This is a genomic window from Kocuria sp. 2SI (genome assembly GCF_005502825.1).
GTDB classification, from domain to species: domain Bacteria; phylum Actinomycetota; class Actinomycetes; order Actinomycetales; family Micrococcaceae; genus Kocuria; species Kocuria palustris.
The window spans coordinates 114,915-171,100 of the sequence record NZ_SCNB01000002.1 but is presented as its reverse complement, the minus strand read 5'-3'; the positions used below and the strand labels follow the sequence as shown (position 1 = coordinate 171,100).

Genomic DNA, 56,186 nt, shown 5'->3' with positions numbered 1-56,186 from the left:
GGGCAGGTCGAACTCGTCACCGTGATCCTGGCCCGTTCGGAGACGGTCTCCCATCAGCTGCGGCGTGCCGGAGAGCCGCTCGAATTCCTCGACGGTGAGCAGCACATGCGCTGCCCGACCGTGATCGATGACCATGACCGGGCCCTGCTCGGCGGCTCGCATGGCTGCGCCGACGTCGCAGTCGAATTCGCGGCTGGTGACAGTGGCGCTCACGTCGGGCCTCCCGGTAGGAATCGCCTTCACAGCAGGCCTGCCGCTCACTCGTCGGGAAGACCACGGCCGCGCAGCTGCTGGATCGGACGACGAGCTCTGGCCCCGGATGCTGACGCCGCATGACACCCACCCATCAGAGCTGATGGCATGCGCACGTGCGGCCTCAGCGGGGCGGGCAGGCGGCAGGTCAGTACCGCGCGCGGCGAGGGCGGCGCTGGCACACGGAGCACCGGTACGACGACCGGTTCATGAACTGCTCACGCACGATCACGCCATCGCGGCCCTCGGCCTCGCAGCGCGGGCACGCCTCACCGGCGCGGCCGTAGGCATTGAGGGAGCGGGAGAAGTAGCCGGATTCCCCGTTGATGTTCACGTACAGGGAGTCGAAGCTCGTCCCGCCGGCCTCCAGGGCCCGGGCCATGACGTCCTGCACCGCCTCGACCACCCGCTGGGTCTCCGGGCGCGTCAGGGTCTCGGTGGGGCGGGCGTAGTGCAGCCGGGCGGACCACAGGGCCTCGTCGGCGTAGATGTTGCCGATCCCGGAGATGAGGCCCTGATCCAGCAGAGCGCGCTTGATGCCTGTCTTGCGGCGGCGCAGGGCGGCGTGGAAGGCGCCGGGGTCGAAGTGCGGGTCCAGCGGATCTCGCGCGATGTGCGCGGCGTGGACCGGGATCAGCGGCTGGCCCAGAGCACCTCGACCGCCGGGATGGCCGTCGGCGGTGGGGACCAGAGGATCCAGGAACATGCCCCCGAAGATGCGCTGGTCCACGAAGCGCAGCTGACCGGGCAGCTCCTCGGGAGTCTCGGAGAGCCCCAGGCGGACCTTGAGATGGCGCTCGTCGGGCTGGTCATCTCCCTGGATCAGCGCCTGTCCGGACATCCCCAGGTGCATCATCAGCGCGAGCTCATCGCCGGAGGCCAGAGCTACGGGCAGCCAGAGGAACTTGCCCCGGCGCACCGCGTCCAGGATGGACGCGCCCTGCAGCCGCTCGACGAAGTCGCCCGGACCATCCGCATGACGGCGCAGTGAACGAGGGTCCAGGACCTCGACGGTCTCGACCCGGCGCCCGACCGTCCATCGCTCGAGGCCGCGGCGCACGACCTCGGCCTCGGGCAGCTCGGGCATCTCAGCGCCCGTCGGCCAGCGGCCGGCCGTGGCCGTCGGTGCGGGTGGTGCCGGTGATCGCCGAGTAGGCGGACTCCGCCGCCCGGCGCTCGGCCTCCTTCTTGGAGGTGCCGGGGCCGGTGCCGTGCACGGTTCCGCCCAGCAGGCAGGAGGCCGTGAAGGAGCGGTTGTGGTCGGGGCCCGTGCCCTCGACCTCGTAGGTCACCGCGCCCATGCCCCGCATGGCGGCCAGCTCTTGGATCTCGGTCTTCCAGTCGCGGCCCTCGCGGATCACGAAGTCGTCCTCGAGCAGCGGCACGATCATCTGCAGCACGAACGCTCGTGCCGCATCCAGGCCCTGGGAGAGGTACAGCGCACCGATCACGGCCTCCATGGTGTCGGCCAGGATCGAGGACTTGTCGTGCCCGTCGGTGCGGATCTCGCCGCGGCCCAGGCGGATGAACTCCCCCAGCCCGCGCTCGCGCGCCAGCTGCGCCAGGGTGCGCGTGGAGACCACGGAGGCACGGATCTTGGCGAGGTCGCCCTCGCTGCGCTCGGGGTAGCGCGTGAAGATCTCGTCGGTGACCGTCAGCCCCAGCACGGAGTCGCCCAGGAACTCGAGGCGCTCGTTGTGCTTCTGACCGGCATGCTCGTAGGCGTACGAGCGATGCGTCAGCGCAATGAGCAGCGTCTCGGCGTCGATATCGACGCCGAGACGCTGCAGAAGATCCTGATGATCAGACGCCAACTCAGGCGTCCGCCACCTTGCGGCCCTTGTACTCGTAGTACAGGGCGGTGCCGGCGGAGTCGGTGACCAGCTTGGCCTGGTGCGGCAGGGAGTACACGGTCTTGCCGTTCTCCACGGTGCGGACCAGCTTGGGGGCCTTCGCCTTCCACTGCGAACGACGGGCGTGCGTGTTGGCTCGCGAGAGCTTCCTCTTCGGAACAGCCACTGCTATCTCTCTTCTCTCGGGGACTCGTCCCCCTGCTCGAGCAGGCCTGCGAGGGCGCTCCAGCGGGGGTCGAGCACTTCATGTACATGATCGGGGTCGTCCTCCAGCCGCGCGCCGCACTGGGCGCACAGACCGGGGCAGTCCTCCCGACACACTGGCTGGAACGGCAGCTTGGTGATCGCTGCGTCCCGGAGCATCGGCTCCAGATCGATGTGATCGTCCTGGACGGTGTACATCTCGTCGGCGTCGTCGTCCTCTTCCGGAGTCTCGGAAGGGGCGTCGAACAGGAAGAGCTCCTGCACCTCTACGGTCATGTCCTCTTCGACCGGATCGAGGCACCGACTGCACTCGCCGTGAAGGCGGGCTGTCACCGTGCCGGAGACCAGGATACCGTCCACGACGGATTCCAGCCTCAGGTCGGCTGCCATGTCGGAGCCCTCAGGGGCCCCGATGATCGCATTGCCGAAATCCTTCGGCGCAGGCAAGGTCTCCTGGAAGAGACGCATCGTCCCGGGACGGTGTTCCAGGTCCCTGACGTCCAGCGCCAGCGGTGAAACGTTGTCTCGACTGATGATGATCTCCTGTGGGTTCAATGCCAGCACGTCATTCTAGACGGCAGGACGAGGATGCTCAACCGATGGCGTCGCGGGTCCCGTCCAGGGCGGCCAGCACCTCTGGCGTCACGAACGCGGAGACGTCCCCTCCGAAGCCGTGGACCTCCTTCACGAGCGACGACGACACGTGCGCGAGCTCCGGCGCAGCGGCCAGGAACACCGTCTCCATGCCCGTGAGGCTGCGGTTCATCCCGGCCATGGGCAGCTCGTAGTCGAAGTCCTGCCCCGAGCGCAGGCCCTTCACGACCGCCACGGCGCCGCGGCCGGTGACGTACTGCGCCAGCAGTCCCCCGCCCAGCGGCTCGATCCTCACCCGCTCCGACGACGAGCCCAGCGACTGCTCCACGAGCTCCACGCGCCGATCGATCGGGAAGCGGTGCTTCTTGCTCGGGTTGTCCGCCACGGCCACGATCACCTCGTCGAACAGCCGAGCCGCGCGCTCGATGATGCCCACGTGGCCCAGGTGGATCGGGTCGAAGGACCCGACGCAGACGGCTCGGCGCCCAGCGCTCGGAGTCTGCTCGGGCGCGGCCGAAGCGGGTGCAGGGTTCTCAGTCATGCCGGACACGCTATCGCGGCGGCCGCCTCCCTAGACTCGAGCCCATGAGCCTTCTGCAGACCGACTCCCCCGACCTCCCCTGGCACGACCTGGCACGCGGTGCGGGTCTCATGCAGGACTCCGGGGCGCTGCGCTCCACGATCTTCGACGAGACCTCCGTCCTGGCCCGCGCCCACGGCGCCGTGAACCTGGGTCAGGGCTTCCCGGACGCCGACGGCCCCGCCGCCATGATCGAGGCCGCGGCGGAGGCCCTGCGCTCGGGGCTCAACCAGTACTCGCCCGAGCGCGGGCTGCCCGAGCTGCGCGAGGCGATCGCGGCCCAGCAGCTCGCCACGCAGTCCCGCGAACTCGACCCCCACACCCAGGTGGTCGTCACGGCCGGCGCCGCTGAGGCCCTGGCCGCCTCGCTGCTGTCGATCCTGCGCCCGGGCGACGAGGTGGTGGTGCTCGAGCCGCACTACGACCTGTACGCCGCGATCGTGGCCTTCGCCGGGGGCGTCCTGCGCCCCGTGGCCCTGCGCCCGCCGGAGTTCGGTGTGGACCTGGAGGACCTGCGCGCCGCCTTCAGCGACCGCACAGCCGCAGTGCTCGTGAACGATCCCCACAATCCCACCGGCACCGTGCTCAGCCCCGAGACCGCACGCGAGATCGCTCGGCTGGCCGTGGAGCACGATGCCGTGATCCTCACCGACGAGGTCTACGAGCACCTTCGCTACGACGGAGCGCACCTCTCCCTGGCGGCCGGGGCGTCGTCGTCCATGCTCGAGCCCGAGCTGGCCGAGCAGGTCCGCGAGCGCACGCTCGTGGTGTCCTCGGCCTCCAAGTCCCTGCAGGTCACGGGCTGGCGCATCGGCTGGGTGAGCGGGCCGGCCGATCTGATCAGCGGGGTCAGCGCCGTGAAGACCTACCTGAGCCACTCCGCGGCCGCTCCCCTGCAGAAGGCCGTGGCGGCAGGCCTGCGCGACCTGCAGACCTGGGGGCAGACGCTGGCCGCCGAGCAGGCGCAGCGCAGCGCACTGGTCGGGCAGGCGCTGCGGGATCTGGGGCTGCAGGTCGCCCAGCCGTCCGGCTCCTACTACGTGGTGGCCGACTTCTCGCCGCTGTTCGACCGCTATGGCGCCACGACGTCGGCGGAGATGTCGCGCGCGCTGATCGAGCAGGCCGGGCTCGCCCTGCTGCCCCTGTCGGCCTTCGCAGCCCCGGAGAACCAGGAGCTCTACGCGGGCTGGATGCGAGTGGCCGCATGCAAGCGGGAGTCCACGCTCCAGGAGGGCATGGACCGGCTGGCCGCAGCCCTGCGCTGAGGCTCAGCCCTTGCGCCCCAGCGCGCGGTAGGTCCAGTCCGCATCGATCCACTGCTGCGGATCGAGCACGTTGCGCCCGTCGAGGATCTGGCGACGCCGCACCAGCGGAGCCAGGTCCTGCGGCGTCATCCGCCGGAACTCGTCCCACTCGGTGAGCAGCACGACCACCTCGGCGCGGGCCACCGCCTGGATCAGCGAGCTCGCGTAGTCCACACGCGGGTAGCGCTTGGCGGCGTTCTCATTGGCCTTGGGGTCATAGACGTGGACGTCGGCGCCGATGGAGTGCAGGCGCGCAGCGATGTCGAGTGCCGGCGAGTCGCGGACGTCGTCGGACTCCGGCTTGAAGGCAGCGCCCAGCACGGCGATCTCCCGGCCCATGACGGAGCCGTCGAGCATGTCGGTGATGACTCCCACGGTGTGCTCGCGGCGTCGGATGTTGATGTCGTCGACCTCGGCCAGGAAGCGCACGGACTGATCCAGGCCGAGCTCCGAGGCCCGGGCACGCAGGGCGCGGATGTCCTTGGGGAGGCAGCCGCCGCCGAATCCGACGCCGGCGTTGAGGAACTTGCGCCCGATCCGCTCGTCCATCCCGATCGCATCGGCCAGCGTGCGGATGTCTCCGCCCACGGCCTCCGTGAGCTCGGACAGCGAGTTGATGAAGCTGATCTTGGTGGCCAGGAACGAGTTCGCCGCGACCTTCACGAGCTCCGAGGTCTCGTAGTCGGTGACGATCAGCGGAATGCCCTCGGCCAGCTGCGGGGCGTAGACCTCGCGCATGAGCGACTCCAGGCGCTGGGCCTGCTCGTGCTCCCTCGCATCAGCGGAGCCGTGCCCGGGCAGGCCGATGACCATGCGGTCGGGGTGCAGCGTGTCCTCGACGGAGTGGCCCTCGCGCAGGAACTCGGGGTTCCACACCAGGTCCACCTCGATCCCCTCCGGCGCATTCTCCCGCGCCAGCTCGCGCAGCCGCCGAGCGGTGCCCACCGGGACGGTGGACTTGCCGGCGATCACGGCATCGCGGGTCAGGTGCCGGGAGATCTGCTCCACGGCGGAATCCACGAAGCTCATGTCCGCGGCGAATGCTCCGGGGCGCTGCGGGGTGCCCACCCCGATGAAGTGCACGTCCCCGAAGGCCCCGGCCTCCTCGTAGTCGGAGGTGAAGCGCAGGCGCCCGGACTCCACATGCTTGCGCAGCAGCTGCGGCAGCTCCGGCTCGTGGAAGGGCAGAACCCCGGCCGACAGCGATTCGAGCTTGGCGGGGTCGATGTCCACCCCCAGCACCTCGTAGCCCATCTCCGCCAGCGACGCCGCGTGCGTGGCGCCCAGGTATCCGGTCCCCAGCACAGTGATGCGCATCCGGTGCGTGCTCCTCGGTCTCGTGTGCGTGCCCAACGCACGCCGTTCCGCAGTGCGGGCCGCACAGACGGCAACCCATACCAGCAGACTAGCTATCCTCTTCCTCCCCGGAGCGGGGGGGCCGCGGTGTGCCAGGTGAACTTCAGATGATGCCGGCGTCGACGTCCCCGCCCGCACCCCGGATCCGCTCGGGCGACGAGCGAGTCAGGAGGGGTCGTCGGCCTCGGCGAACCAGAGCATGGTCTCGCCGTGCCTGCTGCTCTCGAGCCGACGCAGGCCCTGGGGCCAGGCGGGCTCCGGGCTGCGCGCGGATCGCTCGATCACCACGACGCCGCCGGGGCCGAGCTTGCCGCTCAGCAGGGACAGCACCTCGCTCAGCTCGGCCTCCCCCAGCGGGTAGGGCGGATCTGCGAGCACGAGATCCCAGGGACCCTCGTGGGCCGAGGCGTATCCGTGCACGGAGCCGCGCTCGCAGCGCACCCGCTGCGAGCCGAGGGCACGATTGACCGTCTCGGCATTGACCCTGCACACCGAGACGGCCCGCGGATGCTTCTCCACGAGCACGACCTCGCGCGCGCCGCGGCTGGCGCACTCGCAGCCCAGGGCCCCGGAGCCGGCGAAGAGGTCCAGGACGCGGGCGTCGTCGAGCATGCCCCAGGCGTCCAGGCGGGAGAACAGCGACTCCTTGACACGATCGGTCGTGGGCCGGGTACCGGTGCCGGGCACGGAGGCCAGTCGGGTGCCGCCGGCCGCTCCGGCGATGATGCGGGTCACGAGCGGATCAGCCCCTCTCCAGGTACTTCTCGGTGTCCTCGTCGAGCGCGGCGCGGATGGCCGCGAGCAGCTGCGGGTGCTGCTCGAGCCCGGGATCGGCCGTCAGCACGGCCTGGGCCTCGCGGCGGGCGCGCTCGATGACGCCGGCGTCATCGACGGCGCGCAGCAGCCGCAGGGTGGAGCGCCCGCCGGACTGGGCATCGCCCAGGATGTCGCCCTCGCGGCGCTGAGCCAGATCGGCCTGGGCGAGCTCGAAGCCGTCGGTCGTGGCCGCCACGGCCGCGATCCGCTCCCGCGAGGGATGCTCGGGATCGCGGCGGGTGACCAGCAGGCAGGTGGAGCGGTGCGCCCCGCGACCGATCCGCCCGCGCAGCTGGTGCAGCTGGGAGATGCCGAAGCGATCGGCGTCCACGATCACCATGAGCGTGGCATTGGGGACGTCGACGCCGACCTCGACCACGGTGGTGCAGATCAGCAGATCGATCTCCCCGGCGGCGAAGGCCTCCATGGTCTCGGTCTTCTGCGCGGCGTCCAGGCGCCCGTGCAGCACCGCGACCCTCGCCTGCTCCAGCTCGGGCGCCCGCCGCACGAGCAGCTCGAGCCAGGTGGTCGAGACCATGGCCTCGGCGGCCTTCTCATCGGCGGCCGAGCCTGCCAGGGAGAACGGCGGGACCTCGTCGTCCGCCCCGATCTTGGGCGCGACCATGTAGACCTGCCGTCCTGCGGCGATCTCCTCTGCGGCCCGGGCCATGATCCGCCGCTCCCAGGCCGGGTGCTCGAGCAGCCCGACCACGTGCGTGTCGATCGGCTGGCGTCCCGCGGGCAGCCCTTCGAGCACCGAGACGTCGAGGTCGCCGAAGACCGTCATGGCCACGGTGCGCGGGATGGGCGTGGCCGTCATGACGAGAAGGTGCGGGACCTCGTCGGCGCCGGTCTCGCGCAGGCGGTCGCGCTGCTGCACGCCGAAGCGATGCTGCTCATCGACCACCACCAGGCCCAGGCGCAGGAACTGCACCGTCTCCGAGAGCAGCGCGTGGGTGCCGATCACGATCCCGGCCTCGCCGGTGACGATCTCGAGCAGCGCCTGCTTGCGCGCGGCGGCGGGCATGGAGCCGGTCAGCAGCACCACACGGGTTCCCTGCGGATCGCCCTCCAGCGTCCCGGCCGCACCCAGCGGCCCCAGTGCGCGCACGATCGAGGCATGGTGCTGGGCGGCCAGGACCTCGGTGGGCGCGAGCAGTGCGGCCTGCGCCCCGGAGTCCACGGCCTGCAGCATGGCCCGCAGCGCCACGACGGTCTTGCCGGAGCCCACATCGCCCTGCAGCAGCCGGTTCATGGGGTGGACCTGCCCCAGATCCGCGGCGATCTGCTGCCCGACCTCCTGCTGCGAGGCGGTCAGCTCGAAGCCCAGCCGTCGTGCGAAGCCCTCCTGCAGCATGCCCTCCGCGCCGGTGAGCTCCGGAGCGCGGCGCTGGGCGACCGCCTGGCGCCGACGCAGCAGCGCAGCCTGGAGCACGAGCGCCTCGGTGTGGCGGAAGCGGGCCTTGGCGCGGTGCCAGTCCTGCTCATCCGCCGGACGGTGCATGGCCTGATAGGCGCTGGCCAGATCCGAGTACCGGTGCTCCCGGGCGACCTCGAGCGGCAGCGGATCCGGGACGGTGGACCAGTCCACGGCGGCCAGGCACAGCTGCACGGCCTGAGCGATCCGATCGCTCGTGAGCTTGGCGACGGCCGGGTACACCGGCACGGGGCGACCAGCGCTGTCCAAGGCGTCGGCGGCATCGACGTCGTCGTCGGGATCCAGCGGCGCATAGTGCGGATTGGCCATCGTCAGCTCGCCGCGATACTGCGAGACCTTGCCCGAGAACAGCGCGTGGGTCCCGCTGGTGAGGTCGCGCGAGGCGGTCCAGGCGTTGAAGAAGCTCAGCGTCATGGTGGCCCCGGTGGACTCCGCGAGCAGATCCGGCCCGGAGTCCGAGGAGCGATCGGTGATCACGACCTCGGTGATCGAGCCGCTGCGCGAGCGCATCCGCCGGGTGGACACGCGCAGCACCTCGGCCACGAGCGTGGCGTGCTCATCCAGGCGCAGCCCGCTGAAGGACGTCAGCTCCCCGCGGGGCACCAGCCGGCGCGGGAAGTGCTCGAGCAGCTGCCCGATCGAGACGATGCCCAGGTGCTTCTCGAAGGCCTTCGCCGAGCCGGCCCCGAGGACCTCGGCCAGCGAGCGGTCCAGATCCCCGCGGTCCACGGACGACGCTGGGGCCTCCGGTCCGGATGCCGAGCCCCGGCTCCCCTTCCGGGGGCTCATCAGTCCAGATCCGAGGGGTTGACGCGGCTCTGACGCCCCGAGCCCTCCGGGTCCAGCCCGGTGACGGCCACATTGCGCGGCGTGCCGTGGGCGCACAGGACATCCAGGGCGGCCTGACGATCATCCACGTGGACGTGGACCCGCCAGCGCCACAGCTCTCCCTCGATCTGGGAGATCGGCGAGGTGATCACGGAGCGGCCGATCTCGGTGAGCTCGAAGCGCACGGAGGCGGCCTCCAGGGCGGTCAGCTCGACGGTGGCCACGACTTCCACGCCGGTCTCGGCCTCGCCGCCCGCCGCGGCGGCCTCCCCGGCTGCGCAGGCCGCCGCGGCCTCTCGCATGCTCTCGAGCAGCTGCTGGACCTGCATGCCGGTCTCCTGACCGGTCGGCTCGGCGCTGTCCTCCGGGGCACCGGCCCACAGCACGGGCCGCCCGGAGCCCTCGCCGGCGGCGGTGCGGCGCAGGGCGTCCAGGATGATGAGCATCCCCAGGGCGCCGGCGTCCACGCGCCCCGAGCCCTGCAAGGCCCCGAGCTGCTCGGTGGAGCCGAGCACGGCCTCCCGGGCCGCGGCGACCACGCGCTCCATGTGGTGCAGCAGCGTGCGCTTGGAGCCGGGCTCCTCGGCCTCCGGGACCTGCACCGCGGCGATGTCCCGGATCACCGAGAGCATGGTGCCCGGCACGGGATCGGTCAGGGCGGACCAGGAGCGCAGCTCGCCCGAGGACAGGGCCTGGGCGAAGGCGTCTGCGGTGAGGCCGCGGCCCTCGAGCGAGGCGCCCACGGCGCACAGCCACACGGCGAACAGGGAACCGGAGTTGCCGCGGGCGTCATCCAGCGCGGCCTGGCCGGCGAGCGAGATGAGCTCGCCGACATCCGGGGTCTCGAGCACCTGGGCGGCCTCAGCGGCGGTGCCGACGGTGGTCACGAGGTTGGCGCCGGTGTCCGAGTCGGCCACCGGGAAGACGTTGATCGCGTCCAGGATGTCGGCGCTGGCGCGCAGCTCACGGACGGCGAGGTCGAACCACCGCCGAACGGCCTCCGTGCTCGCTGTGCTGCGCTCGTTCAAAGTGGTCCCATCCTCCGCTGCGGCTCCCGCCGATCAGCTGGTTCGCGTCATCGCCCGCCACGCTCACGCCCCAGCCGCCGACGGGCTCCTGGGGCTGCGCGCGTCCGGGAGGACCGGCTGCTGGTCCGCCGGAGGGAGCTCCCGGAAGGCGCACAGAGCCTATCGCACGGACTCCCTCGGGCACCTGGGCATCCTCCGGGAGACAGGCCAGCAGACCGTGGTCCTCCCCGCCTGCGAGCACCCAGTCCAGGGGGTCTGCACCCAGCAGCTCGGCCGCCGGCCGCAGGGGCTCGGCAAGCTCCTGCAGGGACTGGGGATCCAGCTCCAGGTGCACACCGGAGGCCGAGGCGATCCGTCCGCCGTCGCGCACGAGGCCGTCGGAGACGTCGATCATGGCGGTGGCCCCTGCCTGCGCCAGCCGCGCGCCTGACGGGACGGGGCTCACGGGCCGCAGCTGCCAGCCTGCGATCTCATCCAGGACGGCATCCTCCCCGGGGCGGTAGTCGCTCGAGAGCAGCAGCGCCAAGCCGGCCGCCGCGCGCCCGACTGTCCCGGCCAGCACAAGACGCTGCCCCGGCGCGGCTCCCGAGCGGCGCACGGGCTCACGGCCCTGCAGATCCCCGGTCACCGTCACGGTCACGGAGATCTGCTCGCCGCCGCCCAGATCACCTCCAGCCACCGACAGCTGCGGTGCCCCGCAGGCCTGGATCCCGCCGCGCAGCCCGCGGGCGAAGTCCAGGACCCACTGGCACGGAGTCTGCGCCGGGAGGGTCAGGGACACGACCATGGATGACGGCACCGCGCCCATGGCCGCGGCATCTGCCAGGTTCTGCGCGGCGGCCTTGGCACCGGTGTCCGCACCGCCGGTCCGTGCGCCGCTGAGCCACACCGGGAGGAAGTCCTGGCCCTCGACCTGGGTGTCCGTGGTGATCACGAAGCGCCCGTCCGGGGCGGCGATCACCGCGCAGTCATCACCAGGGCCCAGCTGCAGGTACGGCGAGTCCTCGCCCTGCAGCAGCGGCAGGAAGGCGGCGAGCAGCTCCGATTCGGAGGTCTCCCCCACGCTGCGGCCGGCGAGAGCCTCCGCAGCCGTGGACGGCTCGGCGGAAGCCTCCGACGAGCCGTCCACGGCCGCTGCGCGAGCAGTCCCAGGCCCCTGGCCTCGCAGCGTCGAGCCGCCCGTGCTGTCCTGCCTGGTCATCTGCGCCGCCTCTCGGTTCATCGGGGCTCACGCTAGCCGCCTGGGCGGACAGCACAGCCGCTCGCTGCGTCCTGAGGTCGTGCGTGCCGGCGGTCCCGTGCGGCGGTTCTGCGCGATTCGAGGCCCGCTGGAGCCGGGCGATAGGATCCGGGCCATGCGCTCCGGTCCGAATCCCCTGCTCCCCCTCCGCGCTGCGGCTCTGACGGCCGCCGGCCTGGTCCTGCTCACGGGCTGCGGCTCGAGCACCGCGCAGGTCGAGGCTGCCGAGGACGCCGCGAATCCGGAGTGCGCGCCCGCCATGCTCGCCATGCCGGAGCAGATCAGCGGGCAGGACCAGCGCCAGACCTCGAGCCAGGGCACCACGGCCTACGGGGATCCCTCGGCGGCCGTGGTGCGCTGCGGGGTGACTCCCCCGGAGCCCACGACCGATCTGTGCACGCGCGTGAACGGTGTGGACTGGCTGATCCGCGATCTCGAGTCCGACAACCGGTGGCAGGCCACGACCTACGGGCGCGACCCCGCCTTCGAGATCACCTTCGACACCACGGTCGTGCCGTCCTCGACCGCTCTGGTCGATCTGGGCAGCGCGGTCTCGACCGTGCCGCAGGACTCCGAGTGCCTCTCCGTGGACGAGGTCCCGCAGACCTGAGCCGGGCTCAGCGCAGCCCGATCGGCCGCTCGAGGGCCAGGCGCAGCAGCTCGTCGAGCAGTGCGTCGTAGGGCAGGCCGGAGGCCTCCCACAGCCGCGGGTACATGGAGATCGAGGTGAATCCCGGCATGGTGTTGACCTCGTTGATGAGGGCGCGGCCGTCGTCGGTCAGGAAGAAGTCGGCGCGCGAGAGCCCCTCGCCGTCGACGGCCTCGAAGGCCCGGGCGGCGTCCGCGCGGATGCGCTCGGCGGTCGCCTCCGGGACCTCGGCCGGGCAGCTGAGCTGCGCGGAGTCCTGCGCGACGTACTTGGCCTCGAAGTCGTAGAACGAATGCTCGTCCACCACGACGATCTCCCCGAGCAGCGAGACGCGCGGAGCGTCCTGCCCGTGGCCCTGCAGCACGGCGCACTCGATCTCGCGCCCAGAGATCCCGGCCTCCACGACCACCTTGCGGTCGAAGGACCGGGCCTCCTCCACCGCGGCGGTGACAGCCGAACGATCGCTCGGGTCATCCACCCGGGTGATGCCGAACGACGATCCGGCTCGGGCGGGCTTCACGAAGACGGGCGCCGCCAGCTGAGCGATCTCGTCCAGGACCGCCTCCGGCTCGCTGCGCCAGCGCCGGTCCTTGGCCACGATGTACGGCCCGACCTCCAGCCCGGCTGACTCGAAGGCGACCTTCATGAAGTGCTTGTCCATGCCCACGGCCGAGGACGTCACCCCGCAGCCGACGTAGCGCATGTCGGCGAGCTCGAGCATCCCCTGAAGGGTGCCGTCCTCGCCGTAGGGGCCGTGCAGCAGCGGCAGCACGACGTCGATGTGCTCGCGGCGCTCCTGGGCCGGGCCCTCGCCGGAGATGTCGCGGATCAGCAGCTCGGTGTCGCCGGAGCCCATGGGCAGCGAGACCATCTGCTCGCCGACCGGCAGCTCGGTGATGGGGTTCTCGTCGAGCAGCGCCTCGAGCTCGTCCTGCGAGAAGAGGAACCACTCGCCCGTGCGCGCGATCCCCACGGTCACCACGTCCCAGTGCTCGCGGTCGATCGCCCCGAGCACACCCCGGGCGGTGACCAGCGAGATGCTGTGCTCGGAGGAGCGCCCGCCGAACAGGATCGCCACACGGGGGCGGGACGACGGGGCTGCGGTCTGCGGTTCAGCGGCTGCGGGATCGATGGTGCTCATGCGGTGGTTGCCTCCGCTTTCAGTTCGCGGCCCAGCAGCAGCGGGGCGAGGTGTTCGACGGTGATGCGACCGTCCAGGATAGCCACGACGGCCTCGGTGATCGGCATGTCGACCCCGTGCGCCCGCGCGAGCTGCAGCACAGCAGGCGCGGACTTCAGGCCCTCGGCGGTCTGCGTCATCTCGCGGTCGATCTGCTCGAGCGTGCGGCCCTGTCCCAGCAGGCGCCCGGCCGTCCGGTTGCGCGACAGCGGCGATGAGCAGGTGGCCACCAGATCGCCGATCCCGGCCAGCCCAGCCATGGTCTCGCTGCGAGCCCCGAGCGCCAGGGCCAGCCGGGTGGACTCCGCCAGCCCGCGGGTGATCACGGAGGCCTTGGAGTTGTCGCCGTAGTGGCGGCCGTCGCAGATGCCCACGGACAAGGCGATCACGTTCTTGGTCAGCCCGGCGATCTCCGTGCCGACGGCATCGGTGTTCGTGTACGGGCGGAAGTAGGGCGCGGCCACGGCGCGGGCCACATCGGCGGCCAGCTGCGGATCGGCTGCCGCCACCACCGAGGCGGTGGGCTGCTCGTCGGCGATCTCCATGGCCAGATTCGGGCCCGAGACGATGCACAGCCGCCGGCTCCAGCCCTCGCGGTCGCGCCCGCCCTGCGGGTGGCCCTCCGGGCGCTGCTCGGCCAGGACCTCGGCCACGACCTCGCTCATGCGCAGACCCGTGCCCCGCTCGAGGCCCTTGGCCAGCGAGACCAGCACGGCCTCGTGCTCGAGGTGCTGCGCCACGGCAGCCATCTGCGCGCGCAGGGCCTGAGCGGGAACAGCCAGCACGACCAGGTCCGCCCCCTCCAGGGCCTGGGCCAGGTCCGCGGTGACCTGCAGCGGATCGGGCAGGTGCGTGCCGGGGACGTAGCGCTCGTTGACCCGGGTGCGGGCGATGCGGGACATCGCCTCTGCGTCCCGGCCCCACAGCACGACCTCGGGGACCGGGCCCTCGCCGCTGAGCCCGGCGTCGGTGAGGATCTTGGCGAAGGTCGTTCCCCAGGATCCGGCGCCCAGCACGGCGGCCCGGCGCGGGCTCCACCTCGGCTCGGGAGCGCCCAGATCCTGCGCGGCGTCGCCGTCGCGGGTCAGCTGCTCGGAATGCTGCGTCATCGTCGTCCCCTGAGGCGTCGGTCCCATCGGGTGGGCGGAACAGGTTCGTCGCGCAGGACGGACAGCTCAGCGGCGATCGCGTCCAGGATGGCATCGGTGGCCTCAGCGGCCGCGGCGCGCGGCACGGCCGCGACCCTCTCGGCATCCGTGCGCCCAGTCTGCCCGGGCGCACGCGTGCTGCGGAAGCGGCTCAGATCCACGGGCTCGCCCACGCGCACCCGCACCGGCCGCCGGGGACGGAGGCTCACGTGCACCCGCCACCGGCTGTCTCGGCCCAGGATCTGCTGGTCTCCCCAGTGGGCGATCGGGATCACGGGGACGTCGAGGCCCAGAGCCAGCCGCGCCGCACCGGGGTAGGCGTGCATGGGCCAGCGCAGCGGATCCCGGGTCAGCGTGCCCTCCGGATAGATCACGACGACCCCGCCGCGAGCCAGGTGGTCCTGGGCGTCGCTGAGGGCCTGGGCGGTGTCGCGAGTGCCCCGGTGCACGGGCACCTGCCCGATCCGATGCAGCAGGAAGCCGAGCACGGGGATGCGGAACAGCGACTCCTTGGCCAGGAACCGGGGCGTGCGCCCGGCATCGACGACGCTGAGCCCCACCGTGATCGGGTCGATCTCGGTGACGTGGTTGGCCACGATCAGGCACGGGCCGTCGGACGGGATCCGCTCCAGATGCTCGACGCGGCGCCGGGCCAGCAGCCCGTAGGGCAGCCGCACGAGCCGCTGGAGGATCTGCAGCTCGAGATTGAGCTCGCTGCGGCGACCGGAGAGGCGGGTGCGGGCCATGTGCAGCTCCCGGCGGTTCGAGCGGATCAGCTGTTCGCGACGTCGAACGTGGCGCCCAGGGCCTCGAGCTTCGTGGTGAAGTGCTCGTAGCCGCGCTCGATCAGCTCGACGCCGGTCACGTGGGAGACGCCCTCGGCGGACAGGGCCGCGATCAGGTGCGAGAAGCCGCCGCGCAGGTCCGGGACGTGGATGTCCTGTGCCCGCAGCTCGGTGCGTCCGGAGATGACCGCGGAGTGCACGTAGTTGGACTGGCCGAAGCGGCAGGGCGTGGAGCCCAGGCAGTCGCGGTGCAGCTGGATGTTGGCTCCCATGCGCTGCAGCGCGTGGGTGAAGCCGAAGCGGTTCTCGTAGACGGTCTCGTGCACGATCGACACGCCCTCGGCCTGCGTCAGCGCCACGACGAGCGGCTGCTGCCAGTCAGTCATGAAGCCGGGGTGGACATCCGTCTCCACGACGATCGGCTTGAGCGCCGTTCCCGGATGGGAGAAGCGGATGCCGTCCTCGCGGATGTCGAGATCGCCGCCGACCTTCCGGAAGGTGTTGAGGAACGTCATCATGTCCGCCTGCGTGGCGCCCTCGACGAAGATGTCTCCGCCGGTGGCCAGCGCGGCCGAGCCCCAGGAGGCCGCCTCGATGCGATCGGACATGGCGCTGTGGTTGTAGCCGGACAGCGATTCGACGCCCTCGATGTGGATCACGCGATCGGTCTGCACCGTGATGATGGCGCCCATCTTCTGCAGGATCGCGATCAGGTCCATGATCTCGGGCTCGGTCGCGGCGCCGCGCAGCTCGGTGCGCCCGCGAGCGCGCGTGGCGGAGAGCAGCACCTGCTCGGTGGCCCCCACCGACGGGTACGGCAGCTCGACCTTGGCGCCGTGCAGCCCGTTGGGGGCGGACATGCGGATGCCGGAGTCGAGCTTCTCGACCTTGGCGCCGAAGTGGCGCAGGACATCGAGGTGGTAGTTGATGGGGCGATCGCCGATCTTGCAGCCGCCCAGGTCGGGGATGAAGGCCTCGCCCAGGGTGTGCAGCAGCGGGCCGCACAGCAGGATCGGGATGCGGGAGTCGCCGGCGTGGGCATCGATGTCCGCGTGCTGGGCCCGGACCACGTTCGACGGGTCGAGGTGCAGCTTGCCCTGGCCGTCGTTGTCGACCGCCACTCCGTGCAGGGACAGCAGATCGGTGACGACCTGGACGTCCTTGATGTGCGGGACGTTGCGCAGCGTCGAGGGGGTGGCGCCCAGCAGCGCGGCCACCATGGCCTTGGGTACGAGGTTCTTGGCACCCCGGACCTTGATCGTGCCCTGGAGCGGAACCCCGCCCGTGATGGTCAGTGCGCTGGACATGGTCTCCCGATCTGCCGTGAGCCCACGGCAATTGCTCGATGCGCGCAGCGATCGCGCTGCTTCGAGGGACCATCCTACGAGAGGACGGCCCCGCGTGTTCGCACTGCCCTCATGGGCAGTTCATCCGCCCAGGTCACGATCCGCCTCCTCGAGGGCCTCAGGTCCGAGCGGGGAGGGTCGTGGGCAGCCAGGCCGGGCGCTGGGCCTCGAACTCGCGGATCCGATCCTCGTGCTGCAGGGTCAGTCCGATGTCGTCGAGCCCCTCGGACAGCCGCCACGCGGTGTAGTCGTCGATCTGGAACGGCACGGTGACGCTGCCCACCGAGACGGTGCGCGCGGGGAGATCCACCGTGGTGGGGACCTCCGGCTCGGCCTCGATCTGCTTCCACAGCAGCTCCACGTCCGACTGCTCGACCTGGGCCGCCAGCAGCCCCTGCTTTCCCGAGTTGCCGCGGAAGATATCGGCGAAGCGCGGCGAGATCACGACCTTGAAGCCGTAGTCGCGCAGCGCCCACACGGCGTGCTCGCGCGAGGAGCCGGTGCCGAAGTCCGGACCGGCCACCAGGATGCTCGCGTCGCGGTAGGCGTCCTGGTTGAGCACGAAGTCGTCGTGGGTGCGCCACTGGGCGAACAGGGCGTCCTCGAAGCCCGTCTTGGTGATCCGCTTGAGGTAGACGGCGGGGATGATCTGGTCGGTGTCGACATTCGACTGGCGCAGCGGCGCTGCGATGCCGGTGTGGGTGCTGAACTTCTCCACGGGGTCCTCCTGGAGTGCTGCCGGGCTCGGCCCGGGCGGGTGCTGGACGTGTGCGAGGCGGGCGCTGGGCCCGATCAGACCGAGACGGGCTCGAGGTCGGACGGGGCCGAGAGCGTGCCGCGCACGGCCGTGGCGGCGGCGACGACGGGCGAGACCAGATGCGTGCGACCGCCCTTGCCCTGTCGACCCTCGAAGTTGCGGTTCGAGGTGGAGGCGCAGCGCTGCCCCGGGGCCAGCTGGTCCGGGTTCATTCCCAGGCACATGGAGCAGCCGGCGAAGCGCCAGTCCGCGCCGAAGTCCTTGAAGATCTGATCGAGGCCCTCCTCCTGGGCCTGCAGCCGGACCTTCTGGGAGCCGGGTACGACCATCATCTCGACGTTCGGGGCCTTGGTGCGGCCCCTGACGACCTCGGCCGCCAGGCGCAGGTCCTCGATGCGCGAGTTCGTGCACGAGCCCAGGAAGACCACATCCACGGGAACCTCCTTGAGCGGGGTGCCGGGAGTGAGGTCCATGTAGGTCAGGGCGCGCTGCGCCGCGGCCTTGGCGCTGTCGTCGGTGAAGTCCTCGGGATCCGGGACCTCCCCCGACAGCGAGACGCCCTGGCCCGGGTTGGTCCCCCAGGTCACGAACGGCTCGAGGGTGTCGGCATCGATCACGACCTCGGCGTCGAAGACGGCGTCGTCATCCGTGCGCAGGCTGCGCCAGTGCTCGACCGCCTGGTCCCACAGCTCGCCCTCGGGGGCGTGCGGGCGGCCCTTGACGTAGTCGAACGTGGTCTCGTCCGGGGCGATCATCCCGGCGCGCGCGCCCGCCTCGATCGACATGTTGCAGATCGTCATGCGGGCCTCCATCGACAGTTCCTCGATGGCGGTGCCGCGGTACTCCAGGACATAGCCCTGGCCGCCGCCGGTGCCGATCTCGGCGATGACCGCCAGGATGATGTCCTTGGAGGAGACCCCCGGGCGCAGGTGGCCGTCGATCCGGATGGACATCGTCTTGAACGGTGCCAGCGGCAGGGTCTGCGTGGCCATGACGTGCTCGACCTCGGAGGTGCCGATGCCCATGGCCAGCGAGCCGAAGGCCCCGTGGGTGGAGGTGTGGGAGTCGCCGCACACGACGGTCATGCCCGGCATGGTCAGCCCCAGCTGGGGGCCCACCACATGGACGATGCCCTGCTCGTCATCGCCCAGAGGGTGCAGCCGGACGCCGAACTCCTCGGTGTTCGAGCGCAGGGCCTCGATCTGCTTGCGGGAGGTCTGATCGGCGATCGTCGAGAAGATGTCCTCGGTGGGCGTGTTGTGGTCCTCGGTGCCGATGGTGAGGTCCACGCGCCGCAGCGGCCGATCCGCCAGACGCAGGCCCTCGAAGGCCTGGGGCGAGGTGACCTCGTGGATCAGGTGGAGGTCGATGTAGAGCAGGTCCGGCTGCCCGCCCTCGCCGCGGCGCACGAGGTGCTGCTGCCAGACCTTCTCGGCCAGGGTGAGAGGCGCTGACTGGGTCTCAGTCGACATGGTGGTCCTTCCGCTGAAGAGCTCCGCGCCCGCCCGATCGGGGCGAGGCGGAAGAGGGCGGCCATGCGGCCGCCGGAGTCATGCATTCAGGATCGGCCCGCCGCGCGGATTCCGCCACATTACGGGAGGACATCTCGCATCCTGAGACGTAGTATCGCAACATGGACACTCCGCGGGCCTCCGACCCCCTCCGCAGCACCTCCGCCGAGGCGGAGACCTCCTTCTCCCCCAGCGGAGTCGGGGTGATCGACAAGGCCTCCGGGATCCTCGATGCCCTCGAGGCCGGCCCCGCCTCACTGGCCCAGCTGGTCTCGGCCACCGGCTACTCGCGGCCCACCGTCCACCGGCTGGCCTCCGCCCTGGCGCATCACCGGCTGCTCGGCAAGGACGTCCAGGGCAGGTTCGTGCTGGGCCCGCGCCTGGTCGAGCTCTCCTCGGCCGCCGGCGAGGACCGCCTGATCGCCGCGGCAGGCCCCACGCTGGTGCAGCTGCGCGATGCCACCGGCGAGTCCGCGCAGATCTTCAGGCGCCAGGGAGAATGGCGCGTCTGCGTGGCCTCCTCGGAGCGCCCGATCGGCCTGCGCGACACCATCCCGGTCGGCACCCAGCTGTCCATGAAGGCGGGCTCGGCTGCCCAGGTGCTCACCGCCTGGGAGGATCACAGCCGCCTGCTCGAGGGCCTGCAGGGCGCCCGCTTCACGGCCACCATGCTCTCCGGGGTCCGACGCCGAGGCTGGTCCCAGTCCATCGGCGAGCGCGAGGCGGGCATCGCCTCGGTCTCCGCTCCGGTGCGCGGACCGTCCGGGCGCGTCATCGCCGCCGCGTCGATCTCGGGACCGATCGAGCGCCTGACCCGCCAGCCCGGGCGGCTGCACGCCGAGACGGTCGTGGCGGCGGCGCGTCAGCTCACCCAGGCCATCCGCCCGGGACTCTGAGCCGACGGTCCGCGGGCTGCCGGCGCTGGGCCCTCAGCCCCTGGTGCGCACCAGCGCCTCGGTGAGGCGCTCCTGCCGGGACAGCTCCGCCTCGACCGGATCGATCACATGGGTCTGGGCCGCGTCGGCGATCTGCTCGCGCAGCCTGCGCCGTACGCGCGCCCGTCGTCGGGAGGCCGACAGCCGCGCCAGGGCGGCCGAGAGCACCCCGAAGACCAGCCCGGCCACCAGGCCGGTGACCACCAGCAGCGTGGGCACCGGGATGCCGGTGTCCCGGACCTCGGGTGCGCTCGGCACCGGGATCTGCAGGTAGTCCAGGGCGAACAGCCCGGTGAGCCAGAGCAGACCCGCCACGGCCATGAGCAGCAGCAGCCACTGCACGATGCCCATGGGAACCCACCACCAGGACCGCGCGCCGCGGCGCAGGTCCGTGCGGGCGAGAGCCTGGTCCAGGGCGTCGGGCAGCTGCTCGTCGTGCGATCGGGCCGCCTCGCGGATCGAGCGCTCCCAGGCCGGTGACGCGCCATGGGTGGCCTCCTGCGCGAAGCGGCGCACCGCGGTGTCTCCTGCGGCGCGCTGGGCGGCGCCCATGGGAGGCAGAGAGCTGCGGTGCAGCGACGGTTCGGCCCCCTCTGCGGAACCCTGCTCAGCCCCCTGCAGGTGCAGGCGCTTGAGCGGATCCTTGCGGAAGGCTCCGAGCCACCGCACCGGCATCCATCCGGTGTGCCGTGAGGCGTGCAGGACATAGCTGCGGGAGGCCGCAGCGGCGATCCCGTCGGCCTGCGCCGCGGTCGCCAGGCCGTCCACGAGGGACTCGCGGGCGAACGGAGTGACGCCGTCGGGCCGGCCCGCGCCGTGGGAGGCCTCGAGCGCCTCGGCGGCGGAGTCGACATCCCCGGACAGGCGCTCCGAGGAGGCGGCCTTGGCCTCGACGACCTCGGCGATCGCCTCCCGCAGCTGCCCGATGCCCGTGCCACGGGCCGCCGAGGCTGCGATCGGCGCGGCGCGGCCGTCCGTGCGCAGCCCGTCCTGGGCCAGGACCTCGCGCAGCGACTCCAGCACGCGCGGCACCTCTCCGGTCGGGAGGCGGTCGGCCTGGTTGAGCACCACCAGGGTGGACGAGGCGTGGCGCGACAGCGGAGCGATGAAGTGGTCGTGCAGCACCGCATCCGCGTACTTCTGGGGGTCCACGACCCACACGACGACGTCGACCATTCCCGCAAGACGCGAGGCGATCTGCCGGTGCTCGCGGGCCACGGAGTCCACGTCCGGCAGATCGAGCAGGATCAGCCCCTCGGGCACGGGCGTCCACAGCCCCGCCGGTCCCTGGGACCACGGCTCGGCCGCCAGCTCCTCGAGGACGCGCCGGTCGCGGACCTCCAGCCAGTCCAGCAGCGGATCGGCTCCCGGCAGCCCGCCCAGCACGGCCATCGGCTCCGAGGTCGTGGGCCTCTGAACCGCGGCTCGAGCCACCTGACGGCCCAGCAGGGTGTTCAGCAGAGACGACTTCCCCGAGCCCGTGGCTCCGAAGAAGCCCACCACGGTGTGCTCGGCAGACAGAGCGCGCCGTCCTGCCGCCCGAGCCAGGGCGTCCTCGCCGAGCTGCAGCGCCTCCTCGTCCAGGCGCCCGCGGCCCAGGTCGACCGCCTCGCGCAGGGCGCTCAGGCGCTGATCCAGATCGGCGTGCGGATCGCGGCGGGTGCGCCGCCCCGGGAGCCTCACAGCGCCTCCCCCGCCGCGCGGACGGCAGCAGCCGCCTCCTTCAGCCGCGCGGGCTCCGGATCGGCGACCGCCTCCAGGCGCTGCCTCCACGGCTGCTCGAGCTGCTCCACGAACTCCTCCATCCTGCGCTCCAGGTCCTCACGTGCCTGCTGGGCCATCCGGCGCACGGCGTCCTCGCCGAACACCGCCTCCAGCAGCTTGGTGCCCACCACTCCGGAGGCTCCGGCGATGCCGACCTCCGCTCCCGTCAGCCCCGCCGACATGGAGAACACGACCACCATCAGCCCGACCGTGACGATGTTCAGCCCGATCGACATCAGCCGAGCCTGTGTGCGCTTGCCCGCGCCCTCGCTCCGGATCATCGTCATGATCTCGCCCTGCCAGGCCCGGATCACCTCGGCGGAGCGCTCGGGGACGTCGTCGGGCAGTCGCCCCAGGTCATCTCCGCCGAGCAGCCCGCGCCCGGCGGCGTCCGCGCGCCACCGGCGCTGGGACTGCTCGCCGGCCTTGGCCAGCTCCTCGATGATCACGGCCTGCAGCCCGGTCTCCAGGGCCTGCTCGACCTGGACCTCCGGCGCAGGCCTGCCGCGCAGTGCCGCTCCGGCTCGATCGCGCCAGCGCCCGATCCTGGCCTCCAGCGAGCGGAAGAACTCGCCGGTGCCCACGTAGTCCTGCCAGCGCGAGAGCACCTCATCGCGCAGCAGGGAGCCGTCGCGCGTGGCGTCGTCGATCGCCTCCAGGGCCCGGCGGTAGGCCTCCTCGACGTCCGAGCGAAGCTGGTCGGCGACCTCCTTCTGCGCGGCCACCGCGTCGGCGACGTCGTCGGTGCGCTCAGCCAGCTGCTCGAGCGCACCTCCGAGCGTCCGACGGGCGACCTCGGAGCGGGCCTGGGCGTCGGCGGCCAGGTCGCTGAGCCACATGCGCAGCGGATCCACGGCCGCCACCGGCAGCATCTGGGCGGCGTTGAGCGGGGACTCGGGGATCACGAAGATCGGCGCCTCCCCCAGGCCCTTCTCCGTGAGCATGCGCCGCAGGTCCGGCTCGATCTCCTCGGCGGCCCCTGCCGGCACGCGGTCCAGGATCACGGCGACGGTGATCTGGCGGCGGCCGGCCTCGATGAGCAGGTCCCAGGCGGCTGCGTCGGCGTAGCGGTTCGCGGTCGTGGTGAACAGCCAGAGGTCGGCGGCTGCCAGCAGCTGCCCGGCCAGCTTCCGGTTCTCTTCAGAGATCGAGTCGATGTCCGGGGCGTCCAGCAGGGCGATGCCGCGATCCGCGCCCTCGTCGGCGAGCAGCACGAGACTCGTCCCCGCTACTGCGGTCTCGGGCGCACCGAGCTCCCCGCCGGAGTCCTCCGTGCGCGCCAGCCTGCCTCGCACGCGAGCCAGGTGCGGCAGCACACGGGTGCCCTCGAAGGCCGCCGCATCGTCGGGGTGGTGGATCAGCATGGGCTGGCGGGTCGTCGGGCGCACCACGCCCGCCCGGGTGACGGGGCGGCCGATCAGGGCATTGACCACGGTCGACTTCCCTGCCCCGGTCGAGCCGCCCACGACCGCCAGCAGCGGGGCGTCGAGGTGGCGCACGCGGGGCAGGACGTAGTCGTCGATCTGGTCGAGGCTGCGTCGGGCGGCGTCGCGTCCGGGCCGCGCGTCCGAAGTGTCCAAGGGCAGGCTGACCTGGGACAGGACCGTGCGCAGCTCGTCGACGGCCTCGGCGGGGGTGCGGCCGTTCGCGGAAGGATCTGGGGCGGTGCTCACGGTGGACCATCATGCCGCACCCTCCCCCGGCAGCGCTTCAGCCCCGCGCCGAAGCCGCCCGGCGCAGGCCGGCAGCCGATTGGTGACACATGCGCACCCCATCAGCGCTGATCGGATGCGCATCTGCCACGCACCCGCAGTGCACGGGTTCAGGAGCCCGCAGCGGCGTCAGCGGTCCGTGGACAGGAAGGCGTGTGCAGGATGGACCCGGAGTCCCGGCGCGCGAGAGCGCGACGCAGACATGGAAGAAGCCCCGGACCAGATGGTCCGGGGCTTCGCCTCGGTGTGACCCCAACCGGATTCGAACCGGTGTTGCCGCCGTGAGAGGGCGGAGTACTAGGCCGCTATACGATGGGGCCGAGGTGCTCGCAGTGCGAGCGGATTCCCGATCCGAGGATCGGGGCGTGCGACCGACGACGTGCGCCGGTGGTCTCGTGAACAGCTGCGCCGTACCCGAAGATGCGACGCAGCTGTCAGCGGAAGTGACCCCAACCGGATTCGAACCGGTGTTGCCGCCGTGAGAGGGCGGAGTACTAGGCCGCTATACGATGGGGCCGCTGGGGTACCAGGACTCGAACCTAGAATGACGGTACCAGAAACCGTAGTGTTGCCGATTACACCATACCCCACTGTCAGCGCAAGTCCTCGACGTGAACCTCTCGGTCCGCCTCGCATTCCTGCGCGCAACAGGCTGAAACTATACCCAAGGCCGACCGCCTCAGCAAATCCATCCGACGGCCGGGCCTCGGGCGATCTCAGCCCAGTCGAGCGGCCAGTGCGTCGATGCGTGCCAGCGCCGCGTCCTTCCCCAGGATCTCCAGCGACTCGAACAGCGGCGGCGAGACCTGGCGCCCGGAGACGGCCACTCGCACCGGGCCGAAGGCCAGCCGCGGCTTGATCTCCAGCCCGTCCACGATCGCCTCGCGCAGGGCAGTCTCGATCGGCTCGGCCGTGAAGTCGTCCAGATCGGCCAGCGCCGTGCGGGCCGCGGCCAGCACCTGCGGCGCCGACTCCTTGAGCTTGGACACGGCGGTCTCGTCATGGACGAGCTCGGCGTCGTCGACGAACAGGAAGCCCAGCAGGGCGACCGACTCGCCCAGCAGGTCCATGCGGGTCTGCACGAGCGGAGCGGCCTCGTCCAGGATCTGCTCCTGGCGCTGCGTCAGGGTCTCGCCGAGCACTCCCCCGGCCTGCAGGTACGGCACCAGGCGGTCGCGGAAGTCCTGCGGCTCCAGCATGCGGATGTGATCCGCATTGATCGCCGTGGCCTTCTTGACGTCGAAGCGCGCGGGATTGGCCAGGACGTCGTGGATGTCGAAGGCCTCGATGAACTGCTGCGTGGTGAACACGTCCTCATCCGCGGACAGCGACCAGCCCAGCAGCCCCAGGTAGTTCAGCAGCCCCTCCGGGATGAAGCCGGCGTCGCGGTGAAGGAAGAGGTTGGACTCCGGATCGCGCTTCGACAGCTTCTTGTTGCCCTCTCCCATCACGTAGGGGAGGTGGCCGAACTCGGGGATCCGCTCGGCGACGCCCACGCGCACCAGGGCGTCGTACAGCGCGATCTGGCGCGGGGTCGACGAGAGCAGATCCTCTCCGCGCAGCACGTGGGTGATGCCCATGAGGGCGTCGTCGACCGGGTTGACCAGGGTGTACAGCGGCTGGGCGTTGGCGCGCACCACCACGAAGTCCGGCACGGAGCCGGCGCCGAAGGTGATCTCGCCGCGGACCAGGTCGGTGAAGGTGATGTCCTCGTCCGGCATGCGCAGGCGCAGCACGGGCTCGCGGCCCTCGGCGCGGAAGGCTGCGATCTGCTCGTCGGTGAGATCGCGGTCGAAGCCGTCGTAGCCGAGCTTGGGGTCGCGCCCGGCCTCCCGGTGGCGGGCCTCGACCTCCTCCGGAGTGGAGAAGGACTCGTAGATCGCCCCGGCGTCCTTCAGCTTGGCGATCACGTCCTGGTACAGCTCGCCGCGCTGGGACTGGCGGTACGGCTCGTGGGGCCCGCCCACGCCGTAGCCCTCGTCCCAGTCGATGCCCAGCCACTGCAGGGCCTCGACGAGCTGGTCCAGGGACTCCTGCGAGTCGCGGCTGGCGTCGGTGTCCTCGATGCGGAAGATCAGCTTGCCGCCGGTGTGCCGGGCCCACGCCCAGTTGAACAGGGCGGTGCGCACCAGGCCCACATGCGGGGTTCCTGTGGGCGACGGGCAGAACCGGACGCGGATGTCCGAGCCGGTCGCGGCTGCGCTGGGGGTGATCTGTGCTTCGCCCTGGAGGGCGTCCGTGGATGCGTCAGTCATGATGACCCCAGTCTAGGCGCCGACCCCGCCTGGCTCAGCCCCGGGTCAGCGGCGCAGCACGGTGGCCAGGGTGCCGATGCCCTCGACCTCGACCTCGATCCGATCCCCCTCATCCACCTGGCCCACGCCCGCCGGGGTTCCGGTGAGGATGACGTCGCCGGGCAGCAGCGTGAACGCCGCGGAGGCGTAGGCGATGATCTCGGCGACCGAGAAGACCATCTGGGCGGTCGAGGAGTCCTGCTTGGTCTGCCCGTCCACGCGCGAGGCGATGCGCAGGTCCGAGGGGTCCAGCTCGGTCTCGATCCACGGGCCCAGCGGGCACGAGCCGTCGAAGCCCTTGGCGCGGGCCCACTGGCCGTCGGTCTCCTGGGCGTCGCGGGCGGTGAGGTCGTTGGCGGCGGTGTAGCCGAAGATGACCTCATCGGCCTTCTCCGCCGGGACGTCCTTGCAGATCCGGCCGATGACCACGGCCAGCTCGGCCTCGTAGGACACGCGCTCGGTCCACGACGGCAGCGTGACGGGGTCGCCGGGGCCCACCACGGAGGTGTTCGGCTTGAAGAACAGCATGGGGCTGGTGGGCAGCTCGTTGCCCATCTCCGCGGCGTGGTCGGCGTAGTTGCGCCCCACGCACACGATCTTGGAGCGCGGGATCACGGGAGCCAGCAGGCGGACGTCCTGCGCCTTCCACGACGCTCCCTCGATCGGCTGGATGCCGTTGTAGAAGGGGTCGCCGGCGATGGGGACCACGACCTGGTCCTCCCCCTCGCCCTGGACGACGCCGTAGTGGATCTCGTTCTCGACGGTGAATCGGCTGATGCGCATGCTCTCAGCCTAAGCCCCGCCCCCGACGTGGCAGCACCCCAGGACCGCCCGCTCTCGCGGGGGCTTCCGGGGCGCTGCGGCCGGCGTCGGCTCAGGCCAGCCGGGACGTCCAGCCGCGGGTGTCCTCCACAGCGCCGGTCTGGATGCCGAGCAGCTGCTCGCGCAGGGCCATGGTGACCTCTCCGGGCCGGGCGTCGTCCGGGCCGATGGCCTCCTGGGGCGAGATCAGCCGACCGACCGGGGAGATGACCGCAGCGGTGCCGCAGGCGAAGACCTCCGTGAGGTGCCCGCTGCGCACGCCCTCGCGCCACTCGTCGAGCGTGAATCGTCGCTGCTCGACCGTCATCCCGCGCGCCTCGGCCAGCTCGATGATCGACGAGCGGGTCACCCCCTCCAGGATGGTCCCGGTCAGCTCGGGGGTCACCAGGCGGTCGTCGTCGAAGACGAAGAACACGTTCATGCCGCCGAGCTCCTCGACCGCGTGGTCGCGGTTCGGATCGGTGAACAGCACCTGGGCGCAGCCGTGGGCCTCGCCCTCCATCTGGGCGATCAGCGAGGCTGCGTAGTTGCCGCCGCACTTGGCCGCGCCGGTCCCGCCCACGCCCGCGCGGGCGTAGTCCTGGGACAGCCAGATGTCGACGGTGTCGACCGTGCCGAAGTAGGAGCCCGCCGGAGAGGCGATCACGCAGAACAGGTAGCGGCGCGCGGGCCGGACCCCCAGGTAGGACTCCGTGGCGATCATGAACGGGCGCAGGTACAGCGATTGCCCGTCCCCCGAGGGCACCCAGTCCTGATCGGCGCTCACGAGCTCGCGCAGGGAGGCCAGGAACAGCTCCTCCGGCAGCTCGGGCATGACCAGCCGCTGGGCGGAGCGGCGCAGCCGGCTCGCGTTGGACTCGGGGCGGAACGTCCACACAGAGCCGTCGTCGTGCCGGTAGGCCTTCAGCCCCTCGAAGATCTCCTGCCCGTAGTGCAGCACGGCCGCCGCCGGGTCGAGCTGGAGCGGCCCGTAGGGCTGCAGGTGCGGGGTGCCCCACGAGCCCTCGCCCGACTCGACGTCGCCGGTCCACTCGATCGTGACCATGTGATCGGTGAAGTGCTGCCCGAAGCCGGGCGCGGCCAGGATCTCCTCGCGCTGCTGCGCGGTGGCCGGATTCGGGTTCGGGGTGCGCTGGAAGTCGATGCTCATGTCGGTTCCGTCGATTCTGCCGCGGCTGCGCGCGCGGCCTGCGCCCGGCTCGGGAGCCGGAGAGCCTGTGTGCTGGTGGTGCGGGAGCCCTGGCCTGATCAGGCCAGGGCGGCGACGACCGCGTCGCCGATCTGCTCGGTGCTGCGGCGCTGCGAGCCGGAGGCCTCCAAGTCGCGTCGCACGGCGTCGCGGATCTGCTGGGCCTGCTGGGGGTGTCCCAGGTGATCCAGCATCATGGCCCCCGCCAGGATCGAGGCGGTGGGGTCGGCGATGCCCTGTCCGGCGATATCCGGGGCCGAGCCGTGGACGGGCTCGAACATGGACGGCGCGGTGCGAGCGGCATTGATGTTGCCGCAGGGAGCCAGGCCGATGCCGCCGGAGACGGCGCCGGCGAGGTCGGTGATGATGTCGCCGAAGAGGTTGTCCGTGACGATGACGTCGAATCGGGCCGGATCCACGGTCATGTGGATGGTCGCGGCGTCGATGTGCATGTAGTCGACCTCGACCGTCGGGAACTCCTGGGCGATCGCATCCACCGTGCGCTGGTAGAGGCGCCCGGAGTGGACCAGGACGTTGTGCTTGTGCACGAGCGTCAGCTTGTGCCGAGGCCGCTCGGCCGCCAGCTCGAAGGCGTAGCGCACCAGTCGCTGCACGCCGTGGGCGGTGTTGATCGAGACCTCCGTGGCGATCTCCTGATCTGTGCCCTCGCGCAGCGCACCGCCGTTGCCGGTGTACGGGCCCTCGGTGCCCTCCCGGACCACGACGAAGTCGATGTTCCCGGGGTCGCTCAGCGGAGAGACCGCGCCGGGGAACAGCTCCGACGGGCGCAGGTTGATGTAGTGGTCCAGGCTGAAGCGCATCTTCAGCAGCATCTCGCGCTCGATGATCCCCGACGGGATCCGCTTGTCGCCAGGAGCCGCGCCCACAGCGCCGAAGAGGATGGCGTCATAGCCGCGCAGCTGCTCGAGCGTCTCATCCGGCAGGGTCTCCCCCGTGGCCAGCCAGTGCTCGGCGCCCAGCGGGAAGCTGGTCTCCTGCAGCTCGATCCCTGCCGGGGCGCACACCGCCGCCAGCACCTTCTGCGTCTGGGCGACGACCTCCGGGCCGATCCCGTCCCCGGGGATCACGGCGATGCGGTGGGAGGCGGACGAGGCGGTGGCGGTGTTCTGCGCGGTCATGCCCCTCACGATACGACGGCGCGGGCCCGCCGTCCCCGGCCCGCGATGTCATCTCATGATGTGAGACGAACGTCCACGTTGCGGGCAGGCAGGGCGCTCAATCCTTCGAGGGCTCCTCGTAGCGCGGGAAGACCGGCGTGGGCTTGGGCAGCGGTGTGCCGGGCACGAGCTCGCGCGACAGCGCGGTGAACTCGCGGTCCTGCGCTTCCTGCCCGAGCGCGTCGAGCAGGCGTGCGGCCGATCCGGGCATGACGGGCTGGACCAGCACCGCGACCGTGCGCACGACCTCGAGCGTGGACCACAGCACCGTGGCCATGCGCTCGGGATTGGTCTTGCGCAGCACCCACGGCTCCTGCGAGCTGAAGTAGCGGTTGCACTGCGCGACGACCTTCCAGATCTGCTCCAGACCGCGATGGAACTGGAGCGCGTCGAAGGCCTCGCGGACCTGCGGCAGCAGGGCGTGGGCGTCGTCGAGGATCTGGCGGTCCTCGGCCGTGAGTTCGCCCGGCTGCGGGGCGCGGCCCTCGAGGTTCTTGGCCACCATGGACAGCGAGCGCTGAGCCAGGTTGCCGAGGTCATTCGACAGGTCCGAATCGATGCGCGAGACGATCGCCTCGTGCGAGTACGAGCCGTCCTGTCCGAAGGGGACCTCGCGCATGAGGAAGAAGCGCAGGGCGTCGAGGCCGTAGGCGCTGACCAGCGACTGCGGGTCGATCACGTTACCCACGGACTTGGACATCTTCTCGCCCTGGTTGAACAGGAAGCCGTGCCCGAAGACCTTCCGCGGGACCGGCAGTCCGGCCGACATCAGGAAGGCCGGCCAGTAGACCGAGTGGAAGCGGATGATGTCCTTGCCGATGATGTGCACGTCCGCCGGCCAGAACTTCTGGAAGAGCTCGCCGTCGACATCCGGGTAGCCCACACCCGTCAGGTAGTTGGTCAGGGCGTCCACCCACACGTACATGACGTGATCCGGGTCCCCGGGCACGGGGACGCCCCAGTCGAAGGTGGTCCGCGAGATCGACAGGTCGCGCAGTCCGCCGCGCACGAATTCGGCGACCTCGTTGCTGCGCGACTGCGGGCCCACCAGCCCGTCCTCGTAGAGGGCCAGCAGACGGTCCTGATAGGCGGAGAGCCGGAAGAAGTAGGAGGACTCCTCGGTCCAGGTCAGCTCCGTGCCAGTGCCCTTGGACAGGCGCACGCCGTCGACGACCTCGGTCTCGTCCTCGGCGTAGTAGGCCTCGTCGCGCACCGAGTACCACCCCGAGTACGAGTCCAGGTAGATGTCCCCGTTGGCCTCCATGCGCCGCCAGATCTCCTGCGAGGCCTCGTAGTGATCCGCATCCGTGGTGCGGATGAAGCGGTCGTAGGAGACCTGGAGCATGTCGTCCATGGACCGGAACGCGGCCGCGTTGCGATCGGCGAGCTGCTTGGGCGCGATGCCCTCGCGGTCGGCGGTCTGCTGCATCTTCTGGCCGTGCTCGTCGGTGCCGGTCAGGAAGCGGACGTCATAGCCGTCCAGGCGCTTGAACCGGGCCAGGACATCCGCGGCGATGGCCTCGTAGGCGTGCCCGATGTGCGGCGCCCCGTTGGGGTACGAGATGGCGGTCGTGAGGTAGAACGCCGGTCGCGCGCTGGTCACGGTCTCGGGCTCGGGGGTCTCGGCGCTCACGTCGGCAGTCTGCTCAGAAGTCACGCGAACCATCGTAGCGGCGACGACCGCGCCCGCCCCACCGCCGGCGCCGTGCCCGCCCCGACACGGAGCGGCCACGATCCCGTCAAGTATTCACTTAAGCAATTTCATGTGAGACGCTGATCCTGCCCGCGACCGTCGGGCGTCTCCCAGCACGAAAGGCACGCGATGCGCAGCGAACTGTTCGCCCCGGATCACATGGAGCGCGAGACGCAGGACCAGTGGGCCCTGCAGTCCTCCAAGATGCTCCGGGTCAACATGTCCCAGGACATCATCGCCACCAAGGGCGCCATGGTGGCCTATCAGGGGCAGATGACCTTCACCCACGAGGGCTCCGGCTCCCTGGGCAAGTTCCTCAAGAAGGCCATGACCAGCGAGGGCGGGGCCATGATGCGCGTCTCCGGCCAGGGCGAGGTCTTCTTCGCGCGCCAGGCGCGCAACATCTTCCTGATCCAGCTCGAGGGCGAGGCCATCACGGTCGACTCCGACTCCCTGCTGGCCTTCGACGGCTCCCTGAACTGGGACATCAAGCGCATCCAGGGCGCGGGCTTCATGGCCGGCGGCCTGTTCAACCTCGAGCTGTCCGGTCACGGCTTCATCGCCGTGTGCTGCGACGGCGAGCCCATGGTCCTGGATGCCTCGACGCAGCCCACCTTCGTGGATCCCCAGGCCGCGGTGTGCTGGTCCACCAACCTGGCGCCGTCCATCAAGAACGACTTCAACTTCTCGGGCATGTTCCGCGGCGGCTCCGGGGAGGCCTTCCAGCTGGCCTTCCACGGCCCCGGCTTCGTCGTCGTCCAGCCCTCCGAGGGCGTTCCGGTGATCACCACCGGCAGCTGATCGGCTGCGCACAGCGCGACGGCGGCCTCCCCTCCTGATGGAAGGGGAGGCCGCCGTCGTGATGAGGTGCTGCGCGGATCAGCGAGCGGCGGAGCCCTCGTTGTAGTCGGCGTCCGAGTCCGACCAGACGAACAGCTTGCGCAGCTCGCGGCCGACGGACTCGATCTTGTGGCCCTGGCCCTTCTCGCGCAGCTGCTGGAACTCCTGGGCGCCGTTGTCCTGGTCCTCGATGAACCGGCGGGCGAAGGTGCCGTCCTGGATGTCGGCGAGCACGGCCTTCATGTTCTCCTTGACCGACGGATCGATCACGCGCGGCCCGGAGACGTAGTCGCCGTACTCGGCGGTGTCCGAGATCGACCAGCGCTGCTTGGAGATGCCGCCCTCGACCATGAGGTCGACGATCAGCTTGAGCTCGTGCAGGACCTCGAAGTACGCGATCTCCGGCTGGTAGCCGGCCTCGGTCAGCGTCTCGAAGCCGTACTGGACCAGCTGGGACATGCCTCCGCACAGCACGGCCTGCTCGCCGAACAGATCCGACTCGGTCTCCTCGGTGAAGGTCGTCTTGATCACGCCGGCGCGAGCGCCGCCGATGGCCTTCGCGTAGGACAGGGCGAGCTCCAGCGCCTTGCCGGAGGCGTCGACCTCCACGGCGACCAGGTCCGGCACGCCGCGCCCGGCCTCGAACTCGCGGCGCACGGTGTGGCCCGGGCCCTTGGGCGCGACCATGGCGACGTCGACGCCCTGCGGGGCCTCGATGTAGCCGAAGCGGATGTTGAAGCCATGCGCGAAGAAGATCGCGTCGCCGTCGGCGAGGTTCGGCTGGATCGACTCGGCGTACACGGTGCGCTGGACCTGATCCGGGGTCAGGATCATGATGACGTCGGCCTCGGCGGCGGCCTCGGCCACCGTCAGGACGCGCAGGCCCTCGGCCTCGGCCTTGGCGCGCGAGCGGGAGCCCTCGGCCAGGCCGATGCGGACGTCGACGCCCGAGTCGCGCAGGTTCAGCGCGTGGGCGTGGCCCTGGGAGCCGTAGCCGATGACCGCGACCTTGCGGCCCTGGATGATCGAGAGGTCGGCGTCATCCTCGTAGAAGATCTCTGCTGCCATGTTCGTGTGCATCTCCTTGGGTGGGTGACCCGCAGCGGGTGCGGGCGTTTCGGTGCCGGCGCTGCGCCTGCGACGATGCCCCGTTCCGTGCTCGACGGCCCGGGGCGGGGCCGCATCAGTGGCGCAGCGCGCGGTCGGTGATGGACTTCGATCCGCGACCGAGCGCCAGCGTACCGGCACGGGCGATCTCGCGGATTCCGAAGGGCTGGAGGACCTCGAGCAGCGCTTCGAGCTTGTTCGAGGAGCCGGTGGCCTCGATGACGACCGAGTCCGGGGAGACGTCGATGATCGAGGCGCGGAAGAGGTCGGCGGCCTGGGTGACCTGCAGCCGCGTTGCCGCATCCGCCCGGACCTTGATCATGACGTGCTCCCGGGAGACCGAGGCCTCCGGGGCGAGCTCCACGATCTTGATCACGTTCACCAGCTTGTTCAGCTGCTTGGTGACCTGCTCGAGGGAGTGCGGGTCCGCGTTCACGACGACCGTGATGCGGGAGAGCCCCTCCTGGTCCGTGCCGCCCACGGCGAGCTGGTCGATGTTGAACGCGCGCCGGGCGAACAGTGCGGCCACACGGGTCAGGACGCCCGGCTTGTCCTCCACGAGGACCGAGAGGGTGTGTCGGGACTGCTCAGGCATCGTCCTGGTTCCAATCTGGCGTCATGTTCTGGGCGATCTGGATCAGGTCGTTCGCCACGCCGGAGGGCACCATGGGCCACACCATGGCGTCGGCGGAGACCACGAAGTCGATGACGACCGGGCGGTCGTTCACCTCCATGGCCGCGCGGATGGTCTCCTCGACGTCCTCCTCCCGCTCGCAGCGGAAGACGGCGCAGCCGTAGGCCTCGCCGAGCTTGAGGAAGTCGGGGACCCGCCGGGAGTCATGGCCCGTGTTCAGGTGGGTGTTCGAGTAGCGGCCGTCGTAGAACAGGGTCTGCCACTGCCGCACCATGCCCAGCGAGCTGTTGTTGATGACCGCGACCTTGATGTTGATCCCGTTGAGCGTGCACGTGGCCAGCTCCTGGTTGGTCATCTGGAAGCAGCCGTCGCCGTCGATGGCCCACACCGTGCGCTCGGGCTCGGCGACCTTGGCGCCCATGGCCGCGGGCACGGCGAAGCCCATGGTGCCCAGTCCGGCGGAGTTCAGCCACTGGCGCGGCCGCTCGTGGCGGATGAACTGCGAGGACCACATCTGGTGCTGGCCCACGCCCGCGGCGTAGACCGACTCCGGTCCGCTGAGCTCCGAGATCTTCTGGATCACGAGCTGCGGGCTGAGATGGCCGTCCTCGGTCGGGGTCCAGCCGAGCGGGTAGGTCTCGCGCACGCCGTCGAGGACCTTCCACCAGTCGGCGAGGTCCGGCAGCTGCTGCGTGCCGGAGCGCAGCGCCTCGGAGAGATCCGGGATCACCGTGGCCAGATCGCCCACGATCGGGACGTCGGCGACGCGGTTCTTGGAGATCTCCGCGGGGTCGACGTCCGCATGGATGACCTTGGCGTTCGGGGCGAAGGAGGCGAGGACACCGGTCACGCGGTCGTCGAACCGAGCGCCCAGGGCGATCAGCAGGTCCGCCTGCTGCATGGCGTAGACGGCCGGCACCGTGCCATGCATGCCCGGCATGCCCAGGTTCTGGGGGTGGGAGTCCGGGAAGACGCCGCGGGCGGTGAGGGTCGTGACGACCGGGGCGCCCGTGAGCTCGGCCAGCTCGGCCAGCTGCTCGGAGGCCTCCGCCTTGATCGTGCCGCCGCCGGCGTAGATCACCGGACGACGGGCCTCGCGGATCAGGCGCGCGGCCTCGCGGATCTGCTTGGCGTGGCCCCGGGCGATCGGGCGGTAGCCGACCAGGTCCAGGGTGGGCGGCCAGGAGAAGGTCGTGGACGCGACCTGGGCATCCTTGGCGATGTCCACCAGCACGGGGCCGGGACGGCCGGTCGAGGCGAGGTGGAAGGCCTCGGCCATGATGCGAGGGATCTCGTCGGCGTCGGTCACGAGGTAGGAGTGCTTGGTGACCGGCATGGTCATGCCCACGATGTCCGCCTCCTGGAAGGCGTCCGAGCCGATCAGGCTCGAGGCGACCTGACCGGTGATCGCGACCATGGGGATCGAGTCCATGTTGGCATCGGCCAGGGCGGTGACCAGGTTGGTGGCACCCGGGCCGGAGGTCGCGATGCACACGCCCACGCGCCCGGAGGCCATGGCGTAGCCCTCGGCTGCGTGCCCGGCGCCCTGCTCGTGGCGGACCAGGATGTGATTGATGCCCTCGGCGTCCATCAGGGGGTCGTAGGTGGGCAGGATGGCCCCGCCCGGCAGGCCGAAGACGTCCGTGACGCCCAGGGCCTGCAGGGACTTGATGACCGCCCCCGACCCGGTGGTCTCCTCCGGGGCGATCGTGGGGTTCGGCCCCATGACCCGCGGCATGACGACGCCCGAGTCGGAGGCCGCCTTCTGGTGCCCCGCACCCGTGCGCCGACTGGCCATCAGCGCGGGGCTGATCTCTGTTCCACTGCTCATGTCATCGTCCTTCGTGCCGAATCCTCGGCGCTGCGGTCCTCGGCCCAGCGGCCGTTGCAGACATTGTCCCCGATCCGAAGGCCTCCCGCGGCCCCCTGGCGCACGACGGCACCGGGAGGTCTCGGGCATCTCGCCATCCTCCGGAAGCGGCCGCTCGCCGGCGCCCCGGGTGCCAAGGCGATCGTGCGGGCGGGCTGAACGAGCGAAGGCCCCGATCCATCCTGGTGCGGACGGGCGACGGGGCCTTCAGCTCGCGGGATGCTCAGCGCGCGTCAGACCGGTCGCCCGACTGGGACGACCAGCCCGGTCAGGATGACCGAGTGACGGCGCGCTGTGATCCACTGCATGTCGGCCATGCTCCGATGCCCCGCAAGGGCGTGTCAATCCTCGGAACGACCGTCCCGCATAGTGAGACAGACCACGTCCGGGAGCACCAAGTGGACAGCGCCGGGAACCTCCGGTACATTCTTTCCTCGTCGTTCGACGGAGCACAGCTTCGCGAAACGGATTCCCCGCACCTCTCCTGGAGGCCCAGCGAGTCCGAGTCCGCCCTGTGGTAACGTCTTGCGGCGCAGATCGAAGGAAGCGGCAGCGTTCCGCTCCCCCAGATCGCATCCCGCGCCTCTAGCTCAATTGGCAGAGCAGCTGACTCTTAATCAGCGGGTTCTCGGTTCGAGTCCGAGGGGGCGCACAGGAAAGGCAAAGGGCCCGTCTGCAGCTGGAGTCGGGCCCTTATGCATGAACACCGTCATGAACGCCGCATGCCGCGCTCGCCGGGGCGCAGAGCCGGCCGGGCGCCGCGGCCTCAGACCGCCTCCGACCCCCCCGCCGCTGGAGCAGACTCGGCAGGGCGCTCACCCTGGTCCTCGGAGACCTCGTACACCGCGCCCTGGGCATCGACATCGAACTTCCAGCGGGAGGCGCCGAGAGTGGAGATGATGTGCGCCAGGCTGCGGCGCAGCTGCTCGTCGCTCAGGGTGCCGTCGTCGATCAGCTCGCCCTCCAGGCGCGAGGCCTCGTTCAGGACGTTCCGACCCGCCTCGGTGATCGAGACCAGGTGGCTGCGCCGATCCTTGAGATTGGGGCTGCGGCTGATGTGCCCGTGGCTCTCCAGCCGGTGCAGGGTCTTGCCCATGGTCTGCGCCTGGACCCGGACCTCCTGGGCGAGCCGGGCCTGGCTCAGCGTGCCGTGCTCGTGGAGCACGTCCAGCGCCATGTACCCGGCGTGGGTCACGCCCAGGGCCGCCAGCCGCTCGTTCCACGAGTGCTCGACGAGCCGGGCCGCCGTGGACAGGAGGCGATTGGTCGACCACTCGGAGTTCTCGGACATGACACGATTGTAACCATGACGAGGGAAGCAATCCTCACTGCCGCATGGGTTCGGCCCCGACTGCCGGATCAGGCCGATCTGCGACCATGTCAGCAGCACCCGACAGCGACGAAGGAGTCCGAACATGTCCCAGCGACTGACCCCCGGAGAGCAGGCCCCTGACTTCACCCTCACCGATGCCGCAGGCGAGGAGGTCACCCTGTCCGGGCTGCGCGGCAGTCGGGTCATCGTCTACTTCTACCCGAAGGCCTCCACCCCCGGCTGCACCACCCAGGCCTGCGACTTCCAGGACCGCCTGGAGCGCTTCCGCGCCGACGGCTTCGAGGTCCTGGGCATCTCCCCCGATGCCCCCGCCGCTCTCGAGCGCTTCGCGCAGAAGGAGTCGCTCGGCTTCCCCCTGCTCTCGGACCCCGATCACGAGGTCGCCGAGCGCTGGGGCGCCTGGGGCGAGAAGAAGAACTACGGCAAGGTGTACGAGGGATTGATCCGCTCCACGATCGTCGTCGACGCCGACGGCGTCGTCGAGCTCGCCCAGTACAACGTGCGCGCCAAGGGCCACGTGGCCAAGCTGCGCCGGGACCTCGGCCTGGAGGACTGAGGCGATGCGGCCGGCGTCGTCGGCTCCGTCGACGGTATGATCGGGCGGCCCCCGCAGTGCGGGGCGAGCGCGAGTGGTGGAACTGGCAGACACGCAGGATTTAGGTTCCTGTGCTCCGGCGTGCGGGTTCGAGTCCCGCCTCGCGCACTCCCGCAGCGCGCCTGCTCATCGCCCGCGCTCCCGCACCGCCGTCCCCGACCGAGACCAGCCCCAGGAGGAATCGTGAGCGCTCAGCCGACCCGCCGAGCGCTGCTGCTCGGCGCCTCCGCCCTGGCGCTGGCCGGCTGCTCCCGGGGATCGGAAGCCGACTCCGCCTCCGAGGAGCAGAGCGCATCGCAGCGGCCGTACGTGTTCGCCAATGCGGCCACGGCCCCCACGCTGGACCCCACGCTCACGGACAATGTGGAGACCAATCGCGTGGCCCGCCAGGTGCTCGACGGCCTCGTGGCCCCGGATTCCCTGACCGGCGAGGCCGTGCCTGCGCTCGCGGTGAGCTGGGCTGCCTCCGACGACGGACGCACCCTCGACTTCGCTCTGCGTCGCGACGTCGTCTTCCACGACGGCGAGAAGCTCACCGCCCAGAGCGTCTGCCGCAACTTCGAGCGCTGGGCGGCGGCCTCCGTGCGAGACACCGCGACCGGGCGGCACAGCCTGTTCGATGCGATCTTCCGCCGCGGCACCCCCCAGGGAAGCCTCTACGACGGCTGCGAGGCGGTCGACGAGCACACCTTCCGCCTGCTGCTGACCCGCCGCTTCCCCGCCCTCGTCACGTGCCTGACGCACCCGGCCTTCGGGATCGCCTCGAGCGCCTCGATCGACGACGACACCGTCGGCACCGCACCCGTGGGCACTGGGCCGTTCCGCGTGGTGCGCGGACTCGACCCGGGCGCAGGTCAGCTCCCGGACGATCCCATCGAGCTCGAGTCCTTCCCCGAGCACTGGAACGGCACTGGAGCCATCGGCCGCCTGTCGTTCGTGGCGATCCTCGACCCCCGCATGCGCTACATCGCCCTGGAGACCGGACGCGTGGACGGCTACGACCTGGTCGGGCTCTCGGACTTCGCGCCGCTGGCCCGCGACGGAGTCCAGGTCCTGCAGCGCGACCCCTATGCCCTGTCCTACCTGGGCATCCACACCTCGTCGAAGTGGCTGGACTCCCTCGAGGTCCGCGGCGCGGTGATGTCCGCGATCGATCGGCAGGCGCTGGTGCGCGAGCACTACCCCGAGGGCACCGGGGTGGCCCAGGACTTCATGCCAGCCCGCTTCAACATCCCCGACGGCACCTCCGGATACCCCGACTACAACCCGCAGGACGCGCGCCGGGCCCTCGAGGACGCCGGCTACGACGGCACGCCCCTGCGCTTCGCCTACCCCACCGGAGCCTCCCGCTCCTGGGCGCTGGAGCCGGAGCGGCTCTACGCCGACATCTCGGAGCAGCTGGTGCGCTGCGGGTTCGAGATCGAGCCGGTGCCGCTGCCCTGGAGCACCTACGCGCAGAGCCTGCGCACCCGCTCCGCCGATCACGACCTCTTCCTCAGCGGCCTCAGCGGCGGGCTGCGCGATCAGGACTTCTTCACGGCCGTGCTCTTCTCCGCGACCACCCCGGAGCTCGACCTGCGATCCGAGAGCCTCCACGAGCTCATCGAGGAGGCCGCGGGGGTCCCGGACGGCGAGCAGCGCCAGGAGCTCTACAGCAGAGTCGGCGACCAGGTCGCCCAGCACCGCGCCGCGCTGCCCCTGGCCTTCCCCATCACTGCCGTGGCCGTGAATCAGCGCACGGCGTCCTTCCCCCTGTCCTCCACGGGCTTCGAGCCCTTCCGCGAGGTCGAGCTCACCCAGTCGTGACCGCAGGCACGGCCCACGACGGAGTAGCCTGGGAGGCGACCACGCGCGCGGAGGCCCGGGTCCAGGGCAGCTGATCTCCGCGCCCGAGCAGACGGAGGCCTCTTCACGTGACCAAGACCATGGAATCCACCGACGTCGTCCTGGTGGGCGGCGGCATCATGTCCGCGACCCTGGGCGCCATGCTCACGGAACTCGAGCCGAGCTGGAGCATCACCCTGCTCGAGCGCCTCGACCACGTGGGCCAGGAGAGCTCGGCGGTGTGGAACAACGCCGGCACCGGGCACTCCGCGCTGTGCGAGCTCAACTACGCCCCGCGCGCCGCGGACGGCACGGTCGATGCCACCAAGGCCGTGAAGATCAACGAGCAGTTCCAGGTCTCGCGCCAGTTCTGGTCCACGCTCGTCACCGAGGGCAAGCTCGGCCAGCCGGGCTCGTTCATCAACCCGGTCCCGCACATCTCCATGGTCTTCAACCCGGACCACGTGGAGTACCTGCGGGCCCGCCACGAGTCCTTCTCGCAGCACAAGCTCTTCGAGCGCCTCGAGCTCTCCGAGGACCGCGACCAGATCGCCCAGTGGGCCCCGCTGACCCAGGAGGGCCGCGGCGCCGGCCCCGTGGCCGCTTCCTTCGCCCCGGAAGGCACCGACGTCAACTTCGGCGAGCTGACCCGCCAGCTGATCCGGCACATGGAGGCCAACGGCGCCGAGATCCGCACCGGCGTCCAGGTGCAGAACCTGGACCGCCAGCCGGACGGCACCTGGATCGTGCGCACCCAGAACCGCCTGAACTCGGAGGACTCCCGCGAGATCCGCGCCAAGTTCGTGTTCGTCGGCGCCGGCGGCGGAGCCCTGCCGCTGCTGCAGAAGTCGGGGATCCCGGAGATCAAGGGCTTCGGCGGCTTCCCGGTCTCCGGGCTGTGGCTGCGCAATTCCAATCCCAGCATCGCCGAGCGCCACGACGCCAAGGTCTACGGCCAGGCGGCCGTCGGCGCCCCGCCCATGTCGGTGCCGCACCTGGACACCCGCTACGAGAACGGGAAGAAGTCGCTGCTGTTCGGCCCCTACGGCGGCTTCAAGCCGAACTTCCTCAAGCAGGGCTCCCTGCTGGACCTGCCCAAGTCCGTGCGCCCCGACAACATCTACCCCATGGCCCGCGCAGGCCTGGCCAACCTGGACCTGGTCAAGTACCTGCTCTCCGAGCTGGCCAAGAACAAGGACCAGCGCATGGAGGCCCTGCGCGAGTTCTACCCGCAGGCCCAGGCCGAGGAGTGGGAGCTCGTCCACGCCGGCCAGCGCGTGCAGGTCATGCGCAAGGACAAGAAGAAGGGCGGCGTGCTGCAGTTCGGCACGGAGCTCATCACCGCCGACGACGGCTCGATCGCAGGCCTCCTGGGCGCCTCCCCGGGCGCCTCGACCGCGGTCCCGATCATGATCGACCTGCTGGGACGCTGCTTCCCGAACCACTCCGCGGCCTGGAAGTCCCGCCTCACCGACCTGATCCCCTCGCTGGGTCAGCAGCTCGATGAGAACCCGGCGCTGGCCGACGAGATCATGGGCCACACCGCAAAGACCCTCGGAATCCGATGAGCGGATAGCCTCCGAGCGCTTTCATGACGCACGCCTGAACGCCGGCCTCCCATGCATATGCATGGGAGGCCGGCGTCGTCCCGGCCCGTCCTTCCGTGACGTTGCAGGCCACAGACATGGACGGAGACCGCCGTCGGAACTGTCCCCGACCTTTTCTCCGGACACAGGCGCCTTTCGGTGGACACGGAAGAATCATGCATTCGACTTGGATGACATATGATCTGGCTCGTGCCCACCAGAGAATCTGACAACGACCCCGTAGAGACCTCCACCACTGCATGGGAGGCCCTGTACCGAGCCCAGGTCACCGTCATGCGCAAGCTCCAGCGACAGGAGGAGTTCGCGGATCTGTCCATGCGCGAATACGACGTCCTGTTCAACCTGGCCCGCTCCGACGCCCGCGGCATCCGCCTGAACGAGCTCAACGAGTATGTCCTCCTCACGCAGTCCAGCCTCTCCCGCATGCTCGAGAGGCTCGAGGCCAAGGGCCTCGTCCACCGCTGGCAGGATCCCCAGGACCTGCGCGGCCTGCGCATCAGGCTCACCGAGGACGGCAAGGACCTGCAGCAGCGCATCGCGGAGCACTTCGACCGCCACGTGCACGAGCTCATGGTCGCCGGGCTGGACTCGGAGGAGCTGCGCATCCTCACCCGGCTCTCCGATCGCCTGCGCCACAGCCTGACCGACTGATCCCCGCACGGACCTCCCCGGTCCGCGCCCTGCACCATGCGGACCCTGCCGCCTCGACCCGCCCTGCCCGGCGCGTCGGAGCGACGGGGGTCGCGCCGGCTCCCGGGTCCGCGGGCCGGATCTCAGTACACTGAACTCCCGGATCGCGACGGCCGCCCGAGCTCACGAGCGATCCGAGTTCCCTCTCGACCCTCAGCAAGGAGCCCCACGTGGCGAAGAACAACCTTCGCGAGACCCTGGAGCGCGCCGAGGCCCCCGCGGCCGAGAGCAGCTCGAAGCCGGACTCGCCGACCAAGATGAAATGGGGCTATGTCCTCAAGCGGTCGTTCGCGGAGTTCACGCAGGACGGCTGCACGGACCTGGCCGCAGCGCTGACCTACTTCACGGTCTCGGCGATCTTCCCCGGCCTGCTGGCCGTCGTCTCCCTGCTGGGCGTGTTCGGCCAGGGCGAGCAGACCACGCAGGCGATCACCGGCTTCCTGGACGGACGCGTCCCGCCGGAGCTCAACGAGCTGCTCTCCGAGCCGATCAACAACCTCACCAGCTCGACCGGCGGCGGCATCATCGCCCTGATCATCGGTGTGGCCACCGGACTGTGGACGGCCTCCGGCTACGTCGGCGCATTCTCCCGGGCCATGAACCGGATCTACGAGGTCGAGGAGGGCCGCGGCTTCGTCAAGCTCAAGCTGTCCATGCTGCTGACCACGCTGACGGTCGTGATCACCGTGGTGCTGATCTTCCTGATGATCCTGCTCTCCGGCGGCATCGCGGAGACCCTGGGCGATGCCATCGGCCTGGGCTCGACCGCCGTGACCGTGTGGAACATCGCCAAGTGGCCCGTCATCCTCTTGCTGCTCATGCTGCTCGTGGCCGTCCTGTACTACCGGACCCCCAACGTCCGCCAGCCCAAGATGCGCTGGATCTCCCCCGGTGCCGTCTTCGCAATCCTGGGCGCGATCCTGGCCGCCGGCGCTTTCTCCGTCTACGCCACGCAGTTCGCCACGCAGACCGCCACCTACGGCGTCATCGGCGCCGTGATCCTGGGCCTGCTGGGCGTGTGGATCTTCAACAACGTGCTCCTGCTGGGTGCCGAGATCGACGCCGAGGTCGAGCGGGCGCGCGAGCTGCAGGCCGGCATCCCCGCGGAGGACACGCTGCAGCTGCCCCCGCGCGATGTCGGCACGGTCGTGGCGAACATCGAGAAGCAGGACAAGCTCATCGAGCAGGGCCGGCAGCTGCGCCTGGACTCAGACTCCGGGATCGACTACACGGCCAGTGGGAAGGACTCCGGCGCGGCGGGCGCCGACGAGGTCGCCCACTTCGATGACGAGGCCCGCTCAGTGCTCGACGAGCAGCGCCAGCGCGAGGTCTGAGACAGGCGGGCCAGGCACGACGTCTGTGCTGTTCGCTACAGTGGCGGGAGGCGACGCGGCCCTGGTGCCGCGGCGCCTCCCGCCATCTTGTCCAGGGTCGGCGGCGAGCATCTGTCCTGAACACGCACGAGGAGCGATCCAGCATGCATGAAGTCAAGGCCGTCGTCGTCAAGGCCAAGGACGAGGCCCCCGTCGTGGAGACCATCCTGGTCCCGGATCCGGGCCCCGGGGAGGCCCTGGTGGACATCCTGACCTGCGGGGTCTGCCAGACCGACATGCACTACCAGGTCGGCGGCGTCTCGGACGACTTCCCCTTCCTGCTCGGACACGAGGCAACCGGCCGCGTGGCCGCCATCGGCGAGGGCGTCACGGACATCGCCGTCGGCGACGAGGTCATCCTCAACTGGCGCGCCGTGTGCGGCCAGTGCCGCGCCTGCCACCGCGGCGAGCCCTGGTACTGCTTCGACACCCTCAACGCCACGCAGAAGATGACCCTGCAGGACGGCACCCCGCTCGAGCCCGCCCTGGGCATCGGCGCCTTCGCGGAGAAGACCCTGGTCGCAGCCGGTCAGTGCACTCGAATCCCGGGCGGTGCCCTCGAGCCGCAGCAGCGCGCGGCCGTCGGGCTGCTCGGCTGCGGCGTGACCGCCGGCCTGGGCGCGGTGCTCAACACCGGTGCCGTGAAGCGCGGCGAGTCCGTGGCCGTGATCGGCTGCGGCGGCGTGGGCACCGCGGCGATCGCCGGCGCTCAGCTGGGTGGAGCCACGCGGATCATCGCCGTGGACCTCGACGACGAGAAGCTGGCCACCGCCGAGTCCTTCGGCGCCACGCACAAGGTCAACTCCAAGGAGAAGGACCCCGTCGAGGCCATCCGCGAGATCACCGGCGGCCACGGCGCAGACCTGGTGATCGATGCCGTGGGCATCGCTGCCACCTTCCGCCAGGCCTTCGAGGCCCGTGACCTGGCCGGTCGCATGGTGCTGGTGGGCGTCCCGAACCCGGGCACGGTCACCGACATCGACCTGGCCGAGGTCTTCAGCCACGGCGGCTCCATCAAGTCCGCCTGGTACGGCGACACCCTGCCCGAGCGCGACTTCCCCATGTTCGTGGACCAGTACCGCCTGGGTCGACTGGACCTTGACAGCTTCGTCTCCGAGCGCATCACCATGGATGACGTCCAGTCCGCTTTCGAGAAGATGAAGCAGGGCCGCGTCCTGCGCTCGGTCGTGGAGGTGGGCGAATGAGCACCGCGCCACAGACCGTCGCCGCCTCCGCCGACGGCTCCGTGCGCGTCGAGCGCGTGGTGACCAGCGGGACCTTCTCCCTCGACGGAGGCACGTGGGAGGTGGAGAACAACGTCTGGATCGTCGGGGACGGCCAGCGCTGCCTGGTGATCGATCCCGCGCACTCCCCGGAGGCCGTGCGGGAGGCGGTGGCAGGCCGAGAGGTCGTGGCGGTAGTGCTGACCCACGGCCACGACGACCACGTGGGCGTGGCCCCGCAGGTGGCCCAGATGCTCGGGGCGCAGACCTGGCTGCATCCGGAGGATCGCGTGCTGTGGGACCAGACCCACCCGCGGACCGCCCCCGATCACGAGATCGCCGAGGGCACGCAGTTCCAGATCGGCTCCCTGAGCCTGCGCGCGCTGCACACTCCGGGCCACGCGCCCGGCTCGGTGTGCCTCTACGCCCCGGAGCTGGGCGTCGTGGACGACCAGGGCTCCCCCGTCGAGCCCCTGAGCGGCGTGGTGTTCTCCGGAGACACCCTCTTCCAGGGCGGTCCCGGAGCCACGGGCCGCTCGTACTCGGATTTCCCCACCATCATCGAGTCCATCCGCGAGCGCCTGCTCACCCTGCCCGATTCCACCGCGGTGCTCACCGGGCATGGGGACTCCACCACGATCGGGGCCGAGGCCCCGCATGTCCAGGAGTGGCTCGACCGCGGCCACTGATCCGCGGACGCTGATCGATCGCGCCGATCCCGGGCCTCAGTCCTCCGAGAGCATCCTCGGAACGGACTCGGTGCCCGGGATCGGCCGTTCCCCCACCAGGTCCAGGGGCACGCGGCTGCGTCGCGCCATGAGCACGAAGGCGGTCGCCAGAAGAGCCGCCGCCGCCAGGACCGGCAGCAGGGCGGCCGTCTCATAGCCGGCCAGGTCGCCCATGACACCGGCAAGGCCCACGCCCAGGCCCATCCCCACCTGGATGAGGACGCTCGTGGCAGCAGTGAGTCCCCTGACCTCGCTCAGCGGGGTGATCAGCGGGACCGTGGAGAACACGGCCACCAGCGTGGGACCGATCGCAGCGCCCAGGACCGCCAGGATGAGGACCATTCCCAGCGGCCGCGACGGCAGAGACATCAGCAGCGTGGCGAGCACCGTCACCGCCCCGAAGAGCACCCACAGGTTCCAGGGACGACGCGGCCGCGCGCCTGCGGTGATCACCGCCGCCGCCCCAGCGGTGAGGCCCAGGGCCGCGAACTGGGCCCCGATCGTCTCGATGGCCTCGACCGAGGACGTGAAGTAGACCAGGCACATCTGGATCGAGCCCAGCATCAGCCCGATGCACCCGACGCCCACCACCGGCAGGAAGCGCATGCGCCGCTGCGTGCGCAGCCTGCGTCGCATGGCGGAGTTGAGCGGCTGATGAGTCGGATCGACCAGATGGTTCTGGGCATCCTCGCCCAGGATGTCGGCGGTGGGGTGCAGCAGCAGGGCGGTCGTGCACAGCACGAGCAGCCCGGCGGCGGCCATGATCCCCAGCAGCGGCCCCAGCGTGATCGCCAGGACGCCCACGATCAGCGCGCCGAGCACCAGGGTCACGGCGTCCATGACGGCGTCGTGGCGCATGCTCGGCAGGATCAGGTCGAGGCTGCGGCGCTGCTCCAGGATGGTGCGCCAGCGCAGCCGGGTCGCGTTGCCCAGCTGCGGTGCGGACAGCCCCGCCAGCAGGCACAGCAGCCACGGCCAGGGCGCGGTGGGCGCGTCCTGCGCCTGCTCCGAGAAGCGGAAGACGAGCCAGCAGATCACACCCACGTGCAGCAGCGTGTGCAGCAGCAGGATCCACTGCCGGCGGCGGATCCGGTCGCCGCGCACCAGGGCCAGCACCGAGACCGCCTGGCCCAGGTGCACCGCGCCCGCGCAGGCGGCACCCCACAGCTCCTGCCCGGACACGGCGGTGACGTAGGTCAGCACCGTCAGCGGCAGGATGACCGACGGAAGCCGCACGATCAGGGTCAGCAGGAGGTACCAGTTGGAGACCACGCCTCGCAGGACGGGGTAGTCACCCACCATCAGGGTGCGCAGCTGCGCCCGTCGGGTGCGCCGATCGCGGCCGCTTCCCTCCTGCGGGGCAGAGCCGTCCTCGACCGTCATGTCCGAGGTGCGATCGCCGGCCTGGACGTCGGCTTCCGACGAGGCGCCGGGAGAAGGATCCGCAGGCGCGGCGCCGTCCCCTGCGACGGCGCCGCTGTGCCCCGCAGCACCGAGCTCCGGGCCGCGTCCCGCCGTGCCCGCGCTGGCGATGCCGCCGATCGCCAGCGCGCGGTGGCCCCGGTCCGGCAGCGGCGTGGCCAGCTCTCCCGCGCCGGACTCGCCGGAGCCCGCGGCGGCACCGCTAGGCCCGGAGCCGGTCGGCGCGTCTGCCCGTCCCTCGCCGGTGCTGCTGCGGGATCCCGACCACGAGCCGCCGGCGGCATGGTCGGCTGCGGGTTCGCGGCCGGTGCCGAGCCTGGCCCTGTCGCTCATGGCGCTCCTGGCTGTCGTGCGGACGGATTCACGGCACCGGCTCTGCGCGGTGCTCGGCGCCCAGCCTAGCGCCGAGCGTCGGGGGCCCCGCGGGCCTCGTGCCGGGGCGCGTCCCAGCGCTTCTAGGATGGGGCCATGACCCCATCCTCGTCCTCGCCCGCGCTCTCGCCCGACCAGGGCACCCTGGCAGATCTCCCCGGGATCGCCGATCGGGTCCGCGCGATCATGCTCGCAGGGGCACTGGGGGACGCCCTGACGGCGCAGCCCGAGCCCGCGCAAGCCCCTGCGGCCCCGCCCGAGGGCCTCAGCACCGCAGCAGGAGGCCAGGTCCTCGGCATCCCGTCGCCCGGCGCCGCGCAGGGCGGCTCGCCCGGTGCGGGTGCGGCCTCCGGAGGAGCGGGGGCGAGCATCGCGGACGCCGCAGCCGTCTCCGGTCCTACGACGCTCCAGCTTCAGCCGCTACGGATCAGCGCCGACACCCAGCTGAGCCTCTACACGATGGACGGGCTGCTCGAGTCGATCGAATGGGCCTCGGCCGGTGAGGCCGCCGATGAGACCGCCTGCCAGTGGTTGGCGCAGCTGCGCTGGCTGCGCACCCAGGACGTCGAATGGCCGGAGTCCGCGCCCTCCCCGCTGCCGCGCTGGATCGACGCCCACCAGGTGCTTCACGCAGATCACGGCCACCAGGGCCAGACGCTGGAGGCGCTGCTCACCGGCAGCATGGGCCTGGTCGAGCGCCCCGTGCTCCCGGAGGCCCAGGACCGGACTGCGGTGATCCGCTCGATCCCCTACGGTCTGCTTCCCGTGGGCTGGCGCTCGATCGCCCCGCTGAGCATCGATGCCGCCGCGATCACCCACGGACGGGCCGAGGCGCAGACGGCCGCGACCGCGCTGGCGCTCATGCTCCAAGCCGCGCAGGTCGAGGGCTGCCGGGGCTCGGAGGAGCCCGTGCGCACTGCCGCCGAGTCCGCCCTGGACGTGCTGGGCCGGCTCACCCGTCCCACCCGCGGCACCTCCGAGCTGCTCCAGGCCGTCCTCGATGGACGCGATCCGGACACCGCCGCGGGCGTGGCACAGGACGCCGACACCCCGCAGGGGCAGCCAGGCTCCCGCGCCGCTGGCAGCAGCGCCGGGCCGGACCGGGACACGTCGTCCAGAACGCTGGCCATCGGCCTGCGCTGCGCCCTGGAAGCCGAGCAGACAGGTGCCTCGGCGCCTGAGCTCTGGAAGACGGCCGTGGCCGCGGCCCAGCGGGAGCAGGGCTCGGACGCCCGCGGCAGCGCACCGCTGGCGGCGGCATTGATCGCCGCCGCGCATGGCGGTGCGTCGCTGGAGGCTCAGCAGATCGGGCGGCTGGAGGCCCGGGAGGTCATCGAGGAGGCCTGCCAGCGGTGGGTGCAGCTGCTCGGCCTGACCGGCTGAGCGATCGCCGCTGGGCTCGGGACCCGGCTCAGCGGCGCAGCAGGGCTCGCAGACGAGTGTCGATCCATTCATCGGCCCGAGCCACGGCCTGATTGACCTGCGCCGTGTCCAGATCCTGGACCAGCGTGTAGGCCACCGACTGCATGGGCATGATCCGCGCGTGCAGTCGGGCTCGGTGCAGGATCTCGGGCGGCAGGGCGCCGTCGAGGGTGGGCCAGCCGTACGAGCAGGCCAGTGCGGCCACGTCCTGCGCCGGATCGCCCAGGCTCGCGTGATCCCAGTCGATCACCCCGGCCAGCGCGTCACCGGACCAGATCATGTTCTGGCCCATCAGGTCCGAGTGCACGAGGCGAGGAGTCACCGTCTCCAGCTCGGCCAGATCCCGGATCGCGTGCCGGGCCAGCTCGCGGTTGCGCGGCAGCAGCCGCGGCACGACGTCGTCGAGCATGATCCGACGCCGACGATGCCCGCCCCAATGCTGACCAGGGCGGTCCAGATAGGCCTCCAGCGGTGCGGTGTCGGTGGCCCACAGCTGCTCGAGCAGCGAGATCAGCTCCGCGGTGTCCACCCTGCCCCAGCGGTGCTCGCCATGCACCCAGGACAGGGCGACAGCGCCGTGGCCTCGGCTGCCGTGCACGCGGCTCAGCGGCCGCGGCGTGGCGAAGGAGTACTCGGGCAGCCTGGAGAGGACCTCGGTGCGCCGTACCAGGCTGCGCTTGGCGGCCGGGTTCTTGGCGATGCGCACGCACAGCCGGTCGTCGATCCCCACGACCACGTGCGCGGACCCGCTCGTGATGATCCGCCACGTGCTCGGATCCGGGTGCTCTCCGATCTCGCGCAGCGCGGCATCCACCACATCGGCGTACGGGAGCATGCGCTTCATGCCCAGGGCGACCACCTCAGCGCTCCTCTCCGGGCTCCGCTGCGGGAGCGCCCTGGGAGAGCAGGGCGACCAGGTGCGGCGCTAGGGCGGCCATGGCCTGTCCCCGGTGGCTGATCCGGTTCTTGTGCTCCGGATCGAGCTGGGCGCACGAGACGTCCAGGCCGTCGGGGCGCAGGACGGGGTCGTAGCCGAAGCCGCCGTCGCCGACCGGTTCCTGCAGCAGCGTGCCGCGCAGGTGCCCGAACTCGAGGTGCTCGGCTCCCTCCGGGGTCACCAGAGCTGCGGCGCACACGAAGCCCGCGGCACGGTGCTCATCGGGGATATCGCCCAGCTGGGCCAGCAGGAGCTCGAGATTGGCGGTGTCGTCGCCGTGGCGCCCCGCCCAGCGTGCCGAGAAGATGCCCGGGGCGCCGTGAAGGACGTCGACGGCCAGTCCGGAGTCATCGGCCACGGCAGGCAGGCCGGAGGCCTCGGCGGCCGCGTGCGCCTTGAGCAGCGCGTTGGCCTGGAAGGTCGTGCCGGTCTCACGGACGTCGGGCAGGCCCAGGGAGCCTGCGTCCACCACGGCGCGCTCGACGTCCAGACCGGGCAGCTCGGCTGCGATCATGGCCCGCAGCTCGGCGAGCTTGCCGGCGTTGTGCGTGGCCAGGACCAGGCGGGCGCCCGATGGGATGGACACCGCGGACGCGTCCGGATCTGGCTCGGGGTCCTCCGGTGCGGATTCCACGGCCGCACCGGGAGCGGTCGGTGCGGCGGCCTGGGAGGGGTCATGCTGCTCAGGCATCGCGGCCCTCCGCGAGCGTGGCCGCCTGGATCCTCGCCAGATCGGCGCATCCGGCGACCGCCAGGTCCAGGAGGCCGTCGAGCTCGCTGCGATCGAACGGGGCGCCCTCGGCGGTGCCCTGGACCTCCACGAAGGTCCCGGAGCCGGTGACGACCACGTTCATGTCGGTCTCGGCGCGGACGTCCTCGACATAGGGCAGATCCAGCATGGGGACGCCGTCGATGATCCCCACCGAGACCGCGGCCACGGAGTCGGTGAGCGGATCGCCGGTGACCAGGCCCTGGCGTCGGGCCCACCCCATGGCCTCGCTCAGCGCCACATAGGCACCGGTGATCGATGCCGTGCGGGTGCCGCCGTCCGCCTGGAGGACATCGCAGTCCAGGACCACGGTGTTCTCGCCGAGCGCCTTCAGGTCGATCACGGAGCGCAGCGACCGGCCGATGAGCCGGGAGATCTCGTGGGTGCGGCCGCCGATCCTTCCCTTGACCGACTCGCGCTGCGAGCGCGTGCCGGTGGCCCGGGGAAGCATGGCGTACTCGGCGGTGACCCAGCCGCGGCCCTCGCCGCGCAGCCAGCGCGGAACGCCCTCGGTGACCGAGGCGGTGCACAGCACGCGAGTCTGCCCGAACTCGATCAGCGCCGAGCCTTCGGCCTGCGCGGACCAGCCGCGCGTGATGGTGATGGGACGCAGCTCGTCGACGGCGCGTCCGTCCGCTCGGGGTCCGCTCGCGGACGAGGATGCGGCGGGGGTCTCGGCCTCGGAAGTCATGGCGCCCAGCCTAGCCGCGCGCGGGCGGCGGCGGCCAACGGCTCGGCGGGCGAGCCGTGCCGGAGCTCAGCGCGTCTCGGCACCGCGCGTGTTGGGGTCGATCACGCGCATGGTGGTCGTGGTGCTCGGCACCGAGCGGCCCCTGGCCAGGACGCGACCGGCGGTGCGGTCCATGTCGGCCACGATCCGGTACGAGGTCGACGGCTGAGCCAGCGAGATCGGACCCGTGAAGGCCTCGGCAGCCTCCCTGACGGCACGGGTCGGCGAGTTCCACACGGGCAGGTGCGTGAGCATCAGCTCATCGGCATCGGCATCGTCGGCGGTCTGCCCGGCGCGCAGGCCCGTGAGGTGGATCCCCCGGTAGGCGTCGCGGCCCTCGTGGTAGGCGGCCTCGCACAGGAAGAGATCGGCATTGCGGGCGGCCTCGGTGAGGCCCTCGCAGGCGTCGCTGTCCCCGGAGTAGGTCAGCACGCTGCTGCCGTCGGCTCCGTCGTACTCGACGCGCAGCGCGAACGGATCCTCGACCGGGTGCTCGACCCGGTGAGGGGTGATGCGGAACGGGCCGATCTCCACGGCCCGGCCGTCCTCCCACTGCCCGATCGTGAACTCGTTCTCGATCGTCTCCGCGGAGGCCAGGACGTGGGCGGCCTCCATGTAGTCCATCATCCCGGCCGGGCCCCAGACCGGGACCGGGCCGGCCCCCCAGCCGCGCGGATCCCACTTCACCGCCACGTGCAGCCCCGCCAGGTCGACGCAGTGATCCGGGTGAAGGTGGCTGATCAGGACGGCATCGATCTCCGAGAGCTCGATGTGGCGCTGCAGCGCGCCCAGCGACCCGTTGCCGAGGTCCATGAGCACCCGCCAGGTCCGACCCTCATGATCGGTTCCGGTGAGCAGGTAGCAGGAGGCAGGGGAATCGGGGCCGGCGAACGAGCCGGTGCAGCCGATCACGGTCAGGATCATGAGACGGGGCCTTCATCGTCGGAGGCGCGGACAGGGGACGGGCCGGCGGAGGCGCGGTCCTTCACGGCGGCGTGCTCGGCGAGCATCTGCGAGCTCACCTGGGACAGCGAGCCCGTGGGGAACTGCTCGGCCACCGAGCCCACGTGGCGCACCGCCGTGACCTCCGGGCCCAGGAAGCGCCGGGCCAGGATCTGGAAGGGCTCCGGATCTCCCGTGGCCAGGAACTCGTGGGGCTCCTGCGGCGGCTGGACGCGCGCCAGGTCATGGCGCACCAGTGCGCGGTAGACGTCCTTGGCGGTCTCCTCCGCAGAGGAGACCAGCGTGACCGCCTCCCCCATGACGTAGGAGATCACGCCGGTGAGCAGCGGGTAGTGCGTGCAGCCGAGCACGACGGTGTCCACCCCGGAGTCCTGCAGCGGACGCAGGTACTCCTGAGCGGTCTCGAGGACCTCGGGACCGGTGGTCACCCCGGCCTCGACGAACGGCACGAACCGGGGGCAGGCCACGGAGCGCACCTCGAGCTGCGGAGCGGCCGCGAAGGTGTCCTCGTAGGCCCGCGAGCCCACGGTGGCCTGGGTGGCGATCACGCCGATGCGGCCGTTGCGCGTGGAGGACACGGCCCGGCGCACGGCCGGCTGGATGACCTCCACCACGGGGATGCCGTAGGCGCGCGTGTAGCGCTCCCGGGCATCGCGCAGGACGGCCGCCGAGGCGGTGTTGCAGGCGATCACCAGCACCTTGACCCCGGAGTCCACCAGCTCGTCCATGATCCGCAGCGCGTGGGCGCGCACCTCGGCGATCGGCAGCGGACCGTAGGGGCCGTTGAGGGTGTCGCCCACGTAGACGATCCGCTCATCCGGCAGCTGGTCGATGATCGCCCGGGCGACCGTCAGCCCGCCCACGCCGGAATCGAACACGCCGATGGGAGCATCGGGCGACGGACCCTCGACGGGTCCGTCTGCCGCTTCTGTGATCCCCGGAATCTCGCGCATAGGGCACCCAGGGTAGACCGGTGCCGCTCAGCAGCCTGAACCGCGCGCCGACGAGGTCACGGAGATCACTTCACACGATGACTCATGCAGAGTCCTCACGCTGGTCAGAGGCCCTGCGCCGGCTGATCATCCGTCCCGTCATCCTCCGGCAGCTCCACCAGCATGGCCTGGATCAGCGAGTCCTGCAGCCACGAGACGAAGCCGTAGACGACGGCCATGTAGGTCTCGGTGTCCTTGGGCTTCTTCCCGGAGGCCTTCTCCACCCGACGGGCGTCCGCCTCCGAGTCGATCCCCAGCCGGGTCGAGAGCACCAGACGGATGTCGTTGAGCGCCCGGGAGACGTCGCTGGCCGCCGCGGGGCTCAGGCGCACGGGATCGGACTCGAAGGCGAGTGCCGCAGCGCGCAGCGAGGCGACCTTCTGCTCGCGCAGGGACCGGTCGGTGAAGCGGCGGAACTCCTCCGCCTGCTCCGGATCCTGGCTGCCGGCCGGCAGCAAGCGCGCCACCGCCGGATCCTGCGGCGCCTCGACGGGACCGTCGCCGCCGAGCAGGGCCTCCAGCGGATCTGCCTCCGGAGCGGCCTGCTCGAGCTCGAGCAAGCCGATGATGTCCTGGCAGAGCCTGACCAGCAGCCCTCGCTCATCCGCGGAGAGCCGGGCGGAGAGGCCGTGGGCCCCCGAGCGGAATCCGTGCGCCATCAGCTGCGCACCCCATCCGCGTCCTGGCCTCCGCCTGCGCGCTCGTAGGTGGCCATCAGGCCATAGCCGTGCAGGGCGGCGACATGGCGCTCGGCCTCCTCCAGAGTGCCCTCGGCCACGATCGCCCGGCCCCGCTCGTGGACCTCGAGCATCAGCGCGTGGGACTTGGCCTGCGAGAAGCCGAAGTGCGTGCGGAAGACCCAGGTCACCCACGACATGAGATTCACGGGATCGTCCCAGACCACCACGTGCCACGGGATCTCCAGGGCGGTGCGCTGGGCGGTGTCGACCTCCGGGCGCTCGTCCAGATCCGGTCCGAGGCTGGTCAGAGGCGTGCGGGTTCTCGTGCTGAGCTCCATGATGTGCCCCATCGTAGGCACCGGTCCCGACAGCGCATCATGAGGACCATGCCCGGGGACAGGACCGCACGGCGGGCGGCCAGTACAGTGGCCTGCGTGGAATCGAGCAACCGGACCTGGTCCCCCGCCCCGACGTCGCTGATGACGGATCACTACGAGCTGACCATGCTGCAGGCCGCCCTGCGCGACGGCACCGCGCAGCGGCGCAGCGTCTTCGAGGTCTTCTCCCGCCGCCTGCCCGCCGGACGCCGCTACGGCGTCGTGGCCGGCACGGGGCGCTTCCTCGAGGGACTGGCGAGCTTCCGCTTCGACGAGGACCGCCTGGCCTTCCTGGAGCGCACCGGCGTGGTGGATGCCGCCACCCTCGAGTGGCTCGCGGACTTCCGCTTCACCGGCGACATCAGCGGCTATGCCGAGGGCGACCTCTGGTTCCCGCACTCGCCGATCCTGCGCGTGGAGTCCACGTTCGCCGAGGCCTGCATCCTGGAGACCTACCTGCTCTCGGTGCTCAACTACGACTCCGCCGTGGCCTCCGCCGCCTCCCGCATGATCACCGCCGCGGGCGAGCGCCCGTGCCTGGAGATGGGCTCGCGCCGGGCCTCCGAGGAGTCCGCCGTGGCCGCCGCCCGTGCGGCCGTGATCGCGGGCTTCGCAGGGACCTCCAACCTCGAGGCCGGCTACCGCTATGACCTGAAGACCATCGGCACCTCGGCGCATGCGTTCACGCTGCTCCACGACGACGAGGAGGCGGCCTTCCGCTCCCAGCTCGAGACCATGGGCGTGGGGACCACGCTGCTGGTGGACACCTACGACGTCGAGAAGGCGGTGCGCCTGGCCGTCGAGCTCGCCGGTCCGCAGCTAGGGGCCGTGCGTGTGGACTCCGGGGACCTGGTGGATCAGGCCGGTCGCGTGCGCGCCCTGCTCGACAGCCTGGGAAACCGCGACACGCGCATCACCGTGACCTCCGATCTCGATGAGTACGCGATCGCAGCGCTGGCCGCTGCCCCCGTGGACTCCTACGGCGTGGGCACCCGACTGGTCACCGGCTCCGGGGCCCCCACGTCCTCCATGGTCTACAAGCTCGTGGCCCGCGAGGGCGCCGATGGGCAGCTCGTCTCCGTGGCCAAGGCCTCGTCCGGCAAGGCCTCCGTCGGCGGGCGCAAGTCGGCGCTGCGGCGCCTGGATCCGCGCGGCACCGCGACCCACGAGATCGTGGGGGTGGGCCACGATCCCGCCGACGACGGCGACGACCGCCCCCTGATGCAGGACTTCGTGCGCGGAGGCGAGCTGGTCGACGGCTGGACCGGCCCCCAGGGCGTCCGGCGCGCCCGGCAGCGCCACGCCGACTCCGTGCGGGAGCTCCCGCGCTCGGCCACCCGCCTCTCCGAGGGCGAGGCCGCGATCCCCACCGTGCTCGAGAACTGAAGGGAACCCTCCTCATGCGCACCGCACTGATCGTCGTCGACGTCCAGAACGACTTCTGCGAGGGCGGCTCCCTGGCCGTCGACGGCGGCTCGGACGTCGCAGCCGCGATCTCCGAGCACATCGAGCAGCACCACGGGGACTACGAGGCGATCGTGGGGACCCTGGACTGGCACATCTCGCCGGGCTCGCACTTCTCCGAGGACCCTGATTTCCGGACCTCCTGGCCCGTGCACTGCGTGGCCGAGACCAAGGGCGCCGACACCCACGACGAGTTCGAGACCGACCGCATCGAGGCCTGGTTCCGCAAGGGCGAGCACGAAGCCGCCTACTCGGGCTTCGAGGGCGTCCTGGCCCCGGAGACCTCCACGCCCCTGGGGGCGGTGGAGGAGGACGACGAGGCCGAGGACGAGGAGCCGATCGGCCTGGACGACTGGCTGCGCGATCGGGAGATCGAGGCCGTGGACATCGTGGGCCTGGCCGCCGATCACTGCGTGCGCGCCACCGCCCTGGACGCCGCCGACGCCGGCTACGAGACCCGGGTGCTGCTGAGCCTGAGCGCCGCCGTCTCCCCCGATTCCCTCGAGGACGTCATCGACGAGCTCGACGACGCAGGCGTGGAGGTCGTGCGCGACTGACGGGACCCCGCCTCGCACCGACGCGCTGCGCCTGCTGCGGCGGGACTTTCCGCATCGAAGCGTCTCGCCCCGGTGCGTCCTACTTCCGCCCCACGAACCAGTTCTGCATCTTGGCGATCCGCGCCTCGATCTGCTCCTCGGTGGCCTGGGCCACGGCCGGTCCCCCGCACTCGCGGCGCAGGTCGTTGTGGATCACGCCGTGCGGCGTGCCCGTGCGCGCGGACCAGGCCGAGACGTTCTGCGACAGCTTCTTGCGCAGCTCCTTGAGCCGGCGGTGATCCGGAACGGACGACGCCTGCTGCGACTGATCGGCTGCCGACTGCGAGCGCCGACGGGCGTGCTCGGACTGCCGCTCGCGCAGCAGCGTGGTGACCTGCTCGGCATCCAGCAGACCCGGGATGCCGAGGTAGTCGGCCTCCTCGTCGGTGCCGGCGGCCACGCCGCCGCCGAACTCGCCGCCGTCGAAGAGCACGCCGTGGAACGACGCGTCCGATTCCAGGGCCTTGAACTCGCCGCCGGCCAGCTGTGAGGAGGCCTTCTCCTCGCGATTGGCGGCCGCGAGCTCGTCGTCGTCCCAGCCCTGTTCCGAGAGGTCCACGAAGTCCGGGCCCTGCGCCACGGGACGGTCCAGGGCGTGATCGCGCTCGAGCTCCATCTCGTTGGCGTGCGCCATCAGCAGCGGCACCGAGGGCAGGAAGATCGAGGCGGTCTCCCCGCGCTTGCGCGAGCGCACGAAGCGCCCGACCGCCTGGGCGAAGAACAGCGGGGTGGACGTGGAGGTGGCGTACACGCCCACGGCCAGGCGGGGGACGTCGACGCCCTCGGAGACCATGCGCACCGCCACCATCCAGCGCTGATCCCCCTCCGCGAAGGCCTCGATCCGCTCGGAGGCGCCCTTGTCGTCCGAGAGCACGACGGTGGGCTTCTCGCCCGTGATCCGCTCGAGCAGAGCGGCGTAGGCCTTGGCGTCCTGGTGATCCGTGGCGATCACCAGCGCACCGGCATCGGGGACCGTGCGCCGGACCTCGGTCAGGCGGCGGTCGGCGCCCTGGAGCACGGAGGGGATCCATGCGCCGTCGGGAGCCAGGGCCGTGCGCCAGGCATGAGCGGTGATCGACTTGGTGAAGCCGTCGCCGAGCTCGGCGGCCATCTCCTCGCCTGCCGAGGTGCGCCAGCGCATCTGTCCCGAGTACGCCATGAAGATCACGGGCCTGACCACGT

The 56,186-nt window shown here is 71.0% G+C and carries 51 protein-coding genes and 5 tRNA genes (2 of these 56 cut by a window edge); 16 read left to right on the top strand and 40 right to left on the bottom strand.

Annotation, left to right across the window (positions count from 1 at the left end):
* The 6 genes from FFS25_RS01985 to coaD all read right to left on the bottom strand — a co-directional run.
* Positions 1-213, bottom strand: the 5' portion of a protein-coding gene (locus FFS25_RS01985; protein WP_137801727.1) for a type II toxin-antitoxin system Phd/YefM family antitoxin. 39 nt of this gene lie to the left of the window's left edge; only the first 213 of its 252 coding nucleotides appear in the window; the start codon lies at positions 211-213; its stop codon lies off the left edge, out of view.
* A gap of 187 nt (positions 214-400) precedes the next feature.
* On the bottom strand, positions 401-1,339 hold the full coding sequence (gene mutM / locus FFS25_RS01980) for a bifunctional DNA-formamidopyrimidine glycosylase/DNA-(apurinic or apyrimidinic site) lyase (RefSeq protein ID WP_058871230.1): 939 nt from the start codon (positions 1,337-1,339) through the stop codon (positions 401-403).
* A 1-nt stretch (position 1,340) separates the two neighbouring features.
* Complete coding sequence (rnc, locus tag FFS25_RS01975) at positions 1,341-2,066, bottom strand: ribonuclease III (RefSeq protein WP_058871231.1); 726 nt, start codon at positions 2,064-2,066, stop codon at positions 1,341-1,343.
* Position 2,067: 1 nt separating this feature from the next.
* Complete coding sequence (gene rpmF / locus FFS25_RS01970; RefSeq protein WP_006215062.1) at positions 2,068-2,271, bottom strand: 50S ribosomal protein L32; 204 nt, start codon at positions 2,269-2,271, stop codon at positions 2,068-2,070.
* A gap of 2 nt (positions 2,272-2,273) precedes the next feature.
* Positions 2,274-2,873 carry a YceD family protein gene (locus tag FFS25_RS01965; protein ID WP_235586747.1) on the bottom strand — a complete coding sequence of 200 codons (600 nt, stop codon included), beginning with the start codon at positions 2,871-2,873 and terminating at the stop codon, positions 2,274-2,276.
* A 28-nt stretch (positions 2,874-2,901) separates the two neighbouring features.
* On the bottom strand, positions 2,902-3,444 hold the full coding sequence (gene coaD, locus FFS25_RS01960) for a pantetheine-phosphate adenylyltransferase (RefSeq protein ID WP_053447183.1): 543 nt from the start codon (positions 3,442-3,444) through the stop codon (positions 2,902-2,904).
* 44 nt (positions 3,445-3,488) lie between these two features.
* Here coaD and FFS25_RS01955 point away from each other — a divergent pair, with 44 nt between their 5' ends.
* Entirely contained in the window at positions 3,489-4,748 is a 1,260-nt protein-coding gene (locus FFS25_RS01955) for an aminotransferase class I/II-fold pyridoxal phosphate-dependent enzyme (RefSeq protein WP_058871232.1), read from the top strand.
* Positions 4,749-4,751: 3 nt separating this feature from the next.
* On the opposite strand, the gene FFS25_RS01950 is transcribed toward FFS25_RS01955, so the two are convergent.
* From FFS25_RS01950 to thiL, 5 genes are all read right to left on the bottom strand, one after another.
* Positions 4,752-6,104 carry a UDP-glucose dehydrogenase family protein gene (locus FFS25_RS01950; RefSeq protein WP_137801726.1) on the bottom strand — a complete coding sequence of 451 codons (1,353 nt, stop codon included), beginning with the start codon at positions 6,102-6,104 and terminating at the stop codon, positions 4,752-4,754.
* Between the two features lie 204 nt (positions 6,105-6,308).
* On the bottom strand, positions 6,309-6,878 hold the full coding sequence (rsmD, locus tag FFS25_RS01945; RefSeq protein ID WP_137801725.1) for a 16S rRNA (guanine(966)-N(2))-methyltransferase RsmD: 570 nt from the start codon (positions 6,876-6,878) through the stop codon (positions 6,309-6,311).
* Between the two features lie 7 nt (positions 6,879-6,885).
* Positions 6,886-9,186: an ATP-dependent DNA helicase RecG gene (locus FFS25_RS01940; protein ID WP_249933725.1), complete on the bottom strand. Its 2,301-nt coding sequence runs from the start codon at positions 9,184-9,186 to the stop codon at positions 6,886-6,888.
* The gene (locus FFS25_RS01935; protein ID WP_137801724.1) at positions 9,186-10,253 is read right to left on the bottom strand and encodes a DAK2 domain-containing protein; all 1,068 of its coding nucleotides are present in this window, start codon (positions 10,251-10,253) and stop codon (positions 9,186-9,188) included. Before FFS25_RS01935 ends, FFS25_RS01940 begins: the two co-directional genes overlap by 1 nt.
* Positions 10,189-11,454, bottom strand: coding sequence for a thiamine-phosphate kinase (gene thiL / locus FFS25_RS01930; RefSeq protein WP_249933724.1), 1,266 nt, complete (start codon positions 11,452-11,454; stop codon positions 10,189-10,191). Before thiL ends, FFS25_RS01935 begins: the two co-directional genes overlap by 65 nt.
* A 154-nt stretch (positions 11,455-11,608) precedes the next feature.
* Here thiL and FFS25_RS01925 point away from each other — a divergent pair, with 154 nt between their 5' ends.
* The gene (locus FFS25_RS01925) at positions 11,609-12,103 is read left to right on the top strand and encodes a DUF3515 family protein (protein ID WP_053447177.1); all 495 of its coding nucleotides are present in this window, start codon (positions 11,609-11,611) and stop codon (positions 12,101-12,103) included.
* Between the two features lie 7 nt (positions 12,104-12,110).
* On the opposite strand, the gene FFS25_RS01920 is transcribed toward FFS25_RS01925, so the two are convergent.
* The 6 genes from FFS25_RS01920 to leuC all read right to left on the bottom strand — a co-directional run bounded on the left by FFS25_RS01920 (position 12,111) and on the right by leuC (position 18,830).
* Positions 12,111-13,283, bottom strand: coding sequence for a D-alanine--D-alanine ligase family protein (locus FFS25_RS01920; RefSeq protein ID WP_024290740.1), 1,173 nt, complete (start codon positions 13,281-13,283; stop codon positions 12,111-12,113).
* Positions 13,280-14,431 carry an NAD(P)H-dependent glycerol-3-phosphate dehydrogenase gene (locus tag FFS25_RS01915; protein ID WP_137801722.1) on the bottom strand — a complete coding sequence of 384 codons (1,152 nt, stop codon included), beginning with the start codon at positions 14,429-14,431 and terminating at the stop codon, positions 13,280-13,282. The genes FFS25_RS01920 and FFS25_RS01915 overlap by 4 nt, the downstream gene beginning before the upstream one ends.
* The gene (locus tag FFS25_RS01910) at positions 14,428-15,216 is read right to left on the bottom strand and encodes a lysophospholipid acyltransferase family protein (RefSeq protein ID WP_137801721.1); all 789 of its coding nucleotides are present in this window, start codon (positions 15,214-15,216) and stop codon (positions 14,428-14,430) included. The genes FFS25_RS01915 and FFS25_RS01910 overlap by 4 nt, the downstream gene beginning before the upstream one ends.
* A gap of 26 nt (positions 15,217-15,242) precedes the next feature.
* Entirely contained in the window at positions 15,243-16,562 is a 1,320-nt protein-coding gene (murA, locus tag FFS25_RS01905; protein WP_137801720.1) for a UDP-N-acetylglucosamine 1-carboxyvinyltransferase, read from the bottom strand.
* Positions 16,563-16,719: 157 nt separating this feature from the next.
* A complete protein-coding gene (gene leuD, locus FFS25_RS01900) occupies positions 16,720-17,319 on the bottom strand; it encodes a 3-isopropylmalate dehydratase small subunit (RefSeq protein WP_137801719.1) in 600 nt (199 codons plus the stop codon).
* A 74-nt stretch (positions 17,320-17,393) separates the two neighbouring features.
* A complete protein-coding gene (gene leuC / locus FFS25_RS01895; protein ID WP_137801718.1) occupies positions 17,394-18,830 on the bottom strand; it encodes a 3-isopropylmalate dehydratase large subunit in 1,437 nt (478 codons plus the stop codon).
* A gap of 161 nt (positions 18,831-18,991) precedes the next feature.
* On the opposite strand from leuC, the gene FFS25_RS01890 reads away from it, so the two are divergent.
* Entirely contained in the window at positions 18,992-19,765 is a 774-nt protein-coding gene (locus tag FFS25_RS01890; protein ID WP_231861232.1) for an IclR family transcriptional regulator, read from the top strand.
* Between the two features lie 33 nt (positions 19,766-19,798).
* Here the strand turns inward: FFS25_RS01890 and FFS25_RS01885 are convergent, their stop codons facing one another.
* From FFS25_RS01885 to metG, 10 genes are all read right to left on the bottom strand, one after another.
* Positions 19,799-21,487, bottom strand: coding sequence for a GTPase (locus tag FFS25_RS01885; RefSeq protein WP_137801717.1), 1,689 nt, complete (start codon positions 21,485-21,487; stop codon positions 19,799-19,801).
* Entirely contained in the window at positions 21,484-23,241 is a 1,758-nt protein-coding gene (locus FFS25_RS01880; RefSeq protein ID WP_137801716.1) for a dynamin family protein, read from the bottom strand. The genes FFS25_RS01885 and FFS25_RS01880 overlap by 4 nt, the downstream gene beginning before the upstream one ends.
* Positions 23,242-23,527: 286 nt before the next feature.
* Positions 23,528-23,600 (bottom strand) — tRNA-Glu (locus FFS25_RS01875).
* 124 nt (positions 23,601-23,724) lie between these two features.
* Positions 23,725-23,797, bottom strand: a tRNA-Glu gene (locus FFS25_RS01870).
* Between the two features lies 1 nt (position 23,798).
* Positions 23,799-23,870: transfer RNA gene (locus FFS25_RS01865), tRNA-Gln, on the bottom strand.
* 126 nt (positions 23,871-23,996) lie between these two features.
* Positions 23,997-25,535, bottom strand: a complete 1,539-nt coding sequence (gltX, locus tag FFS25_RS01860; protein ID WP_249933723.1) for a glutamate--tRNA ligase — start codon at positions 25,533-25,535, stop codon at positions 23,997-23,999.
* Positions 25,536-25,580: 45 nt separating this feature from the next.
* Positions 25,581-26,357 carry a fumarylacetoacetate hydrolase family protein gene (locus FFS25_RS01855; protein WP_024290749.1) on the bottom strand — a complete coding sequence of 259 codons (777 nt, stop codon included), beginning with the start codon at positions 26,355-26,357 and terminating at the stop codon, positions 25,581-25,583.
* 91 nt (positions 26,358-26,448) lie between these two features.
* Positions 26,449-27,546 (bottom strand): branched-chain amino acid aminotransferase, encoded by a 1,098-nt coding sequence (locus FFS25_RS01850; protein ID WP_058871241.1) that lies wholly within the window; start codon positions 27,544-27,546, stop codon positions 26,449-26,451.
* A 98-nt stretch (positions 27,547-27,644) separates the two neighbouring features.
* Positions 27,645-28,724, bottom strand: a complete 1,080-nt coding sequence (locus FFS25_RS01845) for a 3-isopropylmalate dehydrogenase (RefSeq protein WP_137801715.1) — start codon at positions 28,722-28,724, stop codon at positions 27,645-27,647.
* A 97-nt stretch (positions 28,725-28,821) separates the two neighbouring features.
* The gene (gene metG / locus FFS25_RS01840) at positions 28,822-30,429 is read right to left on the bottom strand and encodes a methionine--tRNA ligase (RefSeq protein ID WP_249933722.1); all 1,608 of its coding nucleotides are present in this window, start codon (positions 30,427-30,429) and stop codon (positions 28,822-28,824) included.
* 156 nt (positions 30,430-30,585) lie between these two features.
* Between metG and FFS25_RS01835 the strand changes: the two genes are divergently transcribed.
* Positions 30,586-31,257, top strand: coding sequence for an AIM24 family protein (locus tag FFS25_RS01835; RefSeq protein ID WP_006215175.1), 672 nt, complete (start codon positions 30,586-30,588; stop codon positions 31,255-31,257).
* Positions 31,258-31,335: 78 nt separating this feature from the next.
* Here the strand turns inward: FFS25_RS01835 and ilvC are convergent, their stop codons facing one another.
* The 3 genes from ilvC to FFS25_RS01820 all read right to left on the bottom strand — a co-directional run bounded on the left by ilvC (position 31,336) and on the right by FFS25_RS01820 (position 34,868).
* The gene (gene ilvC, locus FFS25_RS01830) at positions 31,336-32,376 is read right to left on the bottom strand and encodes a ketol-acid reductoisomerase (protein ID WP_488175961.1); all 1,041 of its coding nucleotides are present in this window, start codon (positions 32,374-32,376) and stop codon (positions 31,336-31,338) included.
* Between the two features lie 103 nt (positions 32,377-32,479).
* Complete coding sequence (ilvN, locus tag FFS25_RS01825) at positions 32,480-32,998, bottom strand: acetolactate synthase small subunit (RefSeq protein WP_024290754.1); 519 nt, start codon at positions 32,996-32,998, stop codon at positions 32,480-32,482.
* Entirely contained in the window at positions 32,991-34,868 is a 1,878-nt protein-coding gene (locus FFS25_RS01820) for an acetolactate synthase large subunit (RefSeq protein ID WP_137801713.1), read from the bottom strand. The genes ilvN and FFS25_RS01820 overlap by 8 nt, the downstream gene beginning before the upstream one ends.
* Positions 34,869-35,486: 618 nt before the next feature.
* On the opposite strand from FFS25_RS01820, the gene FFS25_RS01815 reads away from it, so the two are divergent.
* Positions 35,487-35,559 (top strand) — tRNA-Lys (locus tag FFS25_RS01815).
* A gap of 114 nt (positions 35,560-35,673) precedes the next feature.
* On the opposite strand, the gene FFS25_RS01810 is transcribed toward FFS25_RS01815, so the two are convergent.
* Positions 35,674-36,198, bottom strand: a complete 525-nt coding sequence (locus tag FFS25_RS01810) for a MarR family winged helix-turn-helix transcriptional regulator (protein ID WP_137801712.1) — start codon at positions 36,196-36,198, stop codon at positions 35,674-35,676.
* Positions 36,199-36,322: 124 nt separating this feature from the next.
* Between FFS25_RS01810 and bcp the strand changes: the two genes are divergently transcribed.
* The 8 genes from bcp (at position 36,323) to FFS25_RS01770 (ending at position 44,241) form a co-directional block, all read left to right on the top strand.
* A complete protein-coding gene (bcp, locus tag FFS25_RS01805; RefSeq protein WP_006215181.1) occupies positions 36,323-36,796 on the top strand; it encodes a thioredoxin-dependent thiol peroxidase in 474 nt (157 codons plus the stop codon).
* A gap of 67 nt (positions 36,797-36,863) precedes the next feature.
* Positions 36,864-36,943, top strand: a tRNA-Leu gene (locus FFS25_RS01800).
* A gap of 75 nt (positions 36,944-37,018) precedes the next feature.
* The gene (locus FFS25_RS01795; RefSeq protein WP_249933721.1) at positions 37,019-38,641 is read left to right on the top strand and encodes an ABC transporter substrate-binding protein; all 1,623 of its coding nucleotides are present in this window, start codon (positions 37,019-37,021) and stop codon (positions 38,639-38,641) included.
* 107 nt (positions 38,642-38,748) lie between these two features.
* Complete coding sequence (locus tag FFS25_RS01790) at positions 38,749-40,227, top strand: malate:quinone oxidoreductase (protein WP_006215183.1); 1,479 nt, start codon at positions 38,749-38,751, stop codon at positions 40,225-40,227.
* A gap of 228 nt (positions 40,228-40,455) precedes the next feature.
* A complete protein-coding gene (locus tag FFS25_RS01785) occupies positions 40,456-40,917 on the top strand; it encodes a MarR family winged helix-turn-helix transcriptional regulator (RefSeq protein WP_024290760.1) in 462 nt (153 codons plus the stop codon).
* Positions 40,918-41,126: 209 nt separating this feature from the next.
* Positions 41,127-42,290: a YihY/virulence factor BrkB family protein gene (locus tag FFS25_RS01780; protein WP_006215185.1), complete on the top strand. Its 1,164-nt coding sequence runs from the start codon at positions 41,127-41,129 to the stop codon at positions 42,288-42,290.
* A gap of 143 nt (positions 42,291-42,433) precedes the next feature.
* Positions 42,434-43,534: an S-(hydroxymethyl)mycothiol dehydrogenase gene (locus FFS25_RS01775; RefSeq protein ID WP_006215187.1), complete on the top strand. Its 1,101-nt coding sequence runs from the start codon at positions 42,434-42,436 to the stop codon at positions 43,532-43,534.
* The gene (locus FFS25_RS01770; protein ID WP_006215188.1) at positions 43,531-44,241 is read left to right on the top strand and encodes an MBL fold metallo-hydrolase; all 711 of its coding nucleotides are present in this window, start codon (positions 43,531-43,533) and stop codon (positions 44,239-44,241) included. Before FFS25_RS01775 ends, FFS25_RS01770 begins: the two co-directional genes overlap by 4 nt.
* Positions 44,242-44,277: 36 nt before the next feature.
* Here FFS25_RS01770 and FFS25_RS01765 read toward each other — a convergent pair whose 3' ends face one another.
* Positions 44,278-46,035, bottom strand: coding sequence for an MFS transporter (locus tag FFS25_RS01765; RefSeq protein WP_137801711.1), 1,758 nt, complete (start codon positions 46,033-46,035; stop codon positions 44,278-44,280).
* Between the two features lie 135 nt (positions 46,036-46,170).
* On the opposite strand from FFS25_RS01765, the gene FFS25_RS01760 reads away from it, so the two are divergent.
* On the top strand, positions 46,171-47,457 hold the full coding sequence (locus tag FFS25_RS01760) for an ADP-ribosylglycohydrolase family protein (RefSeq protein WP_137801710.1): 1,287 nt from the start codon (positions 46,171-46,173) through the stop codon (positions 47,455-47,457).
* A gap of 28 nt (positions 47,458-47,485) precedes the next feature.
* Here FFS25_RS01760 and FFS25_RS01755 read toward each other — a convergent pair whose 3' ends face one another.
* The 7 genes from FFS25_RS01755 to clpS form a co-directional block, all read right to left on the bottom strand.
* Positions 47,486-48,355 carry a phosphotransferase family protein gene (locus tag FFS25_RS01755; protein WP_137801709.1) on the bottom strand — a complete coding sequence of 290 codons (870 nt, stop codon included), beginning with the start codon at positions 48,353-48,355 and terminating at the stop codon, positions 47,486-47,488.
* Position 48,356: 1 nt separating this feature from the next.
* Complete coding sequence (gene rdgB, locus FFS25_RS01750; RefSeq protein ID WP_006215192.1) at positions 48,357-49,124, bottom strand: RdgB/HAM1 family non-canonical purine NTP pyrophosphatase; 768 nt, start codon at positions 49,122-49,124, stop codon at positions 48,357-48,359.
* Complete coding sequence (rph, locus tag FFS25_RS01745) at positions 49,117-49,893, bottom strand: ribonuclease PH (RefSeq protein WP_006215193.1); 777 nt, start codon at positions 49,891-49,893, stop codon at positions 49,117-49,119. The genes rdgB and rph overlap by 8 nt, the downstream gene beginning before the upstream one ends.
* A 66-nt stretch (positions 49,894-49,959) precedes the next feature.
* Positions 49,960-50,856: an MBL fold metallo-hydrolase gene (locus FFS25_RS01740; RefSeq protein WP_006215194.1), complete on the bottom strand. Its 897-nt coding sequence runs from the start codon at positions 50,854-50,856 to the stop codon at positions 49,960-49,962.
* A complete protein-coding gene (gene murI / locus FFS25_RS01735; RefSeq protein ID WP_212742699.1) occupies positions 50,853-51,848 on the bottom strand; it encodes a glutamate racemase in 996 nt (331 codons plus the stop codon). The genes FFS25_RS01740 and murI overlap by 4 nt, the downstream gene beginning before the upstream one ends.
* A 104-nt stretch (positions 51,849-51,952) precedes the next feature.
* Complete coding sequence (locus FFS25_RS01730) at positions 51,953-52,546, bottom strand: DUF2017 domain-containing protein (protein ID WP_137801708.1); 594 nt, start codon at positions 52,544-52,546, stop codon at positions 51,953-51,955.
* Positions 52,546-52,905 carry an ATP-dependent Clp protease adapter ClpS gene (clpS, locus tag FFS25_RS13505; protein ID WP_029643887.1) on the bottom strand — a complete coding sequence of 120 codons (360 nt, stop codon included), beginning with the start codon at positions 52,903-52,905 and terminating at the stop codon, positions 52,546-52,548. Before clpS ends, FFS25_RS01730 begins: the two co-directional genes overlap by 1 nt.
* Positions 52,906-52,992: 87 nt before the next feature.
* Here clpS and FFS25_RS01720 point away from each other — a divergent pair, with 87 nt between their 5' ends.
* Positions 52,993-54,330, top strand: coding sequence for a nicotinate phosphoribosyltransferase (locus tag FFS25_RS01720; protein WP_006215198.1), 1,338 nt, complete (start codon positions 52,993-52,995; stop codon positions 54,328-54,330).
* Between the two features lie 14 nt (positions 54,331-54,344).
* Complete coding sequence (locus tag FFS25_RS01715) at positions 54,345-54,965, top strand: isochorismatase family protein (RefSeq protein ID WP_137801707.1); 621 nt, start codon at positions 54,345-54,347, stop codon at positions 54,963-54,965.
* 79 nt (positions 54,966-55,044) lie between these two features.
* Here FFS25_RS01715 and FFS25_RS01710 read toward each other — a convergent pair whose 3' ends face one another.
* Positions 55,045-56,186: the 3' portion of a DEAD/DEAH box helicase gene (locus tag FFS25_RS01710; RefSeq protein WP_051990492.1), read on the bottom strand. The gene runs 616 nt beyond the window's last position; the window shows 1,142 of its 1,758 coding nt (coding positions 617-1,758); the start codon falls outside the window, past its right edge; the stop codon is at positions 55,045-55,047.

What these genes read in the sequence shown, in the direction of transcription:
- mutM (WP_058871230.1), bottom strand. Translation starts at nt 1,339, where the DNA reads ATGCCCGAGCTGCCCGAGGCCGAGGTCGTGCGCCGCGGCCTCGAGCGA.
- coaD (WP_053447183.1), bottom strand. Translation starts at nt 3,444, where the DNA reads ATGACTGAGAACCCTGCACCCGCTTCGGCCGCGCCCGAGCAGACTCCG.
- FFS25_RS01955 (WP_058871232.1), top strand. Translation starts at nt 3,489, where the DNA reads ATGAGCCTTCTGCAGACCGACTCCCCCGACCTCCCCTGGCACGACCTG.
- FFS25_RS01950 (WP_137801726.1), bottom strand. Translation starts at nt 6,104, where the DNA reads ATGCGCATCACTGTGCTGGGGACCGGATACCTGGGCGCCACGCACGCG.
- FFS25_RS01940 (WP_249933725.1), bottom strand. Translation starts at nt 9,186, where the DNA reads ATGAGCCCCCGGAAGGGGAGCCGGGGCTCGGCATCCGGACCGGAGGCC.
- thiL (WP_249933724.1), bottom strand. Translation starts at nt 11,454, where the DNA reads ATGACCAGGCAGGACAGCACGGGCGGCTCGACGCTGCGAGGCCAGGGG.
- FFS25_RS01925 (WP_053447177.1), top strand. Translation starts at nt 11,609, where the DNA reads ATGCGCTCCGGTCCGAATCCCCTGCTCCCCCTCCGCGCTGCGGCTCTG.
- FFS25_RS01920 (WP_024290740.1), bottom strand. Translation starts at nt 13,283, where the DNA reads ATGAGCACCATCGATCCCGCAGCCGCTGAACCGCAGACCGCAGCCCCG.
- FFS25_RS01915 (WP_137801722.1), bottom strand. Translation starts at nt 14,431, where the DNA reads ATGACGCAGCATTCCGAGCAGCTGACCCGCGACGGCGACGCCGCGCAG.
- FFS25_RS01910 (WP_137801721.1), bottom strand. Translation starts at nt 15,216, where the DNA reads ATGGCCCGCACCCGCCTCTCCGGTCGCCGCAGCGAGCTCAATCTCGAG.
- murA (WP_137801720.1), bottom strand. Translation starts at nt 16,562, where the DNA reads ATGTCCAGCGCACTGACCATCACGGGCGGGGTTCCGCTCCAGGGCACG.
- leuC (WP_137801718.1), bottom strand. Translation starts at nt 18,830, where the DNA reads ATGTCGACTGAGACCCAGTCAGCGCCTCTCACCCTGGCCGAGAAGGTC.
- FFS25_RS01890 (WP_231861232.1), top strand. Translation starts at nt 18,992, where the DNA reads ATGGACACTCCGCGGGCCTCCGACCCCCTCCGCAGCACCTCCGCCGAG.
- gltX (WP_249933723.1), bottom strand. Translation starts at nt 25,535, where the DNA reads ATGACTGACGCATCCACGGACGCCCTCCAGGGCGAAGCACAGATCACC.
- FFS25_RS01855 (WP_024290749.1), bottom strand. Translation starts at nt 26,357, where the DNA reads ATGCGCATCAGCCGATTCACCGTCGAGAACGAGATCCACTACGGCGTC.
- FFS25_RS01850 (WP_058871241.1), bottom strand. Translation starts at nt 27,546, where the DNA reads ATGAGCATCGACTTCCAGCGCACCCCGAACCCGAATCCGGCCACCGCG.
- FFS25_RS01845 (WP_137801715.1), bottom strand. Translation starts at nt 28,724, where the DNA reads ATGACCGCGCAGAACACCGCCACCGCCTCGTCCGCCTCCCACCGCATC.
- metG (WP_249933722.1), bottom strand. Translation starts at nt 30,429, where the DNA reads ATGGTTCGCGTGACTTCTGAGCAGACTGCCGACGTGAGCGCCGAGACC.
- FFS25_RS01835 (WP_006215175.1), top strand. Translation starts at nt 30,586, where the DNA reads ATGCGCAGCGAACTGTTCGCCCCGGATCACATGGAGCGCGAGACGCAG.
- ilvC (WP_488175961.1), bottom strand. Translation starts at nt 32,376, where the DNA reads ATGCACACGAACATGGCAGCAGAGATCTTCTACGAGGATGACGCCGAC.
- ilvN (WP_024290754.1), bottom strand. Translation starts at nt 32,998, where the DNA reads ATGCCTGAGCAGTCCCGACACACCCTCTCGGTCCTCGTGGAGGACAAG.
- FFS25_RS01820 (WP_137801713.1), bottom strand. Translation starts at nt 34,868, where the DNA reads ATGAGCAGTGGAACAGAGATCAGCCCCGCGCTGATGGCCAGTCGGCGC.
- FFS25_RS01810 (WP_137801712.1), bottom strand. Translation starts at nt 36,198, where the DNA reads ATGTCCGAGAACTCCGAGTGGTCGACCAATCGCCTCCTGTCCACGGCG.
- bcp (WP_006215181.1), top strand. Translation starts at nt 36,323, where the DNA reads ATGTCCCAGCGACTGACCCCCGGAGAGCAGGCCCCTGACTTCACCCTC.
- FFS25_RS01775 (WP_006215187.1), top strand. Translation starts at nt 42,434, where the DNA reads ATGCATGAAGTCAAGGCCGTCGTCGTCAAGGCCAAGGACGAGGCCCCC.
- FFS25_RS01770 (WP_006215188.1), top strand. Translation starts at nt 43,531, where the DNA reads ATGAGCACCGCGCCACAGACCGTCGCCGCCTCCGCCGACGGCTCCGTG.
- FFS25_RS01765 (WP_137801711.1), bottom strand. Translation starts at nt 46,035, where the DNA reads ATGAGCGACAGGGCCAGGCTCGGCACCGGCCGCGAACCCGCAGCCGAC.
- FFS25_RS01760 (WP_137801710.1), top strand. Translation starts at nt 46,171, where the DNA reads ATGACCCCATCCTCGTCCTCGCCCGCGCTCTCGCCCGACCAGGGCACC.
- rdgB (WP_006215192.1), bottom strand. Translation starts at nt 49,124, where the DNA reads ATGCCTGAGCAGCATGACCCCTCCCAGGCCGCCGCACCGACCGCTCCC.
- rph (WP_006215193.1), bottom strand. Translation starts at nt 49,893, where the DNA reads ATGACTTCCGAGGCCGAGACCCCCGCCGCATCCTCGTCCGCGAGCGGA.
- FFS25_RS01740 (WP_006215194.1), bottom strand. Translation starts at nt 50,856, where the DNA reads ATGATCCTGACCGTGATCGGCTGCACCGGCTCGTTCGCCGGCCCCGAT.
- murI (WP_212742699.1), bottom strand. Translation starts at nt 51,848, where the DNA reads ATGCGCGAGATTCCGGGGATCACAGAAGCGGCAGACGGACCCGTCGAG.
- FFS25_RS01730 (WP_137801708.1), bottom strand. Translation starts at nt 52,546, where the DNA reads ATGGCGCACGGATTCCGCTCGGGGGCCCACGGCCTCTCCGCCCGGCTC.
- clpS (WP_029643887.1), bottom strand. Translation starts at nt 52,905, where the DNA reads ATGGAGCTCAGCACGAGAACCCGCACGCCTCTGACCAGCCTCGGACCG.
- FFS25_RS01715 (WP_137801707.1), top strand. Translation starts at nt 54,345, where the DNA reads ATGCGCACCGCACTGATCGTCGTCGACGTCCAGAACGACTTCTGCGAG.